This is a genomic window from Streptomyces flaveus (genome assembly GCF_014647675.1).
GTDB lineage: Bacteria > Actinomycetota > Actinomycetes > Streptomycetales > Streptomycetaceae > Streptomyces > Streptomyces flaveus.
In genome coordinates this window covers 115,344-171,960 of sequence record NZ_BMPQ01000004.1, presented here as the reverse complement: position 1 = coordinate 171,960, position 56,617 = coordinate 115,344, and the positions used below count along the sequence as shown (strand labels likewise).

Genomic DNA, 56,617 nt, shown 5'->3' with positions numbered 1-56,617 from the left:
GTATGGAAAGGCATGTCACGTGGCCTCCAAGGACAGCGCAGGCGCCCCCACCGGGCTCGCAGGGTCCTCCACCGGGCCGCGCTTCACCGCGCTCACCGTGCCGAAAGCGGCCGACGTACTGGCGGCGGACGTGCGCGAGCGCATCCTGTCCGGTGAGCTTCCCGAGGGCTCGGCCCTGCCCCCGGAACGGCAGTTGGTGGAGCAGACCGGGCTGAGCCGGGCCACCGTGCGCGAGGCGCTGCGGATCCTGGAAGTGGAGAAGTTGCTGCGGATCCGGCCCGGTCGAGGCGGCGGCGCGTTCGTGCACCGCCCCGACCGCGAGTCGCTGGCCAGTACCGTCCAGTTGGTGATCCGGGGGCAGCAGATCCGGCTCGACGCGCTGCACGAGACGCGGGAGGCGGTGGAGCCCGCGTGCGCCGCGCTCGCCGCCTCCCGTCGCACCGAGCTGGATCTGGCCGAACTGGACTCGGTGCACTCGGAGTTGGTCGACGCGGGAGCCGCCGGGGATGTCCCGCGGTTTCTGCGGGCCAACGTCCGGTGGCACACCATTGTGGCGCGGGCCTCCGGGAACGAACTGCTGATCGGCTTCATGAGCGCCCTGTCCCGTTCGATCTACTCGGCCACGGACATCGAGGACTTCCTGGACGACGACATCCGTCGGGTCACGGCCCGCGCCCACGCGCGGGTCGCACAGGCCATCCGCGAGCGCGACGCAGCCGGGGCCAAGCGTCGTATGGAGAGGCATGTGTGCGCCTTCGCCCGGGCGGCGTCCCGCGTCGACCGCCGGGAGCGGCTCGAGCTCGACGACACCGACATGGCAGGCGAATAGAATCTCGTCTTACGCATTAGAGAATGGCGTTTTCATAAAACGGTAAGAGCATTGACACCTCTTCGGACTGACCTTTAGCGTGAGCGGCGCGGGTCGCAGCCGCTCTGCGGCCATCGCGTGCCTTCCTACGAGGAGGTTCCATGGGTGGCGAGGAAAGCCCCGTCCTGACCGTCTCCGCCGACGGAGACGTACGCATCGTCACGCTCTGCCGGCCGGACCAACTCAACGGTGTCTCCGCGGAGTTGCACCGACGCCTCGCCGAGGTCTGGGACGAGATCGCGGCGGACGAGCAGGCAAGGGCCGTGGTGCTCACGGGTGCGGGGCGCGCGTTCAGTGCGGGCGGGGACTTCGGACACCTGCTGCGCCACCACAGCGATCCGGCTCTGCGTGAGCGTTCGATCCGGCTCGACCGGGCCATCCAGACCGCGATGATCCGCTTCCCGTTGCCGGTCGTCGCGGCGGTCAACGGGCCCGCTGTGGGGCTGGGGTGTTCGCTCGCTCTGGGCTGCGACCTCGTCCTGATGGCCGACGACGCGTATCTCTGCGACCCTCACGTCTCCGTCGGGCTCGTGGCCGGGGACGGTGGGGTCACGCTGTGGCCGCTGCTCACCAGCCTGTTGCGCGCCAAGGAGTACCTCTTCACCGGGGACCGCATTCCTCCCGCGCTGGCGGTGGAACTCGGGCTCGCCAACCGTGTCGTCGCCACCGCCGAGCTGCGGGACCAGGCACTCGCCCTGGCACACCGGCTGGCGGCCCAGCCCGCACAGGCGCTGCGCGCCACCAAGGCGGCCCTGGCGGTGGTCATGGAGCAGGTGTCGCGCGGCGGCATGGAGGCGGCGCTGATGGCGGAGGAGTCCACCATGACCAGCCCCGATTACCTGCGCATCGTCACCTCGCTCGCGAACGGCGGGGCACGGCGCCGCGCTTCCGGCAGTCAGGAGGTGTGAGGCATGGAGGCGGAGGAGTTCCGGCTGGTCCGGGAGGCCTTGCGCGCCTTCGCCGCCGACCATCGATGCGACGCTGCGGAGGTCGGGCAGGCGGAGCGGACCACCGCCCAGAAGGCGCTCGACGGGCTCGGCCTCGGCGAACTCCGGCGGTCCACCCCACCGTTGGCCTCAGCTCAGGAGTGCGCACTGCTCGCCGAGGAGTACGGACGGCAGCCGCTGGCCACCTCGTTCCTGGGGACCGTGCTCCTGGCCCCGGAGGTGCTGCGGCTGCTGGCGGCCGCCGGGCGCCATGCACCGTACGGGAGCCGGCCCACCGTGGCCCTCACGCGTGACCTGCGCTTCACCGGCCGGGACAGCGAGGCGGATCACGTGGCCTGGGACGCCGAGGGGGCCGAGAGCGCGCTGTGGATCGGCGACGACGGCACCGTGCGGGCGCTCGACCTCGGCGGTCCTGCTCCCACCACGGATCTGCTGCGCGTCGTCCGCGAGGCACATCCGGGGACCCCCGACTCCGTACTCGGCCGGCTCGACCCCGAGCAACTGCACGCCTGGCGGGCCTGGGCGTTGGTGATGGTGAGCAGTGAACTCGTGGGCGCCGCCGCGTCGTTCGTCGAGCAGAGCACGGCTTACGCCCGCGACCGCAGCCAGTACGGACGGCCCATCGGCTCCTTCCAGGCGGTACAGCATCTGCTCGCCGACGCCACCGTGGCCGTGGAGGCCTGCGCGAGCGCCACGCGCTACGCGGCCTGGTGTCTCGACCACGCCGACCCCGACACCGCCCTGGCCGCCGCCCGGGTGGCCAAGGCCGAGGTCGACGTGTCCGCCGTGGAGGCCGTGTACGCGGGGATGCAGGTTTTCGGCGGCATCGCCCAGACGTGGGAGCACATGGCGCATCTCTACCTGCGCCGGGTCCGGGTCGGCGCCACCGTGCTGACAGGCACCGTGGACCTGCTCACCGCCCTCGCGCTCCCGGAGCCCGGGCCACAGGTGGTGGAGGCACCGTGACCGACCATGACGTCCCGCTGGATTTCGGCGATCCCGCCGACCTCGACACGCTGCGCCGCGAGTTACGCGCCTGGCTGGCGGAGCACCCGCTTCCGCGCCGGCGGCACGGCGAACCCATGGCCGAGTTCCTGCACCGGTGGCACCGGCAGCTCCACTCGGGCGGCTGGGTCGGTCTCGACGTCCCCGAGCGCTACGGCGGCCGCGGCCTCACCGCGCTCCACCAGGTGGCGGTCAGTGACGAACTCGGTGCATGCCGCGCGCCCGGCGTGCCCAGGATCGGCTATCTCGCCCACGCGTTGCTGGAGTTCTGCTCGGAGGAGCAGCGTGCCCGGCTGCTGCCTCGCATGCTGTCCGGAGACGACGTGTGGTGCCAGGGCTTCAGCGAGCCCGGCGCTGGATCGGACCTGGCGGGCATGAGCACGTATGCGCGGCGCAGCGCGGACGGCGGGCACTATCTCGTCAACGGCCAGAAGCTGTGGACGAGTTATGCCCAGTACTCCGACTACTGTCTCCTCCTCGCCCGCACCGACCGTGCCGCGCCCGCGCACTCCTCGATCACGGCGTTCGCCCTGCCGCTGAACCGGGCCGGCGTGACCGTGCGGCCGCTGCGTGCGGCCAATGGGGACGACGAGTTCTGCGAGCTGTTCCTCGACGACGTCCGAGTGGCCGTGGACGAGCGCGTCGGCGCGGAGGGCGATGGCTGGCCGCTGGCCATGACCACTGTCAACTACGAGCGCAACGCCCTCGACACCGGCCATCTGTCCAAGTACGGACTGCTGTTGGAGCGGCTGCGCCGACAACTGCGCGAGCACCGTGGCGCGTTGCCGGACGGGCTCGTGTCAGCCGTCGGGCGGTGTGTCGTCGACTACCAAGTGCTCGTCGCGCACGCACGCCGCCGCACGGCCGAACGCCTCGCCGGGCGGGCCGCGGGCCCCGAGTCGTCGGTCGACAAGCTGCTGATGACGCGTGCCGAGCAGCGGTTGTACGAGACGGCGCTCGCGGTCCTGCCGGAGGAACTCCACCGGGACGGCGGGGCGGTGTACGGCGAATACCTCTACTCCCGGGCCGCGTCGGTGTACGGGGGCACGTCGCAGATCCAGCGCAACATCATCGCCAAGCGTCTCCTGCACCTGTCGTCGGCGTCCTGAGCCGCCGCCTCCGCACGCCCGTCGAGATGAGAGCACCGCCCGAACGGAGCCCGTCATTGCGATACGACCAGGAATACCTCAGCATCCCGAACGCCATACGGCGCGCGGCCGAGCGCTTCGACGACGCACCGGCCGTCGTCGACGGCAAGATCCGCTGGAGCTTCCACGAGCTGGAGCGGCAGATGACGCGGGCCGTCCGCGCCGCGCTCGCACTCGGCATCGGGCCCGGCGACAGGGTGGGAATCTGCGCCCCCAACTCGGCGGAGTGGATCGTCGCCGCCCTGGGTGTGCAGGGGGCGGGCGGCATCATCGTCCCCCTCAACACACGCTTCAAGGCCGCCGAACTCGCGTACATCCTGCGGAAGTCAGGCGCGAAGGCACTGCTCACTTCGCCGTTCCTCGGCACGGACTACGTCGCCGAACTGCGCAAGCACGACCCGGAGTTGCCCGCCCTTCGCACGAGCGTCTCGATCCTGGGACCCCGTGGCGAGGCCGATCTGGCGTGGCCGGACTTCCTGGCCCACGGCGCGGCCGTCACCGAAGGCGCGGCTCACGCCTCGATCGACAGGGTGACGCCGCAGGACGTGTCCGACGTGATGTTCACCTCCGGGACCACGGGCCATCCGAAGGGCGTGATCCTCACGCACGAGCAGTCGTTGCGCGCGTACGGCTGGATGGCGCGGGAGTACACCTTCCGCCCGTCGGACACCTTCCTCGTCATCCCGCCGTTCTTCCACTGCTTCGGCTACAAGGCGGGCTGGCTGGCCTCCTTCCTGCATGGGGTGACCGTCATTCCCATGCCGGTCTTCGACGCGAGCCGGGCCCTGGAGATCATCGACCGGGAGAAGGTCAGCATCCTGCTCGGACCGCCCACCATCTTCCAGGACCTGATCGATCTGCCGAGCCGCTCCCGCTACGACACCTCGTCGCTGCGCGTATCCATGACCGGTGGGACCACGATCCCGGAACAGCTCATCCACGCCATGAAGGACGAGTTGTCGTTCGACATCGTGATGAGCGCGTACGGACTGACCGAGTCGACTGCTCTGGCGACCACCACCCGGCTCGGCGACGGGCCCGAGACCGTGGCCCGCACCACCGGCCGCCCGATTCCCGACGTGGAGCTTCGCATCGTCGACGACCAGGAACGCGTCCTGCCCGCCGGGGAGGCGGGCGAGATCCAGGTGCGTGGCTACAACGTCACCCGCGGCTACTGGGAAGAACCAGAGGCCACAGCCGCCGCGATCAGTGTGGACGGCTGGCTGCGCACCGGCGATGTAGGTGTGCTCGACGCCGACGGCAACCTGTCGATCGTCGACCGCAAGAAGGACATGTACATCGTCGGCGGGTTCAACGCCTACCCGGCGGAGATCGAACGACTGCTCCTCGACTGTCCGTCGGTCGCCGAGGCCGCCGTGATCGGTGTGCCCGACGAACGGCTCGGCGAGGTCGGCTGCGCCTACGTGGTCTCGCGTCCGGATCAACAGCCCTCCGAGGCGGACATCGTCGCCTGGTCTCGCGCGAACATGGCCAACTTCAAGGTGCCGCGCCACGTCCGCCTCGTCGGCGAACTGCCGCGCAACGCGAGCCGCAAGGTGCTCAAGGACGAGCTGCGGGCGTGGTTCGGGGAGGGCGCGTGACGGCCGAAGGGCCCGTGGCAGCAGGGCCCTTGGCCGGTGTCACCGTGGTCGCGGTGGAGCAGGCCGTCTCGGCTCCGTTGTGCACGCGTGCGCTCGGCGATCTCGGTGCCCGGATCATCAAGGTGGAGGGGCCGGACGGCGGTGACTTCACCCGGTACTACGACGACGTGGTGCACGGGCTTGCCGCCCACTTCGTGTGGGTGAACCGGGGCAAGGAGTCGGTCGTCCTCGATCTGAAGTCCCCGCAGGGGATGAACGTCCTTCACCGGCTGCTCGACCGGGCCGACGTGTTCGTATCGAACCTCGCACCGGGGTCCGCCGCCAAAATCGGCATCACGGCCGACGACCTGGCGGCACGTCACCCCGACCTCATCACCATGGAGATCGACGGTTACGGACCCGGCGGCCCGCTCTCCCACAAACGCGCCTACGACCTGCTCGTCCAGGCCGAGGCGGGCGCATGCGCGATCACGGGCCTGCCGGGCACACCGGCCAAGCCCGGGCCGCCGATGGCGGACGTGTGCACCGGGCTGTACGCGGCGTTGACGATCACGGCGCTCCTTGCCGAGCGGGGGCGGACCGGCCGGGGGGACTCCCCCGGCCCGGCCTCCACCTCAGCCTCAGCCTCAGCCTCAGCCTCAGCCTCAGCCTCAGCCTCAGCCTCAGTGAGCATGTTCGACACGGTGACCGAGCTGATGGGCTACGCGCTCACCTACACCCGGCACACCGGCATCGACCAGCAGCCCGTCGGCATGGGTTCGCCTGCTGTGGCGCCGTACGGGGCGTACCTCACAGCCGACAGTCACACAGTGGTGCTCGGTACCACGAACGACCGCGAGTGGCAGCGCTACGCCCGTGACCTCCTCGGCCGGCCGGACCTGGCGGACGACGACCGGCTGTCCACCACGGCCGGCCGGGTCGCCGAACGGGAGTGGCTGGACGGAGAGATCGCGCGATGGTGCGCGGAGCGGACGCTCGGCGTCATCCAGGCGGCCGCCGACGCGGCCGGCATCGGAAACGCGAAGCTCAACAAGCCCAGCGAGGTCCTGGCCCACCCCCAGCTGGCCGCGCGCGACCGCTGGCGCGAGATCGGCACGCCCGGCGGGCCCAGTCCGGCGCTCCTGCCGCCTCCCGTGCTGCGGGGACGTGCCGCGCCGATGGGAGATGTGCCTGCCCTGGGTGAGCACACCGAAGCGGTGTTGCGCGAACTCGGCTTCGAAGAGGATGAGTTGGCCTCTCTCGAGACGTCAGAAGGTGTGTCGGCCGTGGCGGCCGCTGCCCCGGACGTTTCCGCGCCACCAGCCCGAAGCGAGCACCGATGAGCAACAACGAGGTTCTCCTGACCCACGACGACGGACAAGGCGTACGCACCCTCGTCCTCAATCGACCGCACCGCAGGAACGCGCTCGACGACAGGCTGTGGCAGGCCCTGCGGGACGCGCTCGCGGAGGCCGGCGAGGACCGTGGCGTACGTGCCCTCGTCATCACGGGTGCGGGCGGCGCGTTCTGCTCCGGGGCCGACATCTCCGGTGGCCCGCGGGCCGAACACCCGACGTATCGCATGCGCACCCTCAGCGAGGTGGCCCTGCTCCTGCACGAACTCCCCGTGCCTACCGTCGCCAAGGTCACCGGTGTGGCGGTCGGCGCGGGGTGGAATCTCGCGCTGGGCTGCGATCTGGTGGTGGCCACGCCGACGGCCACGTTCTCGCAGATCTTCGCGCGGCGCGGACTCTCGCTCGACCTGGGCGGCTCCTGGCTGCTGCCCAGGCTCGTAGGGCTGCAGCAGGCCAAGCGTCTCGCTCTGCTCGCCGAGACCCTCGACGCCGAACAAGCCCGGGCGTTGCATCTGGTGACGTGGGTGGTGCCCGACGCGGAGGTCGACGCCTTCACGGACGACCTGTGCGCCCGCCTCGTCGGCGGCCCGCCCGTGGCCCTGGCCCAGAGCAAGGCACTGCTCAACGAAGGAGCGGATCGCACACTGCGGGACGCACTCGCCAACGAGGCCCGCGCCCAAGCCGTCAACTTCGCCACGAGCGACGCGGCGGAGGCGTACGCGGCCTTCACGCAAGGGCGCGACGCCCACTTCACCGGCACCTGGGCAGTGCCGGTGAACACCTTGTCCGACACCGCCACCGAGGAGACCCCGAACAGTGATGCGTGAAGCCGTCATCGTGGAAGCGGTCCGCACCCCCGTCGGTAAACGGAACGGCGCCCTGGCCGGGGTTCACCCCGGCGACCTGTCGGCCCATGTCCTCAACGCCCTCGTCGCACGTACCGGCATCGACCCGGCCGCCGTGGAGGACGTGGTGTGGGGCTGCGTGTCGCAGGTCGGCGACCAGTCAGGAAACATCGGGCGGTACGCGCTTCTTGCCGCCGGGTGGCCGGAGTCCGTTCCGGCGACGACGGTGAACCGGGCGTGCGGTTCGAGCCAGCAGGCCCTCGACTTCGCCGCTCAGGCCGTGCTGTCGGGCCAGTACGAGATGGTGGTGGCGGGCGGAGTGGAGACGATGAGCCGGGTGCCGCTCGGCGCGGCGAGGACGGGCGGTGTTCCGTACGCACCCAGTGTCCTGGCCCGTTACGACAACTTCTCGTTCAATCAAGGAGTCTCCGCCGAGAAGATCGCGCAGAAGTGGGGGTTCTCGCGGGCCCGACTCGACGCGTTCGCCTCTCTGTCGCACGAGTTGGCGGCAGCGGCTCAGGATTCGGGGGCGTTCGACGCTCAGCTCGCCCCCGTGGGCGCGGACGGCTCGAAGACGCCCGCGCTGCGGACCGACGAGGGTGTGCGGCGGGGCACCAGCCCACAGACGCTCGCGGCCCTGAAGCCCGTCTTCCAGGAGGACGGCGTCATCCATGCCGGTAACGCCTCCCAGATCTCCGACGGCGCGGCGGCCCTGCTGGTCACCACCCCGCAGAAGGCCCGTGAGCTCGGGCTGATCCCGCTGGTTCGCTACCGTGCCGGAGCGGTCGCCGGAGCCGATCCGGTGCTGATGCTGACCGGCCCGATCCCTGCGACGGAGAAAGTGCTGCGCAAGGCCGGACTCACGCTCGACGACATCGGGGTCTACGAGGTCAACGAGGCTTTCGCGTCCGTGCCGTTGGCGTGGCTCGCGGAGACCGGCGCCGATCCGGCCCGGATGAATCCGCTCGGCGGCGCGATCGCACTCGGCCATCCGCTGGGCGCCTCCGGAGCGGTCCTGATGACCCGGATGATCCACCACATGCGGGCCCGCGAGATCCGTTACGGCCTGCAGACCATGTGCGAGGGCGGCGGCACGGCCAACGCCACCGTCGTCGAACTCGTCGACTGAACCAGGGGAACCAGAGTGCGCCGCGACCTCTTCACCGCCGATCACGAGTCCTTCCGCCACCTCGTACGCGACTTCGTCTCGCGTGAGGTCGTCCCGCACTACGAGGAGTGGGAGCGGGCCGGGCGGCTGCCCCGAGGCGTCTTCGAGCAACTCGGGGAGCTGGGTGTCATGGGCCTCGCGCTCCCGGAGGAGTACGGGGGCGCGGGCGTCGACGACTACCGGTACAACGTGGTCCTGCAGGAGGAGGCCGCCCGCGCTCTGGTCACCCTCGGCACGGTCCGCACCCAACTCGACGTCATCCTGCCGTACTTCTTGACGTACGCGAACAAGGAGCAGCGCGCACGCTGGTTCCCCGGCCTCGCCGCCGGCAAGCTCCTGACCGCCATCGCCATGACCGAGCCCGGCACGGGGTCCGACTTGGCCGGTATCCGGACGACGGCTGTACGGGACGGCGACCACTACGTCCTGAACGGCGCCAAGACGTTCATCACCGGCGGGCTCCTGGCCGACCTGGTGATCGTCGTGGCCCGTACCGCGTCCGATCCGGACAACCGCAGGGCGGGCCTGACGTTGCTGGTCGTCGAGGACGGCATGCCCGGTTTCAGCCGTGGCCGCGAGCTCGACAAGATCGGCATCAGGGTCCAGGACACCGTCGAGCTCGCCTTCGACGACGTGCGGGTCCCGGTGGCCAACCGGCTCGGCGAGGAGGGCGAGGCATTCTCCTACCTCGGCCGCAATCTCCCGCAGGAGCGGATGACCGTCGCCGTCGGATCGGTCGCGCAGACCCGGGCGGCACTCGAGACGACACTCGCGTACGTCAAGGATCGCAAGGTGTTCGGCAGTTCCGTGTCCTCGTTCCAGAACACCAAGTTCGAACTGGCCGCGGTCGCGACGGAGATCGAGGCAGCGCAGACGATGCTCGACCGCGCGGTCCTGGAACTCGTCGAGGGGAGGCTCTCAGGCGCGGACGCGGCGAAGGTGAAGCTGTTCTGCACCGAGATGCAGGGTCGCTGCGTGGACCGGTGCCTTCAACTCTTCGGCGGTTACGGCTACATACGGGAGTACCCGATCGCCCGGTTGTACGCCGACGCGCGCATCACCCGGATCTACGCGGGGACCAGCGAGGTCATGAAGGTCATCGTCGCCAAGTCACTTGGCCTGTGAGGGAGTTGCCGTTGTCAGGGAGAGACTTCGCCGAACGGAAGGGCGCCGCGCTGGTCGCGGGCGGAACCGGAGGCATCGGCGCGGCGATCGTACGGACCCTGGCCCGGCGCGGCAGCGCCGTGGCCTTCACGTTCCGGTCCAACGAGTCCGCCGCCCAGGACCTCACGGCCGAATTGACGACGGAAGGCGCTCGCATCCGTGCCCTACGCGCCGACTTGGCGGTCGAGGAGGACGCCTCCGCCGCCGTCCGGGACACCGTCTCCGAGTTCGGCGGGCTGCACACGCTGGTGTACGCGGCCGGTCCGCACGTACCCATGGTGCACCTGAGTCAGGTGGCGCCGGGCCGCTACCGGGAGCAGCTGCACACCGACGCCCTGGCGTTCTACAACCTCGTGCATCCGGCTCTCACGGCGCTGCGGGAGTCTGGTGGGAACACCGTCGCGGTGACGACGGCCGCCACCCGCCGTTACCCGGTGCGCGACGGCCTGTCCGCGGGCACAAAAGGTGCGGTGGAGGCCGTCGTACGAGCGCTGGCCGCCGAGGAGGGGCGGTACGGCGTGCGGTTCAACTGTGTGGGGCCTGGAATGCTCACGGACGGGATCGCGGCCCGCCTGATCGACAGCGGAGAACTCGACACGGACGCGCTCGCCGTGACGCGTCGCAACATCCCGCTGCGCCGGTTCGGCTGCGCGCAGGACATCGCCGAGGCCGTTGCCTTCCTGGCGTCCGACCGGGCCGGTTTCATCACCGGCCAGCACCTCGCGGTCGACGGGGGCTACAGCGTCTGACCGGCCACGATTGCGGCGCGTACGGCATCGGCGGTGAGGTTGTCGAGCGCGGCATTCAGAGGCAGGTGGAGCAGGCACAGGTCGGCCGGTGCGCCGGGCGCCACGGTCCGCCGCGGGCCGCCCGGTGCCATGGGCGTGCCGAGGAAGAGGCCGAGGGCGGCGCGGGGCGGCAGCCCTTCGGGGCCGGCCCGCCCGACTGCCATCCGCATCACCGCCCACGGATCCGCGGTTCCGTACGGTGCGTCGGTACCGGCGGCGACGGGGATCCCGGCGGCGATGAGCGTTCCGCAGCGGTAGAGGTGGGGCTGATCGTCGGGGTGCACATCGGCCTCGTAAGCGAGGGCGCGCTCGACTGGGAAGTGCGGTTGCGTGACCACGGTGACGCCGAGGCGCCGCAGCCACGCCAGGGATTCGGCGGGGATCACGGCGCCGTGCTCGATGCGGTCGCCGGGCACGCTTCCTGCCTCGTCGAGTGCGAGCAGGGTCACGAGGAGCTGGACGCGGGTGACGCAGTGGACGGCCACGGGACGCGGCCGGGCCCGCGCGATGCGCTCCGCCAACTCGCCGGGAAGGGGCAGCGTGAGGTCGTCCAGACGGATCTTCACAGGCGCCTCTCGGTCCAGGCTCATCACGGTGATCCGTTGCGGCAGGTCCCGGAGCAGTGCGCGCAGGTCGTCGGCCGGGTGCGGGTCCGCGTTGGTGAAGCCGGTGACACCGCGAGCAGCTGCCCTACGACCAACTCCTCGCAGGTCCAAGGACGTTGGAGGTACGGTGGCGCGCAGGCACTCGTCCGACCGCCAGAACCGCCCGTCCCCCGCGTCGTCCATGCCCGCGGCCCGGAGCGCGGCCCCGTTCCACACCCACAGCTCACCGCTGCGGTGCTGCACGCGCACCGGCCGATCGGCCACCAACCGGTCGAGCGTCGCACGATCCAGCTCACCGGCGACACTTTCGTGGTATCCGACCGCCCGGACCCACTCCCCCGGCGGCCCGGCCCGCAGGGCTTCGGCGAGTTGGTCGAGTCCCGTCACGTCCTGCGGGCCGACACGCACCGAAGCCGGTTCGGCGGCCAGGGCAGCGAGGTGGACGTGGTGATCGTGCAGCCCCGGCAGCAGGGCGCCGCCCCGCCCGTGGATTCCGACGCGACCGCCCAGATGTCTGCCGACCTCGGCAATACGCCCGTCCCTCACCCGTACGTCGACCCGGCCGCAGCCCTCGACTTCGACGTCTTTGATCAGCACGGGAGATGACCCTTCACACACGGCCGTCTCTGTCACCGTCACCCGGCGCCGGCGCGGAGTCGGCCAACTCGGCCGCGCACGCCGCCATGGACACGCACACGAGGTGACCGCCTCCTTCCCGCAGCGAGCGGGCCGCCGCCTGAGCCGCGTAGATACCGGTGACGGGATCGGCGATCGCGTCACCCAGGAACGTCGGGCCACCGCCGTCCGGCCCGAGGGACACGAGGCCCCCCGCGACGGCCGCGTCGTCGCCGAAGGCGATGCGGTCGTCGTCCCGCCCGTATCCCGTGACGCTCACCCACACCCGGCCGGGTCGAGCGGCGAGGAACCGTTCCGCGCGCAGCCCGAGGCGGCGCAGTGCGCGAGGACGGGAGGCCTCGATGACGACGTCGGCGTCGGCCACGGTGGTCAGCAGAGCGTCGCGGTCGGCGAAGTCGACGACCAGGCTGCGGTGGCCATGGTGCAGATGCCGGTAGAAGGCAGGGGAGCCGCGTCGCACGCCATCAGGCCGCCCGGCGCACTCCACCTTCAGCACGTCGGCCCCCGCCAGACCGAGCAACCGCGCGCACAGCGGCCCGGCCCACAGCGCGGAGAAGTCCGTGACGCGTACGGCGTTGAACGGCCTCGGTGTTCCCACGCGCCCGACACGCTCGCGCAGAACAGGCGGGCGCCGCCCGGCCTCGGACCCGAGGAACGCCGCGGCCACACCCAGGAGTTGGGCATGACCCGCAGCCTCCGCAGCCGGGCGCGCGGCCACCGCCCTCCTCAGCCGAACCAAGGGGTCTCCCTCCAAGCCCCCTTCGGCACCCAGGAGGTTGAGCAGGGCGGGGAGGGCGGCGTGATCGTCAGGGCGGGCCAGGTTGACGGCCACCCAGCCATCGGCGGCCCGCATCAGATGACAGGAGCCACCGGCCGAGGTGCGGCCAGGCACCGCGAGGCCCGCGAGACGGGCGCGCAGGAACAGCTCTGTCTCGAGGTCGACCGGTACGCCTGTGAGCTCGGTGATGTCACGCGCGACAGCGACAAGGGGGTGGAGACGATCGCCCGCAGACCGCGTCCAGGCGGGCGCCCGGCCGACAGTAAGAGCATGGTTCTCCATTTTCGCAGCCACCCTTCTCTCTCCGCGGCAGCCAAATTACACTCGCGTCGACATGAGCGGGAGAGGGGAGCACCAGCCGGCATGCAGGCGCCCCTCAGGCTCGTCGACCTGGACAGCCCTCGCGCTTCCCTGCCGAAGGGCGCCCCCTTCGAGGCGAATCCGGCCATCGTCATCGGATACGCCGCCGAACCCGTCGACGTCCCGGTGGAGGAGTACGACGTCCTTCTCACCGCCGCGCCGGACGCACCACGCCCCTGGGTCATCCACGCCGATCCGCCGGCGGCGGCAGACCGGCTCGCCCGCGTGGTGGCGGAACGCACCGAGTCGGCCGTCGCCCTGATCCAAGTGCTGCGCATGGGGAGGAACTTGGGGCCGGAGGAACGACTTGTCACCGAATCGCTCGCGTACTCCGTCCTGCAGAGCGGCGCGGCTTTCCGGCATTGGCTCGCCACCACGCCGCGCAATGCGGCGCGCCCCTCCTCGCAGCCGGTGCGCCTGGCCCGGTGCGGTGAACGGCTGACCATCACTCTCGACCGCCCCTGGGTGCGCAACGCGGTGGACGCGGCCACCAGGGACGCCCTGTGCGAGGCCCTGTCGGTGACCCTCGCGGACCCGTCGGTGACACGGGTCGACCTGCGGGGCAACGGGCCCGCCTTCTGCAGCGGCGGCGATCTCTCCGAGTTCGGGACGTCGCACGATCCCGCCCGCGCTCACCTGCTGCGCGTCGACCGCAGCCCGGCGGCCCGGCTCCTGCGGTGCGCCGAGCGGGTGACCGCGCATCTGCACGGGGCGTGTGTGGGTGCGGGCATCGAGCTCGCGGCGTTCGCCGCCCGGGTCGTCGCCACACCTGACACCCGGATCCGACTTCCCGAGATCGGCATGGGCCTGATCCCCGGGGCCGGCGGCACAGCAAGCATCCCCCGCCGGATCGGGCGCCACAGGACCGCGTACCTCGCCCTGTCGGGTGGGACTTTGACGGCAGGTCAGGCCTTGTCGTGGGGGCTGGTGGACGAGGTCGCACCCGTCGCGGGACCGGTGACGTACACGTGACCCGCCGCTGGGCCACGCCTCGCGGGACGCCGACTCATCGCACGTGATGAAGGCGTTGACTTCACCCCGACCACATGCTTCGATTCCCGCCAGATGAAAATGTAATTCTCCTCTATGCGTAACACTCCTCTCCCAAAATGTGATGTCGTGGTGCAAGGAGCGGTCGTTCGATGAGTATCGATCTGCACAACGCCGTCGCGGTGGTCACCGGCGCGGGCAGCGGGATCGGGCGTGCCGCCGCGCACGCCTTCGCCCGGCGCGGCGCTCGGGTGGTGGTCACCGACCTCGACGCCCAGCGTGCGCACGCCGTCGTGGAGGAACTCGGCGCACTCGGGGGCGAGGCCGTCGCCGCGGCGTGCGACGTCACCGTCATCGACGACCTCCAGGCCGTCCGCGACCTGGCACTGCACCGGTTCGGCCGCGTCGACCTGGTGATGAACAACGTCGGGATCCTGGCCGTCGGCCCCGTGGAGGACATCCCTCTTGAGGCATGGCAGCGCGTGATCGACGTGAACCTGTTGAGCGTGGTCCGCAGCAACCTGGTGTTCCTGCCCGTGCTTCTGGAACAGGGCGCGGGACACGTCGTCAACACCGCCTCCACGGCAGGCCTGTTGCCCTACGGGTACGACCGCCTGCCGTATACGGCGACGAAGCACGCGGTCGTCGGGCTGTCCGAGGCGCTCGCCCTGTATCTGCGGCCGCGCGGCATCGGGGTCTCGTGTCTGTGCCCGGCCGGTGTGGCCACCAACATCGTCGAGCAGATCACCTTCTACGGAGAACCGGCACCGCCGCAGGGCCCCGCATTCCCGGTGGTGGACGCCGAGTCGGTCGGTGAGCTCGTCGCCGACGGCGTCAGCGAGAACCGTTTTCTCATCCTCACCGCACAGGAAGCCGCCGCTGAGCTGCGTGAACTCGGAGCGGACGTCGATCACTACCTGTCCCGACTGACCAAGGACATGCCATGAGCAGCACACTCGACCGCCTGAGTCTGGACGGCAAGGTCGCCGTCGTCACCGGTGGCGCAGGAGCCATCGGCCAGGTCTACGCCCGTGCCCTGGCCGAGGCCGGCGCCCGGGTCGTCCTGGCCGACCTCGACGCCGAGGGCGCCGACCGAGCGGCCAAGTCCCTCTCCTCCGACGGTCTGCGCGCCCTCGGGGTGCGGGTCGACATCACCGACCGCGATTCCGCCGCCGCCATGGCCGAGCAGGCCATCGGTGCGTTCGGCGGGATCGACATCCTCGTCAACAACGCCGCGTTGATGGCCGAGATACCCCAGGTGGACCTTCTGGAGCTGCCGACCGAGTGGTTCGACCGCGTCATGCGGGTCAACGTGCTGGGCGCCATCATCTGCGCGGGTGCGGTCAAGGCGTCGATGGTCGAGCGCGGTGGCGGGCGGATCATCAACCAGGTGTCCGCCGGGGCCTTCATGGGGGGCGGCATCTACGGCGTGAGCAAGCTCGCCCTGGTCAACGTCACCGTCGGCCTGGCCCGTTCGCTCGGCCCGCTGGGCATCAACGTCAACGCCATCGCGCCCGGCCTCGTGGAGAACGAGCCCGGATTCAGGAGTCTGCCCGCGGACCACCCCGCCCGCGCCGCCCTCGCCTCCGCCATCCCGGGCAAGAAGTCCGCGCCCCCGGAGGACCTGCTCGGCACGCTGCTCCTGCTGGCGTCTTCCGCCGGTGAGTGGATCAACGGGCAGACGATCAGCGTCGACGGCGGCTGGGTCACGCGGCTGTGAGCCCGACTCCGCGGAATCAGAGGCGGGTTGAGAGAGGGGCATACCCATGACGGACGACACGCCTCGCGCGCGCGTCGGCTTCATCGGTCTGGGCAGTCAGGGCGGGCCGATGGCCCGTCGCATCGTCGAGGAGTCGTATCCCCTGACGCTGTGGGCGCGGCGCCGTGCCTCCACCGAGGGGTTCGCCGACACGGCCGCCGTCGTGGCCGGCTCGCCGGCCGAGTTGGGGGCGGTGAGCGACCTCGTGTGTCTGTGCGTCGTCGCGGACGCCGACGTCGAGGACGTACTGCTGCGACCCGACGGCGTCCTGGCGGGCATGGCACCCGGCGGGGTCGTGGTCATCCACTCCACGATCCGCCCGGACACCTGCCGGCACATCGCCGACGAGGCCGCCAAGCGCGACGTATCCGTCGTGGACGCCCCGGTCAGCGGCGGGGGCGGCGCGGCCGCGGAACGCAGGCTGCTGGTGATGGCCGGTGGAGAGGACGCGGATGTCGAGCGCTGTCGTCCGGTGTTCGAGACCTTCGCGGACCCGGTGATCCACCTCGGCCCTCTGGGCAGCGGCCAACTCACCAAGCTACTCAACAACTTCGTGTTCACCGCCCAGGTCGGGCTGGCCCTCGACACCTTCGCCTTCGCCGAGCGGCTCGGCATGGACCGCGCGGCGATCGCGCAGGTTCTCGGGCACGGCAGTGGCGGCAGCCGGGCGGCGGCGATCCTGTCCGCGTCCGGTTTCGACACCGCCGGGCTGCGCCAGGCCCGGCCCCTGTTGCTCAAGGACGTCGACATCATGCGGGACGTCGCCCGCACCGCCGAGGTCACCGAACCGGCCAGGCTCGCCCAACTGGCCGCGCACACCTTGTCGTTGCTGAACGCTCCACCGACACCGTGACCCGGCGCACCGCCCATCCGTACGAGAACGAGAACAAGGCGGCCGACATGACCACAACCTCCTCTCCTTCCTCCCGTTCCTCCAGTCCGGGCGCGACCGGCGATCTCGGCGTCACCGGTCCTCTCGTCAACGGCACCTGGCTCGACAAGACGTCCATGGGCGCGGTCGACCACATCAATCCCGCGACCGCCCGCACCAACGGCTCCGTCCTCCTGGCCGGGCCGCAGGAGGTCGATGACGCCGTCGCCGCGGCCAAGGCGGCCCACCCGGAGTGGCGGGCCATGTCCCCGGACAAGCGTCGGCGGATCCTCCAGCGTGTCGAGGAGTTGATGCTGGCGCGCGTCCCCGAGCTGGGCCGTCTCACGACCCTGGAACTCGGCGCCCCCATCACCATGGCGTCGGCGCTCGCCCACCTGTGCGCCGGGTGGTTCGGGTACTACGCCGGCTGGGCCGACAAGATCGAAGGCGCGACGATTCCGCCGAGCCCGGTGATGGTCCCGGGCCTCGACTACACCGTCCCGGAGCCGTACGGGGTCGTCGGGATCATCCTGACCTGGAACGGTCCGATCATGTCGGTCGGCATGAAGATCGCGCCCGCGCTCGCGGCCGGGAACTGTGTCGTCGTCAAGTCTCCCGATCTCGCGCCGTTCACGGTGGCGCGCTTCGCGGAGATCGCCCTGGAGGCAGGGCTGCCGCCCGGGGTGCTGCACATCCTGCCCGGCGGGCCCGAGGCCGGCGAACACCTCGTACGCCACCCCGACGTGGACATGATCTCCTTCACCGGCGGGATCCCGACCGCGAAGAAGATCCTCGACTCCGCGCGCCACAGCCTCAAGCCGGTCCTGCTCGAACTCGGCGGCAAGACGGCGAGCGTGGTGTTCCCCGACGCCGATCTCGACGAGGCCGTCGCCTCAACGGTCCGCTCCTGCTTCAATCTCTCCGGCCAGGGCTGCAACCTCACCACGCGCCTGCTGGTCCACCGCGACGTGTACGAGCGCGTCGTGCGGACGGCCGCCGGGGCCGCCACGGCGCTGGGGGTCGGCGACCCCTTCGCCCCGACCACGGCGCTCGGTCCGGTGATCGGGGCCGCGGCCCGCGACCGGATTCTCGGGGTGATCGAGCGGGCGGCCGACAGCAGCAGGCTCGTCGTCGGCGGCCACGCCGTCGACCCGGCGGCGCTGACACCGGAGGTCCGCGACGGGTACTTCGTCGAGCCGACGGTCCTCGCCGATGTCGATCCCGGCAGTGACGTCGCGCGGCACGAGGTGTTCGGCCCGGTCCTGTCGATTCTCCCGTTCGGCACCGAGGAGGAGGCGGTCGCACTGGCCAACTCCACCCCGTACGGCCTGGGCGCCGTCCTGTACACCCGTGACGTGTCGCGGGTGCAGCGTGTCGTTCCCCAACTGCAGGCGGGCACCGTGCACGTCAACGGAGCGTCCGGGCAGCCGCCGGGTGCCCCCTTCGGCGGCTACAAGCAGAGCGGTCACGGCCGCGAGGGCGGAAAGGAAGGGCTGTTCGAGTTCCTCCAGACCAAGAACGTCTTCATCCGCGCGTAAGCACGCCAGGAGGCACTCATGAACGACAGCCAGGCGGACCGGACCGCTACCGAGGTCCTGACGACCGATCAACTCCCTTCAGCGCTGACACCTTTCGGACGGGCATCACGCGACTTCCTGTACGGGCAGGTGTGGTCGCGGCCCGGCCTGAGCAGGCGGGACCGCCGCTGGGTCACCCTCACCTGCGTGGCCGCCGCCGACTCGCCCGACCCGATCGAGGAGCACGTCCACGCGGCACTCGCCGGCGGGGACATCGACCTCGCGGAGATGCTGGAGTTCGTGCTGCACTTCGCGGTCTACTGCGGCTGGCCCAAAGCCTCGCACCTCGAAGGTGCCGTCGGCCGCCAGTGGGACCGCATCCACCGCGAACGCGGCGAAGAGACCCCGCCCTGGCCGGTGCTGGACAACGGCACGCTCGGCCCGGGTGACATGGAGAAGCGGCTGGAGCGTGGCGTGGAGGAGTTCATCGACGTCAATCTCACGCCCGCCCCGCCGGCCAACTCACCGTACCGGCACGCGGGAATCCTGGGCTTCGTGTTCGGGCATGTCTGGCAGCGGCCCGGCCTCACGCGCCGCGAGCGACGGATCATCACGGTCGCCAGCGTCGCGATCGACGACTCGCCGCTCCCGCTGCGCACGCACGTCGGCGCGGCGCTCCACTCCGGTGACCTCACCAAGGAGGAGATGGACGAGATCGTGCTGCAGTTCGCCGCCTACTACGGCTTCGCGAAGGGCGACGCGCTCGCGGACGCGGTCGAGGCGGCGTGGGCGGCCAAGCCCGCCTGACCGACCGTGCGCCGTCCGGAACGGACCGGTCTCATGGACGGACGGGCTGCGCGCCCGGGACCAGGCGCGCGTCCGGGAACCCGTGATGCGGCACCGGCCCCGCCTCCAGAAGCTGTACCTCGCAGTCCGCGACACCGGTCCAGGGTTCCCTTCCTTGCTCTGCGAAAATATCATTCTCTTGAAGAGAGAATATTAGATTCAACCATGTCGTACAGGAGCCCCCATGACAGATACACATGCATCGACAGCGGCCAGCACGGCGGTCGAGACCGAGGCCGAACACGCCGGACCGAGCGCCCCGGACGACCACGAGCCCCTCACGGACTCCCTGATCGAGGACATCTCCATCGACGGCATGTGCGGCGTGTACTGATGCCCACGGACAGGCCCGGCCCCCGGGCCGACCTCGACCGGGCATGGGTCCTGCACCCTCAGGTCTCCCTGCGGCCCGAGCCGTTCGGCGCGCTCCTCTACCACTTCGGCACCCGTCGGCTGACCTTCCTCAAGGACCCTCGCCTGGTCGAGATCGTCCGCCGCCTGCCCGAGGCACCTTCGGCGCGCGCCGCGTGCGCGGACTGCCGCATACCGGATGCCGAACTGCCCCGGTTCGGTGCGGCGTTGGCGTCCCTGGCGGAGTCCGCCATGCTCGTCGAGCGCGCGCAGTCCGGCCGCCACGACCTGAAGGGCTCGGGACTCGCATGACCACCGCCCCCGCCGACGCTCGACAGCCGCGCCTGACCGAGCTGTTCGAGGCCGGCCTCGACGCACCCATCTGCCTCACCTGGGAACTGACCTATGCCTGCAATCTGGCGTGCGCCCACTGCCTGTCCAGTTCGGGGCGGCGTGACCCACGCGAACTGACCACCGCGGAAGCCAAGGCCGTCATCGACGAGCTGGAGGCCATGCAGGTCTTCTACGTCAACATCGGCGGCGGAGAACCGACGGTCCGCCCCGACTTCTGGGAACTGCTCGACTACGCCACCGCGCATCACGTCGGCGTGAAGTTCTCCACCAACGGTGTGCGGATCACGCCGGACACCGCTCGGCGGATCGCGGCCAACGACTACGTCGATGTCCAGGTGTCGCTGGACGGCGCGACGCCCGAGGTCAATGACGCGCTGCGGGGGCCGGGTTCGTACGCGACCGCTCTGCGCGCCCTCACCCACCTCGCCGAAGCCGGCATGCGGGGCGTCAAGCTCTCCGTCGTGTGCACCCGCCACAACATCCCCCAGGTCGACGACTTCAAGGCCCTCGCGGACCGCTTCGGGGCACAGCTGCGACTGACCCGGCTGCGGCCGTCCGGACGCGGCGCCGACGTCTGGGACGAGCTGCGTCCCACGGCCGGCCAGCAGCGGGAGTTGTACGCATGGCTGCTCGACCACGGCGACTCCGTGCTGACCGGGGACTCGTTCTTCCACCTGTCGGCGTACGGACGTTCCCTGCCCGGGCTCAATCTGTGCGGGGCCGGCCGGGTGGTGTGTCTGATCGATCCGGTCGGTGACGTGTACGCGTGTCCGTTCGCGATCCACGACGAGTTCCTCGCCGGGAACGTACGGGATGCGGGCGGTTTCACCGGAGTCTGGCGCGCGTCCCCTCTCTTCCAGCGGTTGCGCGCGCCGCAGACCGGGGGTGCTTGCAGGTCGTGCGGCTTCTACGACAGTTGCAAGGGCGGCTGCATGGCCGCCAAGTTCTTCACGGGTCTGCCGCTCGACGGGCCGGACCCCGAGTGTGTGCGCGGCTTCGGTGAAGAGCTGCTGGCGCGGCGGGCCACCGACGGCACGGACCGGCCGAGGCCGAGCGTGGACCATTCGCGGCCCGTCCTTGTCCCTCTGACCCGTCGGCCGCCCGCGCCACCCGTGTCGGCCTGCGACGAGAGCCCACTGTCCGGATTCCGTCCTTGAAGTACCCGAGGAGGCAACCGAGTTGAGCCCCATCAACTCCCTGCGCAGAAACCCGTGGTTCGAGACGGTCGCCGAGGCCCGCAGGCGGGCGAGGCGGCGGCTGCCGGGCAACGTGTACGGCGCCCTGGTGGCCGGGGCCGAGCATGGCCGGACGGTGGACGACAACACGGCTGCCTTCGGCGAGCTCGGGTTCGCCCCGCGGGTAGCCGGACACCACGGCGCGCGCGAACTGGCCACGACCGTCATGGGAGTCGAGACGTCGATGCCCGTGGTCGTCTCCCCCACCGGGGTCCAGGCGGTCGATCCCGAAGGTGAGGTCGCCGTCGCCCGTGCCGCGGCCAACCGTGGCGTGATCATGGGGCTCAGTTCGTTCGCGAGCAAGCCGGTGGAGGAGGTCTGCGCCGCCAACCCGAACGTGTTCTTCCAGGTCTACTGGAGCGGCGAGCGCGACGTGATGCTGCAGCGGATGGAGCGGGCGCGCCGGGCCGGCGCCAAGGCACTCGTCGCCACCTTGGACTGGTCGTTCTCGCAGGGGCGCGACTGGGGCAGTCCGACGATCCCGGAGCGGATCGACCTGTGGACGGCCCTGCGCATGGCACCCCAGGTCCTGCCCCACCCGGGCTGGTTGTGGCGGTACGCGCGCACCGGACACGTACCGGACCTGACCGTGCCGAACCTGCGGCCACCCGGCGGCCGGGCGCCGACGTTCTTCGGTGCGTACGGCGAATGGATGGGTACGCCACCGCCGACATGGGACGACGTCAAGTGGCTGCGGGAGGAGTGGGGCGAGCCGTTCCTGCTGAAGGGTGTGTGCCGGGTCGACGACGCGCGGCGGGCGGTCGACGCGGGCGTGAGCGCGATATCGGTGTCCAACCATGGCGGTAACAACCTGGACACCACGCCCGCGACCATCCGCCTGCTGCCGGCGATCGCCGAGGCGGTGGGCAGCGAGATCGAGGTCCTGCTCGACGGCGGAGTGCGGCGGGGCGGCGATGTCGCCAAGGCGCTCGCCCTGGGCGCGCGAGCCGTGCTCATCGGCCGCGCCTATCTGTGGGGGCTGGCAGCGAACGGGCAGGCCGGCGTGGAGAACGTCCTCGACATCCTGCGCGGCGGCCTGGACTCCGCGGTCCTGGGCCTCGGCCGCGCCTCGGTCCACGAACTGTGCCCGGACGACCTGCACGTGCCGCCCGGGTTCGCCGTGGCCCTCGGCAGCGGCTCCGGCCCGGGGCGCTGAGGTGGCCGACCGGCTCGCGGACACGTCCTGGCCGGACATCCCGGACGACGCCCTGGTCCTCGTGCCCCTCGGCTCGACCGAACAGCACGGCCCGCACCTTCCCTTGTCCACGGACACCCTGATCGCGCGGGCCGTGGCTCGGCGCGCGGCCGGCCTCCTGCCCGGCAGGGTGCTGGTGGCACCGGCGATCCCGTACGGGGCGAGCGGGGAACACGCGGGCTTCCCGGGCACCGTGTCCATCGGCCATGAGGCCCTGCGGCACGTACTCGTCGAGACGGTCCGTTCCCTCGCGCTGTGGGCCGATCGGGTCGCCTTCGTGAACGGGCACGGCGGCAACGCCGAAACACTGCGGGCGGCCGTCGTCGAGCTGCGCCACCAGGGGCACGACGTGGGCTGGGTCGGGTGCGAGGTCCCTGATGGCGACGCCCACGCCGGTTTCACGGAGACGTCTGTGCTGCTGCACCTCGCGCCGGAACACGTGCTCATGCGGCGCGCGGCCCCCGGGGACCGGCGGCCGCTCGCGGCCCTCATGCCGCGGCTGCGGGCGGCCGGCGTCCGAGCCGTCTCGCCGACCGGTGTCCTCGGCGACCCGACCGGCGCATGTGCTGACCAAGGGCGACGGATATTGCGGGAGTTGGCTGCGGACGCGGCCTCGCGGCTGGCCGCCTGGCGTGCCGACGATCAAGGAGGGCTGTCGCGATGAACCGGCACACGTCCATCCCGGCCGCGCGACCGGCAGGACAGGCCGGTGCGCCGGCCACGAGCTCGCTGACACCTCCTGGACTGCGGGTCGCGCTCGCCCGCTCCACGTCGTTCAGGGCAGGCCATCGTGTGGCAACGGGCGGCGCCCCGTGGGGAGTCGCCCGATTCAAAGAGGCCGCGCTCCCGTACCTCGCGGCCCTGCGCCGAGCCGGACGCACCGGCCTTGCCCCCGACACGACCGTGGGCCGAGCCCTGGCCCGGCAACTCGTCGACCGAGGGCTCGCCCACCCGGTGCCCGCGCCCCGCCCCGGCCCGCACCCGGTGACGGTGGTGGTCCCCGTTTTCGGGCGGCCGACCGAACTGCACCGCTGTCTGGCCTCGTTGCGGGGACTGCCCGTGGTGGTCGTGGACGACGGATCGCCCGACCCCGACCCCGTGCGCGTGACCGCCGAGACGCACGGAGCGCGCCTTGTCCGCCATGAGGTGAATCGCGGCCCGGCCGCAGCCCGCAACACCGGGCTCGCACTGGTCGACACCCCGTTGGTCGCGTTCGTCGACTCGGACTGCCGCCCCGACAACGGCTGGCTGGACGTCCTCGTCCCGTCCTTCGACGACCCGAAGGTGGCGGCGGTCGCTCCGCGGATCGTGCCGGATGTCCCCTCGCCCCCGACGGGTCTGCTCGCGCGCTACGAGGCCGCGCGCTCCGCCCTCGACCTGGGACAGGAGCAGGACCTCGTGCGTCCGGGCGCGCGAGTCGGTTTCGTACCGACGGCCACGCTCGTCGTACGAAGGGACGTACTGCGCGAGGTCGTGTTCGACGAGGACCTGCGGCTCGGCGAGGACGTCGACTTCGTGTGGCGGCTGCACGACCGCGGCCTGCACGTGCGCTACCAGCCGCGGGCGCGCGTCGCCCACACGCCCCGGCTCGCCTGGCGTGACGCGGCACGCCGCAGGCACGAGTACGGCACGTCGGCCGCCGCGCTGGCCGAGCGCCACCCTGGCCGGCTCGCTCCTGCCCGCCCCTCCGTCTGGAACCTGCTGACCCTGGTGTGCGTCGCCCAGGGCCGTCCGCGTGCGGGGGCCGTGAGCGCGTTGGTGTCCGCGGGGCTGTTGCGACGCCGCCTTTCGGGGATGCCGGGTGCTACGGGACTCAGTGTGTCGGTGGTGGCACAGGGTTTGGTGGCCGATGCGGCAACCATGGGGCTCGCGCTGCGCCGTGAGTGGTGGCCGCTGGGGCTGCTGTGTCTCGGTGCCGCGCCCCGCGCGCGCGTCGCCCGTGCGGCCACGGCGGCCATGCTCCTGCCTGTCGCCGCGGAGTGGGTCACGCGCGGGCCGGCCCTGGGCCTCCTCCCCTGGACGGTCCTCCGGTGCCTCGACGACCTGGCGTACGGCACCGGGGTGACCGCCTCGGCCTTGCGCCACCGTTCACTCGCCGTGCTGACCCCTGAGGTGCGCCTGCCCTTCAGGCAACGGTCTACAGGCACCGCGCCGCATGAACGCGTTCCCAGGAGCGGTCAGGACACGTGACGTACGACCGTCGTTGCTGTGCAGCGCACTGACACTTCATCAGGTAACACTCTGATCACGAAGCCGAACGGCAGTCTTCCCGCGCTTACTCCCGCGGCCTACCTTCCGACGAAAACCAACCGCGTGGTAATAGTTGGTTCTGTCACGGCTTCGGCGGACCCGTAGCCGCCGAAGTGCCCCCACTCGCAGCTACGTTCCCGGCTTCACGTATGGCATCGACGCACTGACGAAGGTCTCGGCTCTCCCGGTCCCGGACGAAGGAATACGCCCATGCGCATTCGACACCCGCACTCCCGGCCACGACCGCACTCGCGGGTCCTGACCCTCATCGGCGCCGACCGGGCCGCCAAGAAGGGCATCACCTACCTCGGCGACGGCTCCTCGGCCATGTCCGCCATCCGGCAGTTCGGCGTGACCGAGGCCGTCCGCGGAGAGGCGCAGTGATGGCCAGGCTGCCCATGCACGGACTTCGCCGTACCCCTGAAATCGATCTGACCGGCGAGTGGCAGTTCCGGCTTCTGCCGCACGGCACCTGGAAGACGGTGCAGGTGCCGGACCTGTGGACGATGCGTGAGGACGATGACCGGCCGCACTACACCAACGTGCCGATGCCGTTCCCCGAAGTGCCACCGCGGGTGCCCCAGGACAATCCGGTCGGTGTCTACCGGCGCCTGGTCGATCTCTCGCCGCAACCCGGGCGGCGGACGATCCTGCACGTCGGCGCGGCCGAGGGCCTGCTCCACGTGACCGTCAACGACCGCGACCTGGGCACCAGCACCGACTCCCACCTGGCCGCCGAGTTCGACATCACCGACGCGGTACAGGCGGGGCCGAACACGATCCGGCTCACCGTGCACAAGTGGTCGGCCGCCAGCTATCTGGAGGACCAGGACCACTGGTGGCAGTCCGGGCTGAGCCGTCCGGTCCGTGTGTACACGGTGCCGGACACCCGGCTGGCCGATGTGCGGGTGGTCGCCGACTACGACCCGCAGACCGCGATGGGCGCCCTTGACGTGGACGTTTCCACCGACGGGCTCGATCATCTGCCGGAGTCGGGCTGGACGGTCAGGATCGGAGTACTCGGGCAGACGTACACGGCACCGGTGAACCCTCGACTGGCGGCGGCGACCCCGCCCCGGTCCGCCGACGCTCGCTCGGTACGGCCCGAGCCGATGCTCCCCGCCGATTTCGACTTCTCGGGCCTGGTCGGCCTCAAGGCGTCCGGCGCGCCGTTGAAGGGGCCGATGCGCCAGGCGGCAGAGATGATGGTCAGCCACTCCCACCCGACCGTGCGGCCCGGCACGGCGACCTTCGCGCTCGGCGACCTGGCGGTCCGGCCCTGGTCGGCGGAGATCCCCCGTCTGGAGGGACTCGACGTCGAACTGGTGGCGCCGGACGGCACCGTGGTCGACCGCACCAGCATGGAGATCGGCTTCCGCCGCGTACGGATCGAGGGTCGAGACCTGCTGGTGAACGGCGAGCGCGTGCTCATCCAGGGGGTCAACCGCCATGACGTCGACGCGCGCACCGGCCGGGTGGTCTCCCGGGAACTCATGCTGGCCGAGCTGTCGTTGCTCAAGCGGTTCAATGTCAACGCCATCCGCACCTCGCACTACCCCAACGACCCCTACCTCCTCGAGCTGGCCGACGAACTCGGCTTCTATGTCGTGGACGAGGCCGACATCGAGGCGCACGCGTTCACCACCACCGTCCCGCACGATCCGCGGTACCTGCCGGAATTCCTGGAGCGGGTCTCCCGGATGGTGCTGCGCGACCGCAATCACCCGAGCGTCGTCATCTGGTCGCTGGGTAACGAGACCGGGTACGGGGCCAACCACGACGCCGCCGCGGCATGGGTACGCCGCTTCGATCCGACCCGTCCTGTGCAGTACGAGGGCGCCATCGCCGTCGACTGGCATGGTGGACATGGCGCGAGCGACATCGTCTGCCCGATGTATCCCCACCTCGACGCGCTCCGGGCCTTCGACGGCGACCGGCCGGTGATCCTGTGCGAGTACGCCTATGCGCAGGGCAACTCCGCCGGTGGCCTGGCCGACTACTGGGAGCTGTTCGAGACACTGCCGGGCTTGCAGGGCGGGTTCATCTGGCAGTTCAAGGACCACGCGCTCGATCCGGACGGTGACGGCCGTTACCGTTACGGCGGCGACTTCGAGGATCACCCCAACGACGGTCCCGTCCTGCTGAACGGTCTGGTCTTCCCCGACCTCACCCCCAAGCCGGCCTTTTATGAGGCGCGTGGCCTGTTCAGTCCGGTGAGTGTCGCGTCGGACGACTCGGACGGCCGCCGGCTGACGATCCGCAACCGGCAGTTCTTCGCCGACCTGAGCGGCTACGAACTGGAACTACGGGTGGAAACGGAGGCGGGACCGACCGCCTCCCGAACGGTACCGACACCCGCGGTCGCACCACGGGGCGAGGCCCGTATCCCGATCCCCGACGACCTCGTCAAGCAGCTCGACGACGCGCTGGCGCTGACGGTGACCGTACGCACCCGGCAGGACAGTCGCTGGGCCCCCGCAGGCACGGAGATCGCCGTCCATCAGGTGACTTTCCCGCGCCGGCCGGTGGTACTCCCGCACGGCACAGCCCCGACCGAGGAGATCAGCCACCCGCTGCTGCGGACCCCTCCGCGGCTCTGCCTGTGGCGGGCCCTCACCGACAACGACCGTGCCTTCTCCCTGGACAACCGGTTCGAGCGCTCCGGGTTCTTCGAACTGGTGCCGGTCGAGGGCGGCTACCGGACCGCGTGGGGGGACGAGATCGCGCATCGGCGGACGATCCGTCAGATCGGCGAGGCCGACTGGGTGCTGTCCGAGCGGGTCGTCCTTCCCGAGGGGACGGAGGACGGACTGCGGGTGGGTATGGAGTTCATCCTCGTCGAGGGCTTCGAGCACGCGCGATGGACCGGGCTCGGGCCCTGGGAGAACTATCCGGACCGTCGGGCCTCCGCCCTGCTCGGCACCTGGGAGAGCCCCGTCGACGGGCTGGCCGTGCCGTACATCAGGCCCTCGGAGAACGGGGGGCGTGGCGAGGTCACCCGGCTGGAGGTGAGGGGACCGGCGGGCACGGTGCGCACAGCGCATGCGCCGATGCACATGACGGTCGGCCGTCACACCGTGGCGCGACTCGAAGCAGCCGCCCACTGGTGGGAGCTGCCGCCGAGCCGGGAGACGGTGGTCCACCTGGACGCCGCCCACCGCGGAGTCGGCATGGCCTGCCTGGGCCCCGACACCCGCCCGGAGTTCCGTCTCACGGCCACCGAGTACGCCTGGGAATGGAGGCTCACGCTCTCGACGCCGTCCTACTGAATCGTTTCAACCCATCGCACAGACTGGACACCGTGATCGACGCGGGTCCCTACCTCCGCAGCGGTACGAACACGATCGAAGTGCGCGTCGCCACCACCTTGGCCAACGCCGTCAATCCAGCCGCCGGGCACCGCTACGGTCTCCTGGGCAGCGACGGCGAGGTGACCATCACGCCGTACACGCGCGCCGTCGTCGCGCGATCGACAGCAGGCCGGCGCAGTAACCGGAGGTGATCCGCCGGGAAGGCTTGCCGGTGGCCTCCTGTTCCAGGAACGCTGCCGAACGGCCGCCCGCGCGGGAGCGGGCCGGGACGGCGCGGCACACGAGATCCCACATGCCGTCCCGGCCCCCGCTCATCATTCCGGAGGAAAGACCACTTCTTCTGTGTCCGCATCAACGATCGAAATCGCCTCGATCGGGCAGGACTCAGCGACTTCGAGGACCTCCTCGGAGGCCGGCAGGGTCTCGGAGGTCGCGCGGCCCTGCCCCTGCTCGTCGAGCTTGAACTCCGTTGGGGCCGAGGCCGCACACAAGCCCGTACGGACGCACACGCGCGGGTCGACCGTGACCTTCCAGCGATCCCCCATGGTCACGCTCCTCGGATGACGAGCGGCAGCGTCTTCCAGCCCCGGACGGTCGAGGTCTGGGCCAGCTCCGCACCGTCCCAGTCCACCTCCCAGTCCGGGAAGCGCCGCAGGATCTCCTCCGCCGCCACCTTTCCCTCCAGGCGGGCCAGCGCGGCGCCCAGGCAGTAGTGGGCGCCGACGCCGAACGACATGTGCTGGCTGACCCGGTGGATGTCGAAGCGGTCCGGGTCGTCGAAGCGGTCCGGGTCGCGGTTGGCGGCGGCCTGGATGAAGAGCATGGCGCTGCCGGCCGGTACCGTCCGGCCGTGGAGTTCCACGTCCCTGGTGACGTAGCGGGCGGTGAACGGGCCCGTCGGCTCGAACCGCAGGATCTCCTCGATGGCGTTCGGGATGAGGGACGGGTCGGCCACCAGCTCCCGCCGGGCTTCCGGGTAGCGGGCCATGACCGCGCCGAACCAGCCGATGAGCCGGCCCGTCGTCTCGTTTCCGGCGCCCGCGACCACCGTGCAGTAGGTGAGGACCTCACCGTCGGTGAGGGTGCGGCGGTTCCCGTTCTCGTCCTCGAACTCGGCGGTCATGAGCTCGGTCATGAGGTCGTCGGAGGGGTGCTTCTTGCGCCACTCGATGTAGTCCTGGAAGCCCTCGGTGTTGAGGATGTCCTCCTGGGCGATCCGGCCGCCGTCGCCGGTCTCCAGGGTGGCGTCCGTGCGGTCGCGGAAGGTCGCCTGGTCGGCCTCGGGGATACCGAGCAGCATCCCGATCACCCGCATCGGCATCTCCGCGCCGACGGCCTCCACGAGGTCGAACCGGTCAGCACCGGTGACGGGTTCCAGGACTCGCTCGCAGAAGGCCCGGATCCTGGGCTCCAGTTGGGCGATCCGGCGGGGGGTGAAGACGCGGGCGAGCAGTCGGCGGTGGATGTCGTGGACCGGCGGATCCTCGAAGATCAAGGTGCCGGACGGCATCTCCATGCCGGTCTGGATGATCTCCAGGATGTCGCCGCGTGCGGAGGAGAACGTCTGCCAGTCCGCCAGGCCACGCTGGACGTCGGTGTACCGGCTGACCGCGTAGAAGTCGTGCCGGTCGTTGCGGTACAGCGGGGCTTCCTCGCGCATGCGGGCGTACAGGGGGTAGGGGTCCTTGGCGAGTTCCGCTTCGAAGGGGTCCCAGTACAGGGGCGGCTGGGCGGTGGTCATTTCAGCATGGCTCCCGCGTCGATGGTCATGGTCGTGCCGGTGACGAAGCGGCCTTCGTCCGAGGCGAGGTAGAGGACGGCGTTGCTGATGTCGACCGGCTCGACCCAGGGGGTGGGCAGCAGGTGCATGCCTTGCGACACGACGGCGAAGTCGTCGACGGTGGGGTTCTCCAGATCGGGCCGGAACATCCGGTACGTCTCGTCGTGCATCACCATCGGCGTGTTCACCTGGGTGGGGTGCACCGAATTGACCCTGACGTTGTGCTCGCCCAACTCCCAGGCGAGCGTGCGCATCAGGCCCACCACCCCGTGCTTGGCGGCGATGTAGTGCCCGATGTTGGCGTGGCCGCGCAGGCCGCCGACGGAGCTGGTCAGGATGACCGAGCCGCCCCGCCCGCCCGCGACGATGTGCGGCGTGGAGACCTTGGTGGTGAGCCAGACGCCGGTCAGGTTGACGTCGATCATGTCCCGCCAGGTCTTCTCGTCCATGGTGTCGAGGCGGGCGCCGTCGCTGCCGAGGCCCGCGTTGGCGCAGACGATGTCCAGGCGGCCCAGCTGGGCCACACCGTCGTTCACGGCGGCCTTGAGCGCGTCGTGGTCGCGTACGTCGGCCTGCACGGCGACGATGCGCCGTCCCAGCTTCTGCACCCGGTTGACCGTCTCCTCCAGGTCCTCCGGGGTCGACATGGCGAACTGGACGCCGTCGAGCTGCTTGCACACGTCGACGGCGATGATGTCGGCTCCCTCCTCGGCAAGGCGGATCGCGTGGCTGCGTCCCTGACCGCGTGCCGCGCCGGTGATGAAAGCGACTTTTCCTTCGACTCGTCCGGGCATGGTGTACCTCGTTCCTGGTGGAAGGGCAGGCTCGGGAGGTGTTCTAGGCGGCCGGGAAGCCCGGTCACCGGTGGTGCCGTCGTCGGCCGCGCAGGCCGAGGGCGAGGATCAGCAGGGCGGCGGCCAGCACGATCGGGACGGCCCGCTTGAGGGCGTCCGCGCCGGTCACGTCGATGAGGTCGAGCGGGGCGGCGGCGGTCGCTTTCGAGGCAGCAGGATTCGCCGAACGTTCCACGGCAGCCGGGTGCGCTGAAGGTTCCGCGGCAGCCGAATGTGCTGAATGCCCTCCGGATTCATGGGAGTTGGCGGCCAGTTCGGCGGCGAGGTTCTCGGCGAAGCGGTCCATCAGCGCACCGGACACCTCGGCGAGGGTGCCGCGGCCGAACTGGGCGGGCTTGCCCGTGACGTTGAGTTCGGTCTCCACGTACACGTCGGTGCGGTCGCCGCCGGCGTCGGTGAGGCGGCAGGTCACCAGCGCCTTCGCGGTTCCGTTGCCGCGTGCCTCCCTGCCGCCCGCCTCCAGGACCACGACCCTGGCCCGCTCGTCTCGCGACAGGAAGGTGACGGTGCCGTTGTAGGTGAGACCGATGGGGCCCAGTTTGACCTTGATCCTGCCGCGGTGTTCGTCGCCATCGCTGGCTGTGAGCGTCGCTCCGGGAACGCAGGGCGCGACACGCTCGACGTCGAGGAGAACCCGCCAGGCGTCCTCCACCGCCACGGGAATGCTGAGGGTGTTCTCCAGTTTCATGCCGGGCCCTCCGTCACCGCGGTGCCCGCTGTGTCGGCGGCGGCCCGGACCGCGTTCACGATCCCCTGATAGCCGGTGCAGCGGCACAGGTTCCCGGTCAGCGCCTCGCGGATCTCCTCGTCGGTGGGCTTGGGGTTCTCGGCCAGGAACGCGGTGACCGAGACGACGAAGCCCGGCGTGCAGAACCCGCACTGCAGTCCGTGGTGTTCGCGGAACGCCGCCTGGACCGTGGAGAGTTGGCCATCGGGCCCGGTGAGTCCCTCGACGGTCGTCACCTCCGCGTCATTGGCCTGCACGGCGAACACCAGGCAGGCACGGACCGCCTCCCCGTCCAGCAGCACCGTGCACGCGCCGCATACGCCGTGCTCGCAGCCCAGGTGGGTGCCTGTGAGACCGCAGTTCACTCGGAGGAAGTCGGCGAGGGTCAGCCGGGGTCTTACGGTCTCCCGGCGGCTGGTTCCGTTGACGCGTACGTGAATCTCGATGGTGTCCACGGTGTCCACGTCAGCCATGGAGTGCCTCCTGTACGGCGCGTCGCCAGGCGCGGGCGACCATGGCGGCGCCCACGCGGGTGCGGTAGGGGGCCGATCCGTGCAGATCGGAGGGGACGGAGCCGAGGCCTTCGGTCGCGGACCGCCCGATCTCCTCCGCGTCGGCTTCGAGGGGGTCGGAGCCGAGGAGCGCGGCCTCGGTGTCCCGAGCGCGGACCGCGGTCGGGCCGAGCCCGAACAGGCCGATGGCGCACCGGTCGAGGTGGCCGTCGCCGTCCATGCGGAGCGCGACCGTCGCCCCTGCGATGGCGAAGTCCCCGCTCCGGCGAGCGAACTCCTCGATGGCAAAGCCACAACGTCCTTTCCAGACAGGGAAGTTGACCCCGGTCAGCAGCTCGTCGTCGGCCAGCTCTGTGCTCCACATGCCGGTCAGGAAACGCGCTGCCGGAATGGTGCGGCGGCCTCGCGGTGACAGTGCTTCCAGCTCGGCGTCCAGCGTCAGTGCCACCGCGGGGTACTCGGCCGCGGAGTCGGCGTGCGCCAGCGAACCGCCCACGGTTCCGCGGCTGCGGATCTGGAAGTGCCCGATGAAGGGGGTGGCGCGGGCGAGGAGCGGGACGGCGGCGCGGGCCTCGTCGGAGCGCTGGACGGTGGCCTGGGTGGTGCCGGCCCCGATCCATACGGTGTCGTCGCCGCGACGCTCGATGCCGCGCAGCTCGTCCAGGCGGCGCAGGTCGACGAGATGCCCGAAAGACGCCAGACGCAGGGCCAGCATCGGAACGAGGCTCTGTCCTCCCGCGATGGCCTTCGCCTCGTCGCCCAGCTCGGCCAGCAGACCTACCGCTTCGTCCGCGTCGACCGGGGCGTGATACGTGAAGGGTGCGGGCTTCACAGGGTCACCGCCTGCCGTGTCCGGGCCTCCTCCACGAAGCCGACGACGGACGACGGCGTCAGCGGCAGACGGCTGATCCGCACGCCGAGGGGCGCGAGGGCGTCGGCGACCGCGTTCACCACGGCCGGCGCCGAGCCGATCGCACCGCCCTCGCCCACTCCCTTGTATCCACCGGGTCCCGGGCTGGGCGTCTCTACGTGCCCCACCTCGATGACCGGCACCTCGGTGGCCGTGGGCAGCAGATAGTCCATGAATGTCGTCGAGATGGGGTTGCCGTCATCGTCGTAGGCCAGATGCTCGTAGAGCGCGCCGCCGATCCCCTGGACGGTGCCGCCGAAGATCTGTCCCTCCACGACACTCGGGTTGATCATCGGTCCGCAGTCCTCGCTGACGATGTACCTCAGCAGCTTCACCTCTCCGGTCACCACGTCCACCTCGCACGTGCACACGTGCGTCGCGTTCGCCCAGATCATCAGGTGCGGGGTGTGGTAGCGACCGCTCGCCTCGAGCCCGGCGGGCACGCCGGGCGGCAGGGCGTGGACCTGGTAGTACGCGATGTCGGCGATCTCGGCGAGGGTGAGCCCGGCCTCGCCGGGGCGCCCTTTGGCCCACGCACGCCCCCGGACGAACTCGACCTCCTCGACGGGGACTTCGAGCCGGTGGGCGGCGATCGCACGGATCCGCTCGCGCAGTTCCCCCGCCGTCCCGGCGATCGCGCCCGCCGTCATGGGGCCCGACCGGCTGCCGCCGGTACCCGCTCCGTACGGGGTGACAGCCGTATCCCCCTGCACGGTGCTGACGTCCTCGATGGCGACGCCGAGCGAGTCGGCGGTCAGCTGGACGACCGTGGTCTCCAGGCTGTTGCCGCACGACCCTCCGGCGACGTACACGTTGACCTTGCCGGAGGGCTCGATGCGTATCGTCGCTCCCTCGGTGGCGTGGAAGGGCGTGGCGCCCGCGGTGGGTTCGACATACGTGCAGGTGCCGACGCCCAGATAGCGGCCCTGCTCCCGGGCGCGCACCTGTTCCCGGCGGAACGCCTCGTAGTCGAGCATCGTCAGTGCCTGCTCGAAGGTCTCGCGCGGGGAGATGTGGTCGTAGGGCATGCCGTTGAAGTTCGCCGTGGGCAGTTCCTCACGGCTGAGCATGTTCCGGCGCCGTAACTCGACGGGATCCAGGCCCAGTTGGCGCGCGGCGGTGTCGAGCAGGGTCTCGCGGGCCATCGACTCGTACTGCCATGGCCCTCGGTAGGCGACCCGCCCGCTGGTGTTGGAGAACACGAACCGCGACGAGAACGTGCCCTCGGGGATCCGGTAGGGGCCGGGGAAGAGCATGCCGACCGCGATGCCGCTCTGCACCGGAGACGGGGTCGGGTAGGCACCCGCGTCCTGGACGTGGTCGAGGGTCGCGGCCAGGATCCCGCCGTCGTCGTCGAGGGCCATCCGTGCCTCGCCGTGCTCGTGGCGCGCCTGTCCCGCCGCGAGGAGGTGTTCCTGCCGGTCCTCGATCCACTTGAGCGCGGCGGGCAGTCTGGCGGCGGCGAGCATGACGCACATGTCCTCGCGCTGCGGCAGCACCTTCTGCCCGAACCCGCCGCCGGTGTCCCGCATCACGACCCGCACCCGGTGCTCGGCGATGCCGAGCAGACGCGCGCAGAAGGACCGGACTTCGTGCGGGGACTGGGTCGCCGCCCAGATGGTCATCTCCCCGCCGGCCGCGGCGTATTCGGCGACAATCCCCCGGGTCTCCATCGGGACCGGCCCGTGGGACTGCTGGTACAGGGTCTGGCTGACGACGTGCGGCGCACGCTCGAAGACCGGATCGAGGTCCGCCATGGGACGTCCGCCGAGCCGGCCGACGAGGTTGTCCGGCCGGTCGGCGTGCACCGATTCGGCGGAGTCCAGGGCCGTCGCGTAGTCGACGACCGGCGGCAGTGGCTCATAGTCGACGACGACCAGCTCGGCCGCGTCCTCGGCAATGTAGCGGTCCGTGGCCACGACCATCGCCACCGGGTCGCCGACGAAGCGGACCTCGTCCTCGGCGAGCGGCGGCCGGGGGGTGTCCGGGTTGTCGCGTCCGTTCAGTGTGTACCACTGCTCGTGGACGCCGGGGTTGAGGTCCGACGCGACGAACACGGCGTGCACTCCGTCGAGTTGGAGCGCCTCGGACACGTCGATGCCGAGGACGCGTGCCCGGGCCATCGGGCTGCGGACGAAGCAGGCGTGCAGCATTCCGGGCCGCACGATGTCGTCGACGTACGTGCCGGTGCCGGTCAGAAGCCGTGGATCCTCGACTCGCAAGGTGCGCTTGCCGACGTAGGCCGCGTCGCCCCCGGTTGGTGCCATCGGTCTGGCCCTCCGCTCAATGCTGAACGAGTGTTTAACCGAATGTGCTGAACGACTGTTTAACACCCGCTCTCCGGGAGCGTCAAGCACAATGACGGCATGACTGCGCCTCGACGAATGGGTACCGAGAGCTCCAAGACGCGCCTGCTCCTGCTCGACGTCACGGAGCGGCTGATGCTGGAGGAGGGGTACGCGGCCGTCGGCGTACGGAGGGTGGCGCGCGAGGCCGAAGTGGCCCCGGCTCTTGTCCTGTACTACTTCCGCACGCTCGACGACCTGTTCCTCGCCGTGCTGCGGCGGCGCGCGGACGAGGAGTTGAAGCGACTGGACCGCCTTCTGGGCGGACCTCAGCCGCTGCGGGCGCTGTGGCGGCTCAGCAGTCACCCCGGCAATGCGCTGACCACGGAGTTCACGGCACTGGCCAATCATCGCAAGGCGATCCGTGCCGAACTGGCCGCTTACGCGGAGCGCTATCGCGAGGCCCAGTTGGAGGCACTCACCCGCGGCCTCGCGGAGGCGGGCACGGAGCTGCCGCCCGAGGTGTCCCCGGCCGTGCTGCTCGTGCTCACCAATGCGCTCGGCCGGGTGCTCATGATGGAGAACGCCATGGGCATGAACACCCGGCACGCGGAGACCCTCGCGTTCGTGGAGGAGGTCCTCCAGCGCTATGAGGGCACTTCCGCACCCGCCAAGACCTCCGGGCGGTGAAGCCCGCTCAGCTCCCCTCCCCCGACGGCTTGCGACCGCCCAACTCCCGCCATCGCTGCCGCAGCGAGTGCGCGGCCGTCTTGGGCCGCCGGTCGCGCGTGAAGACGCCCTTCTTGTTGCCGTCGACCCGGTGGATGCCGTGGGAGGTCTGGAAGTCGGCGAAGTTCCAGACGTGTTCGCCGACGACCGCCTCGATCCGGTCGAACGCGCGGTGGCTCGCGGCGAGATAGGCCGCCTGGTACTCCTCCGTCCACGGCTGGTCCCACACGGAGTGCAGGCCGGGCATGGTGTCCGCCCCGTACTCGCTCATGATGAGGGGCTTGCCGAACTTCTCGGCCCAGCCGCGCAGATCACCCTCCATGTACGTCTCGGCCGTCGCGAGGTCGCCCGTCGCGATGTACCAGCCGTAGTACCGGTTGATGCACAGGACGTCGAAGAGTTCGGCGATGCGGTCGTTGTCGGACGTCGCGAACATGACGGCGGCGTAGGTGACGGGGCGGGTGGGGTCGAGTTTGCGGGTGAGTTCGACGAGCGGCTCGAAGTATTCACGTGCGCCTTCCTCGTTGGAGGACGGCTCGTTGGCGATGCACCACATCACCACGCTGGGGTGGTTCTTGTCGCGGGTGATCAGCTCCCGGATCGCCTGGGCGTGGGCGGCGCGGGTCTCGTCGTTGAACGTGTCGGGCGAGAAGGTGGGGCGCTGCGGGGCCCCGGTGAGACCGGCCTCGACGGCCAGGTTGAGGCCCACGGCCGCCGTCTCGTCGATGACGACGATGCCGTGCCGGTCGGCGAAGTCCATCACCTCTTCCGCGTAGGGATAGTGCGAGGTGCGGAAGGAGTTGGCGCCGGTCCACTCCATCAGCTGGAAGTCGTGGACGAGGTACGCGTCGTCGTGTCCCTTGCCGCGCACGGCGGTGTCCTCGTGCTTGCCGAAGCCGGTGAAGTAGAACGGCTCGCCGTTGATGAGGAACTGGGTCCCCCGGACCTCGACGGTGCGCACGCCGAACGGCTGGGCGTACGTGTCGCCGACCGTTTCGCCGTCGCCGTCCACGATCTCGGCGACGAGTTCGTAGAGGTACGCCGCACCGGGCCGCCACGGCGTCACATCCTCCAGGCGCACGCTGCCACTCGTCCCCTCGGACGCGGCGACCTCGGCCCCGGAGGCGTCGAGGACGCGGACGCGGACCGTGGCGGGCGCGCTGGTCTCGACCTCGTACTCGACCGTGCCGCTGGTGCCGTCGAGACCGGTCACGATGCTGATGTCCTCGATGCAGACGGACGGCACGCTGTACAGCCACACCGAGCGGGCGAGGCCGGCGTAGTTGTAGAAGTCGTGCAGGTACGTCTGCTTGCGGCAGCCGTCCTGGGTGACGGTGATCCTGCCGGGCGGGATGGTGGTGTTGGTCAGTTCGTTGTTCACGCCGATCGTCAGCCGGAACTCCTGTCCGGCACTGACGTACTGGGTGATGTCGGCCTCGAACGGGGTGTAGCCGCCGACGTGTTCGGCGACCAGTGAGTCGTCGACGTACACCTGTCCCTGGTGCGTGGCGGCGTCGACGCGCACGATCACCCGGTCTTCGGACCAGCCGCGCGGTACGCGGACAAGGCGCTGGTACCAGACCCAGCCGACGTGGTCGCGGATCGCGCTGTCGGTGAACAGGTCGTTGTAGCTGGCGGGCACGGCGGCTTCGAGCGGGGTGTCGAGTGGTCCGGCCCACGGGCGCTCACCGACGGCGGTCGCGGTGGCGAACCTCCACAGGCCGTCGAGGTTCACCAACTCGCGGGTAGCGGTGGAACGGGGTTTCAACATCGGGTTTCTCTCCTGTGGGGGTGGCGCGGTGAGGATGCGGCCCGCCGAAGCCGCGACACCGCCAACTGTTACCACACGGTTGGTTTTCCCTCGAAAAGTAAGCCGCCACAGCAAGGGCGGGAAGGGCGCGGCTCGACTTCGTAATCAGAGCGTTACCTGATGCGGCGTCAGCAGAAGGCCGCAGAGCTGATACGCGCGGCGCGACGTGCCGGCGCTGTCACTTCGAAGGCTGCTCGTCACCCTCGGAGCCGATGACCGACTGCATGAAGATCTCCAGCAGGCGCAGCGAGTCGCGTGACGGGTCGAGGAGAGCCTGGATGCGGAGTCCGTCCATCATCGCGAGCACCATGACGACCTTGTCGTCGGCGGACAGATCGGGGCTGTCGTACGCCGTGTTCAGGGAGCCGCTGCGGAATCTCGTGCGCATCCGCTCACGCCGTCCGGCGAAGAATTCGTGCGCCGGGTGGGTCGGACTGGTCGCGGCGATCGCCAGGGCGAGCCAGTTGCGCTGGTAGTCGGGGTCCGCGAACTCGTCGGCCAGCACCGCGCCGAGCACCGCAGGTCCCGCCGTCCCCGCTGCGATGATCCGCGCGGCCTGCTCCTCTTCGTCCGCCTCGCGCTGGGCCAGAGCGGCGAGGAGGAGTTCCTCCTTGCCCGAGAAATGCCGCAGCAGCGCCGCGTGGGTCACGCCCGCTCGCGCAGCGATGTCCCGCAGGGAGGCGCGCTCGTACCCGTGCTCGGCGAAGCCCGCCAGAGCCGCACGGACGATCTGCAGCCTCCGGGCCGGCGTCGTCGCGTACGGCCCCCGGCGACGGGTGCCGGTGGGGGAACTCATGCTGCCTCCTGCGCCGTGGCTCGCCACCGGACGGGGGCTTGCCTTCCGCTGCTGTCCGGAACTTTAATCTAGCGCGAATTGTTTCCACTGTGGTTACATTCTGGCCCTCGGGGCGGCTGCCCGACGTCGGCAGCCGCGCCGCAGATCGTCCACGGCCTTCGAACCGCCCCTCTCATACGGCAGTTGAAGTCCCCGTCGGCCTGACCAGCCCCGCTGTCGGCATACGACACGACCACACCTCAAGGACCGCCCATGGACAGCAAGACGACTTTCCTCTGGGGAGCCTCGACGGCCCCGCACCAGATCGAGGGCAACAACATCAACAGCGACTGGTGGGTCCTCGAGGGACAGATGCCCGGCATGGAGCGCAGCGGGGACGCCGTCGACAGCTACCACCGCTTCGAGGAGGACATGCGTCTGCTCGCGGACGCCGGGCTCAACGCCTACCGGTTCGGCGTCGAATGGGCACGCATCGAACCGGTCCCCGGAGAGTTCTCGCGGGCCGAACTCGCGCACTACCGGCGGATGATCGACACCGCGCGAGGTCTCGGACTGACACCTGTGGTCACCCTGCACCACTTCACCAACCCGCACTGGTTCACCGAGGAGGGTGGCTGGCTCGGCGAGCGGGCGGTCGACCGGTTCACGCGCTACGTCGAGACCGTCACCGGGATCCTGGGCGACGTTCCCTGGATCGTCACCATGAACGAACCCAACATGCTGGCGATGATGATGACCATCCAGCGTCAGATGCAGTCGCGTCCCGCGGACGACTGGCAGAGCCCGACCGTGGACAACGACACGCGTCCGACGCTGCCCGCCCCGGACCTGGCGATCGGCGGCGTCCTCGTCAAGGCGCACCACGCGGCGCGCGAGATCGTACGGGCGAACACCGACGCGGCGGTGGGCTGGACGGTGGCGAACCGAGCCTTCGCCGCACGGCCCGGCGCCGAGGAGAAGCTCCGCGAGCTCGAGTACATCTGGGAGGACCTCTACCTCGATGCCGCACAGGGTGACGACTTCGTCGGGGTCCAGTCGTACTCCAGCCAGTGGGTCGGCCCGGACGGCATCGAGCCGCACCCGCCGCACCCCGACAACACCCTGGTCGGGACGGCGTACCGCCCCGACGCCCTCGCCATGGCGGTCCGTCACACCTGGGACGTCACGGGCGGGATTCCGATCCTGGTGACCGAGAACGGCATCGCCACCGGCGACGACACGCGTCGCATCGCGTACACGCAGGAGGCCTTGCGCCACCTGTTCGCCGCCACCGACGACGGCATCGACGTACGGGGATATCTGCACTGGAGCGCCCTGGACAACTTCGAGTGGGGGCACTGGGAGCCCACGTTCGGACTGATCGCCGTCGACAGGGAAACCTTCGAGCGCCACCCCAAGCCGAGCCTGGCCTGGCTCGGTGACGTCGCCCGGCGTGGCCGGCCCTGAGGGACTCCACGATCCCGCGCTTCAACGCCGTGGGTGCGCCGACGCGGACGCTTCGGACACACCTCAGCAACCACAAGTCCTCAACCTGACGCCGCGTCGCACGGGCACCGCAGCCCTGCGCCGGCACCGCACGCTCTAGAGCCGCTTTGACAATGGAGTCACCGTGCAGGACGAGTCCCTGTCCGGCAGTCACCCGGACACATCCGCGGCGTCTCAGCCGCCCACCGCCGCCGTGGAGCAACGCCCCGAGGAGCCCGGCCCACCGCTGGAGCCGGTCAGCAACAGCTATCTCATCTGGATGATGGCCGCCAACTTCGGCGTCGCCATGGCCTACGTCCTGCCCCTGGCGTACACGCTGACCTTACGTATCGATGAGCTCGCTCCCGGCCGGGAGGAGGTACTGGGCTACATCACCGGGACCGCCCAGGTGGTCTTCCTCATCGCCAGCCCGCTCATCGGTGTCTGGAGCGACCGGACACGCAGCCGCTTCGGGCGCCGGCGCCCGTTCCTGATCGGCGGCAGCATCCTCGGCCTGCTGGCACTGGCGGGCATCTCGGTTGCGCCCAGCCTCCTGCTCATCGGGGTCGGGTGGGTGTTCGCGATGCTGGGATGGGCGACGGCGTCCCAGGCGATCATCACCGTCCAGGCCGACCGCATCCCGGAGGAACAGCGCGGCAAGGTCTCCGGACTGACCGGGGTCACGGGTCAGGTGGGGCCCATCATCGGCGTCGGAATTGCCTCGGCCGTGAGCAACTCCTTCCTGGTCTTCGTGATTCCGGGGGTGCTCGGCATCGTCCTCGCGGTGGTGTTCGCGGTCCGCGGGTCGGAGCCCGACTCGCGTCCCCTGGCCCCCACCGGACCTGTGTCCGTCAAAGAGATCCTGGCGAGCTATGTCTTCAACCCGCGCCGGTATCCCGACTTCGGGTGGAACTGGCTGGGCCGGTTCGTCTTCTTCATGGGGCTGTACTTCAACACGACCTTCAGCACCTTCTTCTACGCCCAGCGCCTCGACCTTCCGGTGAAGGAGGTCGCGGGAGCGGTCGCCGTCGTCGGCGCGGTCGGCGTCGTCGCGGCCATCCTCGGCGCGGTCGGCGGAGGCTTCCTGTCGGACAAGCTCGGCCGCCGACGGCTCTTCACACTCATCGGCGCGCTCCTGTTCGTCTGCGGTGCCGTCGTCGAAGCGTTCGCCTACTCCTTCCCCATGCTCTTCGTCGGCTCGGTGCTCATGCAGCTCGCCATCGCGGCGTTCGCCGCCGTTGACTCGGCGATCGCCATGGCCGTACTCCCGAACCGCACCGAGGCCGGCCGGTACATGGCGGTGGTCGCGTTCTCGCAGAAGATTCCGAGCGCGCTCGCCCCGCTGATCGCCCCGTTCATCATCACCTTCGGCACGGTGGGCGACGTCAAGAACTACACCGCCCTGTATCTCACAGGTGCCCTGTTCGCCCTGGTCGGCGGCCTGCTGATCTTCACGCGCGTACGTTCCGTCCGCTGAGATCCGCTCCTCGTCCGGCTTCTGTCACACGCATGGGAACGATACGGAGAAACATGTCCGATCACGCACCGGTAAACCTGAGGATCGACAGCGGAGGTGGCCGGCTCGTCGTCTGCGGTGCTCGACCCCATCTGTCATGGCAGCTGCCCACGGGCTGGCCGGAGCAGGACGGATACGTGCTCGAAGCGCGTATCAACGGCGTCGACCAGGCCCCCGTCCAGGCGGCATCGCCCCGGCATCTGTTCATTCCCTGGCCGTGGCAGGCACTGGCAAGCCGGGACAAAGTCAGCTGGCGTGTACGCAGTCGCCAGAGTGACGACACATCGCCGTGGTCGGCTCAGCACGAGTTCGAAGTGGGCCTCCTGGCGCCGGACTGGACGGCCGCCTGGATCTCGCCGCCGGAGCCCGAGGCCGACTCCACCGAGGCGAACAGGCCCGCGTACACGCTGGAGGGCTCCTTCGTCCTCGATCGCCCCTGCACCAGGGCCCGGCTCTACGCCACCGCTCTGGGGGTCTACGAGGTGTACCTCAACGGCCGCCGCGTCGGCGACACCGAACTCGCGCCCGGGTCGACCTCGTACGCCGAGACGCTCTACGGGCAGGCCGAGGACATCACGGACGACGTCCGCTGGGGACGCAACGAGATCGAGATCGTGCTCTCGGACGGCTGGTACCGGGGCAAGTCGGGGGCGTGGCGCAAGCCCGCCCGATGGGGCACTCGTACGGCCGCGCGCCTGGAGGTGCACATCGAGCACCCCGACGGCACCTGGACCACCGCCGGCACCGGGCCTCGGTGGTCGTCCCGGCCCAGCGCCATCGTCCGCGCCGACCTCATGGACGGGCAGACGACCGACCTCGGCACGGTCCGGCGGGATCCGGCTCCCGTCGTGGTCGACGCCGTGGAGGCACCGCCGGTCGAGTGGTCGCCCGCGCCCCCGGTGCGACGGATCGAGCGGCTCGAACCGACCGGCGTGACCCGGACCTCTCCCGGCTCCTGCGTCGTCGACTTCGGGCAGAACGCGTCGGGCTGGATCGCCCTCACCGACCTCGGCCCGGCCGGCACCCGCACGGTGATCGACCACGGCGAACACGTCGACGCCTCGGGCGACCTGACGACCAGTCACCTGGACAGCGCCCGCCCGGGCGAGCCGCCCGTCCCGTTCGTGCAGCGCGACGTGGTCGTCTCCGACGGGGCGGCGACCGGCTGCTTCGAACCGCGGCACACCATCCACGGATTCCGGTACGCCAAGGTCCAGCGAGACGACGGCGCGGAGCCGGCCCCTTCGGCGATCTCCATGCAGGTCGTGCACACCGACCTGCGCTCCACCGGGACCTTCGCCTGCAGCGATCCGGATCTGACGCGACTGCACGACGTCGCGCGGTGGAGCTTCCGCGGCAATGCCGTGGACGTCCCGACGGACTGCCCCACGCGCGAGCGGCTCGGCTGGACCGGCGACTACCAGATCTTCGTCTCGACGGCCGTGCGACTGTTCGACGTCGACGGATTCTCCCGCAAGTGGCTGCGCTCGGTGCGCGACGACCAGTTGCCCGACGGCCGGATCGTCAACTCCTCCCCCGACCCCAACCACCTCAAGAAGCACCCCGACGCGATGGTCGACCACATCACGGGCTCGGCCGGGTGGGGGGACGCCATCGTGCACGTCCCGTGGGTGCTGTACGAGACCTACGGCGACGACGTCGCGCTCGCCGAGAACTGGGACGCGATGGTCCACTGGGTGGAGTTCGCGCTGGGGGCCGCGCGCTCGAAGCGGCACCCGTCACGCGTCGAGCGGTCGGCGAACGCACGGCCGCACGAGGCGTATCTGTGGGACGGTACCTTCCACTGGGGAGAGTGGAGCGAGCCGAAGCAGCGCGCGGCGGACGGATCGCTCATCGACCCCGTGGGGAGCGATCCCGTGGCGTGGTTCATGACCGACAAGGGGGAGGTCGGCACCGCGTACCTGTACCGCTCGGTGAGCACCCTCGCCAGGATCGCCGACGTACTCGGCAAGGAGGACGACGCACGCCGGTACCGCGGGCTCGCGGAGCGCATCCGCGACGCGTGGCAGACCGAGTTCCTGGACGGCGAGGGGCGTACCACCGCGGGGACGCAGGCCGGCTATGTGCGGGCCCTCGCCTTCGACCTCGTGCCTCCCCGGCTGCGGGACGCGGCGGCGGCGCATCTGGTGACGCTCATCCGTGAGGCGGGCGATCACCTCACCACAGGCTTCCTGTCCACGGCCGACCTGCTCCCCGTACTGGCCGACACCGGTCATGCCGACGTCGCCCACGCCGTCCTGACCCGGCGTACGGAACCGTCGTGGCTGGCCATGCTGGACCGGGGCGCGACGACGATCTGGGAGGACTGGGAGGGCATCGACGCCGACGGCAACGCGACCGCGTCGCTGAATCACTACAGCAAGGGCGCCGTCGTCCGGTTCCTGCACACCCACACGCTCGGTCTGCGCCAGACACCGGGATCGGTGGCGTGGAGCTCGTTCGTCGTCGCACCCGTGCCGGGCCCCGGCATCACATGGGCGTCCGGATCGTTCGAGAGCCCTCAAGGCACCATCGCCGTGAACTGGGCGCTCGACGACGGCACGTTCCGGATCGACGTCGACGTACCCCCCGGATCGACGGCGACCGTCGTCCTCCCGGACGGCACGGCCATCCCCGCCGGCCCCGGACCTGTGCACGCCGAGTGCCCCGTCCCTTCACCACGGGCGCTGCCCGTTCCATGACCGCCATCTCGCCCCAGGCGCCGTTCTCGCCGGCCCGCAGGCACACGAACCCGACACCGAAGGAAGTGCCCCATGCCCATGCCTGATGTCTCCGCCCGTTCCATCGCCGAGCTCACGAGCCTCAACGACCGCAGCGTCGTGGTGACCGGCGGCGGGCGCGGTCTCGGCAGAGCGATCGCCGCCCGACTGGCCGAGGCGGGCGCCCGCGTGCTCGTCGGGGACGTGGACGCCGAACTGGCGAAGGCCGCGGCCACCGAGCTCGCCGACCGGTACGGCGCCGACGTCGTGGGCATCGAGATGGACGTGACGGACTCGGACAGCGTGCGCGGCTCGGCGGACTTCGCCGTGGAGCGGTGGGACCGGCTGGACGCGTGGGTCAACAACGCGGGCGTCTTCCCCAGCGTCCCGATCGCAGAGATGGACGACGCCACGTGGGACAAGGTGTTCGCGGTGAACGCCCGAGGCGTCCTCGCGGGCACCCGTGAGGCCTCCCGGGTCATGAGCGCCGGCGGGCACGGCGGCGTGATCGTCAACATCTGCTCCACCGCGGGCTTCCAGGGCAGCGCTCCGGGACTTGCCGCCTACGTCGGATCGAAGCACGCGGTACGCGGCATCACCCGGCAGAGCGCCATGGAGCTGGCCCCGCACGGAATCCGCGTGCTCGGGGTGGCACCCAGCTATGTCCCGACCGAGGGGAATCAGCTGGCCGCCGCCGGCGTGCCCGTCCAGGAGGACAGTGTGCCGCTCATGATGACCAGCCCGATCGGCCGCATCGGGACGCCCGATGACATCGCCCGCGTGGTGTTCTTCTGCGTCAGCGACCTGTCGATGTTCATGACCGGCAGCACCCTCCTGGCCGACGGTGGCACCACCGCCTGAGCGCGACCACTACTGCCCCTCTCCCGTGGGCAGGGATTCCACAGCCCGTGCAACCGCACGCCGCAGTTCGTCCAGACCGAAGTCGGGCCCGAGGACCATCCGCCGCAGCTGGGGCATGGCGATGCTCCAGCTTGCGAGGGCGAGAGTGAAGAAGACGCGCGTACGGGCGTCGTCGTTCGGGTCACCGGCCTGCGCGGCGGTCACCTTGTCCCCGTAGTGCAGGGTGCGCTCCTCCTCCGCGGGAACGGGACCGTCACCGGCTTCCAGGGCCTCCCACATCACCAGACGCAGCGCCTCCGGGTGAGCCCGGTGGTACTCGAAGAGACGCTCGGCGTAGGCGGGCAGGTCCGCGGAGGGCGGGACGGCCTCGGCCAGCTCGGCCAGCCTGCGTTCCAGTACGACGGCGAACAGCTTGTTCTTGTCGCCGAAGTAGTCGTAGATGGCCCGCTTGTTGGCCTTCGCCTCGGTGGCGATGCGATCGACGCGGGCTCCGGCGACGCCGTACGCCGCGAACTCTGCGGTGGCGGCCGCGATGATGCGCTCTTTGGTCGCCGCGGAGTCGTATGCCATACGCCCATGGTAACGAACTGGTTCGTTTGACCGTCGCGAACCCGACGTGCAACTCTGAACCCGAAAGCGAACCAACTGGTTCGATCGAAGCTGTACGCCGCGCGTCGACAGGAGTTCTCGGCCGTCATGTCCCAGAACACATCACTCGTATCTCCCGCGTCGGTGGGCCTGGGGCGCAGGCTGCCCCTCCTCATGGCGCTGGCCTGCGGCGTCACCGTGGCCAACGCCTACTTTCCGCAGGCAATCACCCCGCTGATCGCCCAGAGCTTCGGAGTCTCCCCGGCCACGGCCGCGACCCTGGCGACGGTGACCCAACTCGGTTACGCCGCCGGGATCTTCCTGCTCGTCCCTCTCGGAGACCGCCTGCCGCGCCGACCGCTGATCACCGTGCTGCTCGCGGTGACCAGCCTGGCCCTCGTGGCCGCCGGGCTCGCCCCGGCCACCGGCCTGCTGCTCGCCGCGGGCACCCTGGTCGGCCTGGCCACCGTGGTCCCGCAGATCCTCCTGCCCATGGCGGCCGGCCTGGTCGAGCCCGAGCGGCGCGGCAGCGTGATCGGCACGCTGCAGGCCGGCCTCATCGGCGGCATTCTGCTGGCCCGAGCCTTCGGCGGCGTACTGGGCGAGCACCTGGGATGGCGCGCCCCGTACCTGATAGCCGCCGCACTGACCGCGCTGCTCGCCGTCGCACTCGGTCTCGTCCTGCCCACGGCCACCCCGGCCGCCCGCGACCGGTACGCCACGCTGCTCGCCGACACCCTGCGCCTGTTGCGCACGGAGAACGAGCTGCGCCGGTCCGTGCTCTTCCAGGTCACCGTCTTCGGTGGCTTCAGCGCGGCCTGGACCGCGGTCGCCCTGCTGATCACCGGCCCGCGCTACGACATGGGCACTCAGGCCGTGGGGGTGCTGGCCCTGGTCGGTGCGGGCAGCATGTTCTTCGCGCCCGCGGCCGGGCGCTGGGTCGACCGGTACGGCGCCGACCGCGTCAACCAGTGGTGCATCGCGGGCGCGCTCGCCGCGGCGGCCGTTCTGACCGCCGGCTCGCTGGGCGGCCCTGCCGGGATGGTCGGACTGGCCGCCGGGCTGCTGCTGATCGACGTGGCGGTGCAGTGCGGACAGGTCGCCAACCAGGCCCGTATCTTCGCCCTCCGCCCCGAGGTGCACAGCCGCCTCAACACGGGCTACATGACCTGCTCCTTCCTCGGCGCCGGCGCCGGGTCCTGGCTCGGTGCCCGCGCCTACACCCACCTCGGCTGGACAGGCGTGTGCGCGCTCATCGCGCTGGCCGTGGCTCTGTCACTCGCCACGTATCTCATGGGTGGCCGCAAGCCGCCCGCCGACCAGGGTGCGCCCGCGCCGACGGCCGAGCCGCAGCCAACGACCGGCCCTCGGTGACCGCCACCGCGACACCCAGGTCTCCGTGCGGACATCACCCGTTGTCGGCCCCTAGTCGGCTGCGGCAGCGGTCACCGCGGCCTCCGCCCGCTTGCGGAAGGCATTGAGTTTGTCCGCCGGGGCGACCACCTGGTGGCTGCGTGCCTTGACGGACACGTCGTGTCCTTCGGCCGCCTTGCGCAGCGCGCCGACCGTGGCCTGCTCGCGCGGGATGTGCTGGAACGGCTCGAACCGGTACCAGCGCATGGCGTTCTCGTGTGTCATCTTGTTGATCTCGGCGTCGGACACGTCGTTCGCCCGCAGCACCTCGTGCAGTTCCTCCGGGGCGTTCGGCCACATGGAGTCGCTGTGCGGGTAGTCGGCCTCCCAGCACATGTTGTCGATGCCGATGTCGTGACGGAGCCTCACTCCGATGGGGTCGCTGATGAAGCAGGTCAGGAAATGCTCGCGGAACTTCTCGGAGGGCAGCTTCCCGCCGAAGTCCTGCAGCGTCCACGTGGCATGCATCTCGTAGGTGCGGTCGATGCGCTCCAGGAAGTACGGGATCCAGCCGGTGCCGCCCTCGGACAGGGCGATCTTCAGGTGCGGGAACTCCTTGAGGACCCGCGACCAGATGAGGTCGGCCGCGGCCTGGACGAGGTTGATGGGCTGGAGCGTGATCATCACGTCCGGCGGGGAGTCCTTGGCGGGGATGGACAGGCGGCCGGAGGAACCGATGTGCAGGTTCATGACGGTGCCGCAGTCGCTGAGCGCCCGCCACAGCGGGTCCCAGTAGTCGCTGTGGAAGCTCGGGTAGCCGAGGACGGCCGGGTTCTCGGGGAAGGTGAGGGAGTGGCAGCCCTTCTCCGCGACGCGGCGCACCTCCTGCGCGCACAGTTCGGCGTCCCAGATGGCGGGGAGCGCCATGGGGATGAAGCGGCCCGGGTGTTTGCCGCACCAGTCGTCGATGTGCCAGTCGTTGTACGCGCGCACCAGCGCGAGGGAGAAGTCCGGGTCCTCGGTGGCGAACAAGCGGGCCGAGAAGCCCGGGAAGGAGGGGAAGTTCATCGAGCCGAGGACGCCGCCGGCGTTCATGTCGGCGACGCGTTCGTCGACGTCGTAGCAGCCGGGGCGGATCTCGTCGAGGCCCTGGGGTTCCAGGCCGTACTCCTCCTTCGGCCGTCCGGCGACCGCGTTCAGGGCGACGTTGGGCAGGACGGCGTCCCGGAAGGTCCACACATCGCTGCCGTCGTCGCGGTGCACGAGCCGCGGGGCGTCGTCGCGGTAGCGGGCGGGCAGGTGCTTCACGAACAGGTCGGGGGGTTCGATGATGTGGTCGTCGACGCTGATGAGGATCATGTCGTCGCGCTGCATTGAGCTTCCTCTCGCGTGGTCGTACGGGGTGACCGGTGGCGGTCAGTCGGAGGCGGGCAGGGGTTTCGCCGCCTTGATGGTCAACGGGGCTCCTCCGGACGTCAGTTGTCCGGCGCCGGGCGAGGTGCACAGCAGCTCGAGGGTGTCGTCGGCGTCGACGTAGCGCTTGCCGAGGACCGTGCCCGGGGACGCGTCCGAGGTGACGGGCGGGGGTGAGGCACCCTCGGCCGGAACCATGGGCTTGCCCCCGCATTCGACGGACACGTCCTTGCCGGCCGGGGCGCGGATCACGACGACGCGGGTGGTGCACACGGTGGAGGCGAGCTGGTCACCGGGACGCGGGGCTGGTGGCGCCATGGTTCGGTTCTCCTTCGGCGGTGGCGAGGACGGCGGACGGGTCCGCGGGCGTCGCGGGACCGGGTGCCGCGGCGAGGCGGTCGCCCAGCGTGGACAGGTCGTACGCCTGCCGGGCGAGCCAGAACCGCAGGAAGCCGGTGAGTGAGTAGCGCAGGTAGAGCGCGCCGCCCACCACCGCGCAGACCACGCCGGTGATCCCGATGGCGAGCGCGTCGCGCTGGGCGAGGGGGTTGTCGGAGGCGTGCGCGAGTGGATAGGTGAGGGCGCCCAGGCACAGGCCCGCCAGCATCAGCACGGCTCCCGTGCGCAGCCACAGGGTGTTACGGGCGGTGGCGGGGTCGGGGATCTTCAGGGCGGCCAGGTCGCGGGCGAAGCGGTCGGCGCGGTCACTGCGCGCGGGCGCCTCGGCGGGGACGGTGTCGGGCGGCGGCGTCATGCGGCGCTCCCCAGGTAGTAGGAGGACAGTTCGGCGTGCAGGGAGCTGTCGGCGTGGCCCTGCCACTGGACCCGGCCGCGGGCGAGCACGGCCGCGTGGTCGGCGATCTTCAGTACGGCGGCGGCGAACTGCTCGACGACGAGCACCGCGATGCCCTGCCGGGCCAGCTGGGCGACTTCCTCGTACAGTTCGGCGACGACCACCGGGGCCAGTCCCATGGAGAGCTCGTCCAGGAGCAGGACGGCGGGGTCGGTGGCCAGGCCCCGGGCGAGGGCGAGCATCTGCTGCTGGCCGCCGGACAGGGTGCCGGCCGGCCGGTGGGCGCAGCGGGCGAGCACGGGGAAGCGGGCGTAGGCGATCTCCTCGATCTCCGGCCGGTCGCGGCCGGTGAACGTCATCATGCGGAGGTGGTCGCGTACGGTCAGGTTCGGGAAGATGCCGCGGCCTTCGGGGACGAGGCAGACCCCGGCCCGCGCCAGGTCCCGCGGATCGGCGCCGGTGGTGTCGCGGCCGCCGAGGTGCAGGGTGCCGGCGCTGGGCCGGTGAGCGCCGGCGATGACGTTCAAGGTGGTGGTCTTGCCGGCGCCGTTGGGACCGAGCAGTGCCACGACCTGCCCTGCGGCGACGGTGAGGTCGACGCCGTGCAGCACGGTGATGCGGTCGTATGCGGCTTTGATGCCGCGCAGTTCAAGCAGCGGGGCCGCGCTGTCGGCAGCCGTGGCACCAGTCATGGGTTCAGGCCTCCCCGAGATAGGCCGCGAGCACGGTCCGGTCCTGCTGGATCTCCTCGGGCGGCCCGACGGCGACGACCTTGCCGAGGTCGAGGACGTGCACCTGGTCGCACACGCTCATCACCAGGCTCATGTCGTGTTCGACGAGGACCACGGCGCAGCCGTCGGCCGCGATATCGCGCAGCAGGGCGGCGAAGCGGAGGGTTTCCTGCGCGTCCTGGCCGGCGGCGGGTTCATCGAGCAGCAGGACGCCGGGCTTGCCGGCGAGCGCCCGGCCCACCTCCAGGAGGCGGGCGGCGCCGGTGGGCAGGGCGTCGGCGGTGGTGCCGGCGTCGGCGGTGAGGCCGATGCGTTCGAGGAGGTCGTCGGCGATGCGGTGGGCCTCGCGCCGCCGGGAGCCGAGTTCGGCGGCCACCCGCAGGTTGTCGCGGACGCTCAGCCGGCCGAAGAGTTCCAGGCGCTGGAAGGTGCGGGCCATGCCGCGGCGGGCCCGCTGGGCCGGGGTGTCGCGGGTGATGTCGCGCCCGTCGAGCACGACGGTGCCGGTGCGAGGCCTGCGCAACCCGGACACGACATCGAACAGGGTGGACTTTCCCGCCCCGTTGGGCCCGATGAGCCCGGTGATCCGCCCGGCCCCGGCTGCGAAACCGGCGCCGTCGAGCGCCCGGATGCCGCCGAAAGTGACGGTCACGTCGTCAGCCCGCAGCGATGCCACGCGCGATCACCTCTCGGTCCTCGGCCCGCCAGGGCCGTCGTATCCCCCACCACTCGACGGGGTCGGGAGCGGGCGGCGGTCCGTCCTGGCGAGCGGTGGCCCGGATCCGCAGGGCGACGGCGACCAGCACAGCGGCGACGAGGAATATCGCCCCGCCGATCAGCCCGGTCCCGTACAGCAGCCACAGCAGCCCGAGAGCGCCGCAGGCTACGGGCAGCAGCACGCGGTCGCGCGCCAGCGGCGCCCACTCCTCGCGCAGTCCCGGCACGACGCCGGCGGGGTTGTGCGCGAGGCCCATGCCGGCGAGGGCGATGCCCAGGGTGGAGACGTCGTGGGCCCACGTGCCGAAGTGGCCGAGGAGGTGGGGCGGGGCGATGTAGGCGAAGCCGGTGAACAGGCCGGTGCCGACCGCGCCGAGGCCGCCGATCACCGCGACCAGGAAGACCGGCAGGTTGGCGAGGAGGTTGAACTGCTCGGCGGTGACGGTGCGCTGCTGCATGCCGTAGAGCGCGCCGCCGAGCCCGGCGATCGCCGCGGACAGGGCGAACACCGCCACCTTCGCGGCGAGCGGCCGGCCGCCGAGCGTCGCGTACGCGGCCTCGCTGTCGCGCAGCGCGATGAGCCCCCGGCCGAACCTCCCGCGCCGAAGCCACCCCACCGCGAGGGAGGAGGCGGCCATGACCACAGCGGACAGCACGAGCAGTTCGGCCGGGGAGTCGAGCCGCCATCCGAACAGATTCGGTCCCTGCACTTCCACGGACCCCTGGTCGAACAGCGCGATCCGCACCCCGAGCACCTCGAAGGACGGCAGGGTGAACACCCACCGGTCCAGGATGACGGCGAACGCCGCGGTGCCGAGGGCGAGATAGATCCCGGACAGCCGCAGCGCCGGTACGGCGATGGCCGCGCCGACAGCCGCCGCGACGAGGACCGCGGCGGGCAGCGCCCACAGCTGCCCGGCGCCGCCCAGATGCGCCCACACCACGGCCCCGATGCCCGCGATGCTCAGCTGGCACAGCGAGATCTGCCCGGCGTAGCCGGCCAGCGGCACGTAGGACAGGGCGACGATGCCGAGCGAGAAGGCGGGCCCGTAGGAGATGAGGCCCTCCTCGTCGAGCACCGTGGCCAGGAGGACCGCGAGCAGCACCACGCAGCCCGCGAAGACGAGGCTGCCGCGCGGCGTGGGCAGCGGCACGCGGACCAGGCGCCGTTCGCGGCCGCGCAGCCGGCGGTGCGGGAAGACGAGGAGGGCGAGGAAGAGCAGCAGCGCGGGGGCCGCCAGGCGCAGGCCCGGGAGATAGTCGTTCTGCGGCAGATAGCCCGTCAGATAGCTCTCGAGCCAGCCGACGACGAGTGCACCGAGGAAGGTCAGGGGCAGGCTGCGCAGCCTGCCGAAGACGGCGGCCGTGTATGCGCTGACGATGAGGAGGGAGAGCTGCTGGGCGTCGAGGGCGATGTTCGGGGCGATCAGGATGCCGCCGACGGCGGCGAGCTGGGTGGCGAGGATCCAGGCGAACCGGGCGGCGCGCTGCGGCGAGGCGCCGGTGAGCCGGGCGAGCGCGCGGTCGTCGACGCAGGCGCGCATCTCGGTGCCGGCGCGGGTGTGGTTCAGCAGCAGCCACAGCCCGGCGGCGATGAGGGCGGCCACGCCGAGGGTGAGCGCCTGGTGCCAGGTGACGGGGGCCGGGCCGAGGTGGAAGGCCGGCTGGTCGGCGAAGAACGGGCGCAGCGGGCGGGGGGTGTTCGGGTCCCAGATCCAGCGGGCCAGGGCGATGCACCCGGTGAGCAGGGCGACGGTCATGACGAGCCGCTCGGCCTCGCCCAGCGACTGCACCGGCCGCATCAGGACCCGTTCCACGAACAGGGCGAAGGCGGGGGCGAGTACGAGCAGCACGACGGCGAGGGCGAGCGGCACCGGCCAGCCCCAGCCGAAGGCGAGCTGCCAGTAGGCGAAGGCGGCCATCATCCCGGCGGCGCCGTGCGCGAAGTTGAAGACGCCGGCGGTGGTGTAGGTGAGGACGAGGCCGCTGCCGATGATCGCGTAGATCGCGGCCGTGGCCAGTCCGACGACCCCAAAGGTGAGGAACTGTTCCATCAGGCGTCCGTTCTCCCGGCCGTCCGTGTGCGGGTGCGCTGGACGGCCCCCACGGCTGGAAATTAGCTTCTCTCAATCAGAGAATCAACCATCCGAACACGGGAGACCATATGCCTGCACAGCGCCGCGGGGCCGCCATCGCCATGACGCGGCCCGAACTCGACGCCTTCCTCCAGGCGGGGCCGGTCTGCCGGCTGGGCACGATCGGCCCTGGTGGGCAGCCGCATGTGAGCGCCCTGTGGTTCGTCTGGGACGGCACGCACATCTGGCTGAACTCGCTGCTGCACAGCCAGCGGTGGACCGATCTCGGACGCGATCCGAGGGCGAGTGCGATCGTGGATGACGGCGGCCTGGATTTCACCCGGCTCCGCGGGGTCGAGCTGCGCGGCCGTGTCGAGGTGGTCGGCGAGACGCCGCGCAGGGGCGCACCGAACGACGAACTACGCACGCCCGAGCGGCTGTTCGCCGACAAGTACGCGGGGGGCGCCCTCCGGCACGACGGTCGGCACGCATGGCTGCGGCTGACGCCGGAGAAGGTGACCAGCTGGGACTTCTCCAAGCTGCGCCGGTGACTGCCGCCTTGACGCCGACCCACTGAGGTGAAAACGTCATACGCTATGAGCGAGAATTCAATTCTCCCCCACGCTTGCGAGGACCTGGCCGACATCCAGCAACTGCTGGCCCGCTATGCCGTCGCCATGACCCGCGGCGACATCGACCGCGTGCTCGCCGTCTTCACTCCGGACGGCAACTACAGCGCCTTCGGCGACACCTACCCGCTCGACGACTTCCCTGAGCTGATCGCCGCCGCACCCAAGGGGCTCTTCCTCACCGGCACGCCCGCCGTCGACTTCGCCGAGGACCGGCGCACGGCCACCGGCATCCAGCCACTGTGCTTCGTGGAGGACGCCACGCACGCCATGCGCATCGGCTACTACAACGACACCTACGTGCGCACCCCCGACGGCTGGCGGCTGCGCACCCGCGCCATGACCTTCATCCGCCGCAGCGGCGCCCACGACTCGGGCATCCCGCACGCCTTCGAGCGCTCCCGGCCGTGACTGTGTTTTCCCGGGGGATGGCCCCCGGACCCCCAGCCGACACCTACCGCAGCGGGCTGCGCGCCTGGCTGGACGAGCACGACCTGTCCCCCGGCGCGGGCTACGACGGCTCGCTCGACGCGCAGGTCGCCCAGCTCGACCGGGTGCGCCGCGAGCTGTGGGACGCGGGATGGATGCGCTACGGCTGGCCGGAGGCGGTCGGCGGACGCGGCGGGCCGAGCGCGCTGCGGGCCGTGCTCGGCGAGGAGGTGGCCGCGCGCGAACTGGCCGAGCCCGGCCTGTACTCGATGGTCGAGGTCCTCGTGCCCACCCTGCTGTCGTACGCGCCCCCCGCCCTGGCCACCGCCATGGTCCCGCGGCTGCTGAGCGGACAGGAGCAGTGGTGTCAGGGCTTCTCCGAGCCCGGCTCCGGCAGCGACCTGGCCTCCCTCACCACCCGGGCGGTGCGCGACGGCGACACCTGGGTGATCAACGGGCAGAAGGTGTGGACGAGCCTGGCGCAGTACGCGGCGCGGTGTGTCCTGCTGGCGCGCACCGGTCCCGACCCGGGCCATGCCGGGATCAGCGCCTTCTTCCTCGACATGGACACCCCTGGGGTCACGGTCCGCCCGCTCCGCACGATGCATGGCGTCGACGAGTTCGCCGAGGTGTTCCTGGACGACGTGCGCATTCCGGCCGACCGGATCCTCGGCCGACCGGGCGACGGCTGGCGGCTGGCCATGGACCTGCTGCCGCACGAGCGCTCCACCTGCTTCTGGCACCGCGTGGCGCACCTGTACACCCGCCTGGACCGGCTGCTCGACGATGCCGCCGCGCCCGGCGACGAGGCAGCGGCCCTCGGCGAGGCGTATCTCGCGTTGCATACGGTGCGCTGCCGCTCGCTCACGACGCAGCACCGGCTCGCCGACGGCGCCCGGCTGGGCCCGGAGACCTCGGTGGACAAGATCCTGCTCGCCACGGCGGAGCAGCAACTTCTCGACACCGTCCGGGATGTGCTGCCGGGCGCCGTCGAGCTGCACGACTCCGCCTGGCGCACCGAGTATCTCTACTCGCGGGCCGCCACCATCTACGGCGGCACGGCCGAGGTGCAGCGCAACATCGTCGCGCGGCGCCTGCTCGGGCTGGGAAAGGAGTAGGGCCGTGGACGCCGAGGAACGCGAACTGCTCGAGGAGACCCTGCGCAAGACGATGACCGCCACGCCCTCCGGGGGTGGACTCGACGCGGCACTGACCGAACTCGGGTGGCCCGACATGCTGGCCGAGGAGCCGTCCGCCGCAATCCGCGCCGTCTTCCGCCTGCTCGGCGAGACGGGCGCGCACGCGCCGCTGGTCAACGACGTGCTGCTGTACGAGATGGGCCGCCCGCTCGGCGGCGCGCTCCCCATGCCGTATGCCGGCGGAAAGTGGGTCGAGTGGAGCCGCGAGGCGAGCGTCACCGGCACCGCCGTCGACCCCGGACTTCCGCTCCTGAGCGTCGCCGAGGGCGCCCCGGTCCCGCTGACGCTCGGCCGACAGGCGCTGGCCTGGTGGCTGCTGGGCACGGGCCACGCCATGCTGGCGCTCGCCCGCCGGCACGTCCTGGACCGGCATCAGTTCGGCCGCCCGCTCGCCTCCTTCCAGGCCCTCCGCCACCGCCTCGCCGAGACCCTGGTCGCCCTGGAGGGCGCCGAGGCGACGCTGGTGCACGCCGACGGCGAGCTCAGCTCGCTGCTCGCCAAGGCCGCCGCGGGCCGGGCCGCGCTCACCGCCGCCCGCCACTGCCAGCAGGCGCTCGGCGGTCTCGGCTTCACTGCCGAGCATCCGCTGCACCGGCACGTCAAACGCACGCTCGTCCTCGACGGCCTGCTCGGCAGCACCCGCGAACTCACCCGCGAGGCGGGCCGGGTGCTGGCCGCCCGGGGCGCGGCGCCCCGCCTCGTCCACCTGTGATCCCCGACCCGCCGGACATCCGATGGGAGCCGACAACATGACAGACCGCTGGACCGACCTCCTGGACTGCCTGGTCCTCAAGCCCGTCGGGGATCAGGCGTACGAGGGACGCTCGCAGCAGCTTCCGTACCACCGGCTCTACGGCGGGCAGCTACTGGCGCAGTTCGTGCAGGCGGCCTGCCTCACCGCCCCCGGCAAGGCGGTCAAGTCACTGCACACGGTCTTCGTACGCGAGGGGAGCAGCGAAGAGCCGGTCAGGTACACCACCGACTGCCCCCACCAAGGCCGCAGTTTCGCGACCGTCCGCCTGGAGGCGGCGCAAGGGCACCGCACGGTGGCGGTCGCGACGGCGAGCATGCACACGTGGGAGGACGGTCCGGACCGCCAGACCGCCGCTCCCCTGCCGGACCTTCCCGGGCCCGAGCATGCCCTGTCGCTCGACCTTCTGCCCTTCCAGGCGCGTTCGCACGCCGACCTCGACGCGCCCGCCGTGGGCCCGCCGACGCTGGATCTGTGGCTGCGCACCCCGCCCGTCGCACCGGAGCTGGGGCCGGCGCTTCTCGCGTACGCCACGGACCTGACCCTCATCGGCACGGCGCTGCGCCCGGTGGACGGCCTGTCCCAGCGGGACGCGGGGGGCGCCTTCGCCTCCGCGGTCACCTCGCACACCGTGTGGTTCCACCGTCCGCTGCGCACGGACGACTGGCTGCTGCTGCGCCAGCGAAGCCCACTCGCCGCCCACGGCCGCGCGTACGGTCTGGGCGACGTGCTGAGCCGGCAGGGAGCGCTGGCGGCCGCGTTCACCCAGGAAGCACTGCTGCGCTTCCGGGACTGAGTGGTCCCCGTACCTACAGCACGACCCATCACTGCGGCGCGAGAAGGCGGCCCTGCGCTCGCGCCGTCCCGTACGTCGCGCGGCACCGGGCACGAGCCGGGCGGCGGCTCAGTTCACCTCCACCACTGTCGCCGCTCCCATCCCGCCGCCGGCGCACATCGCCGCCACGCCCACGCCGCCACCGCGGCGGCGTAGTTCGTGGACCAAGGTCACCAGCATCCGCGCGCCGCTGGCGGCCACCGGGTGGCCGAGG

55 protein-coding genes (1 of these 55 running past the window's edge) are annotated in these 56,617 nt (G+C 70.8%); 36 read left to right on the top strand and 19 right to left on the bottom strand.

What is annotated here, in order from left to right:
- The first annotated feature begins 19 nt into the window (after positions 1-19).
- From IEZ21_RS10145 to IEZ21_RS10100, 10 genes are all read left to right on the top strand, one after another.
- Positions 20-829 (top strand): FadR/GntR family transcriptional regulator, encoded by an 810-nt coding sequence (locus tag IEZ21_RS10145; protein ID WP_189321545.1) that lies wholly within the window; start codon positions 20-22, stop codon positions 827-829.
- Between the two features lie 140 nt (positions 830-969).
- Positions 970-1,776, top strand: a complete 807-nt coding sequence (locus IEZ21_RS10140; protein ID WP_189321544.1) for an enoyl-CoA hydratase/isomerase family protein — start codon at positions 970-972, stop codon at positions 1,774-1,776.
- Positions 1,777-1,779: 3 nt separating this feature from the next.
- Positions 1,780-2,781 carry an acyl-CoA dehydrogenase family protein gene (locus IEZ21_RS10135; protein WP_189321543.1) on the top strand — a complete coding sequence of 334 codons (1,002 nt, stop codon included), beginning with the start codon at positions 1,780-1,782 and terminating at the stop codon, positions 2,779-2,781.
- Positions 2,778-3,929, top strand: coding sequence for an acyl-CoA dehydrogenase family protein (locus tag IEZ21_RS10130; RefSeq protein ID WP_189321542.1), 1,152 nt, complete (start codon positions 2,778-2,780; stop codon positions 3,927-3,929). Before IEZ21_RS10135 ends, IEZ21_RS10130 begins: the two co-directional genes overlap by 4 nt.
- A 56-nt stretch (positions 3,930-3,985) precedes the next feature.
- Complete coding sequence (locus IEZ21_RS10125) at positions 3,986-5,569, top strand: FadD3 family acyl-CoA ligase (RefSeq protein ID WP_189321541.1); 1,584 nt, start codon at positions 3,986-3,988, stop codon at positions 5,567-5,569.
- Positions 5,566-6,891: a CaiB/BaiF CoA transferase family protein gene (locus IEZ21_RS10120; RefSeq protein ID WP_246567517.1), complete on the top strand. Its 1,326-nt coding sequence runs from the start codon at positions 5,566-5,568 to the stop codon at positions 6,889-6,891. Before IEZ21_RS10125 ends, IEZ21_RS10120 begins: the two co-directional genes overlap by 4 nt.
- Positions 6,888-7,730 (top strand): enoyl-CoA hydratase/isomerase family protein, encoded by an 843-nt coding sequence (locus tag IEZ21_RS10115; protein ID WP_189321540.1) that lies wholly within the window; start codon positions 6,888-6,890, stop codon positions 7,728-7,730. Before IEZ21_RS10120 ends, IEZ21_RS10115 begins: the two co-directional genes overlap by 4 nt.
- Positions 7,723-8,877 (top strand): thiolase family protein, encoded by a 1,155-nt coding sequence (locus IEZ21_RS10110; RefSeq protein WP_189321539.1) that lies wholly within the window; start codon positions 7,723-7,725, stop codon positions 8,875-8,877. Before IEZ21_RS10115 ends, IEZ21_RS10110 begins: the two co-directional genes overlap by 8 nt.
- Before the next feature lie 15 nt (positions 8,878-8,892).
- On the top strand, positions 8,893-10,041 hold the full coding sequence (locus tag IEZ21_RS10105) for an acyl-CoA dehydrogenase family protein (RefSeq protein WP_189321538.1): 1,149 nt from the start codon (positions 8,893-8,895) through the stop codon (positions 10,039-10,041).
- Positions 10,042-10,052: 11 nt separating this feature from the next.
- Entirely contained in the window at positions 10,053-10,829 is a 777-nt protein-coding gene (locus IEZ21_RS10100; RefSeq protein WP_246567515.1) for an SDR family NAD(P)-dependent oxidoreductase, read from the top strand.
- Here the strand turns inward: IEZ21_RS10100 and IEZ21_RS10095 are convergent.
- Both IEZ21_RS10095 and IEZ21_RS10090 read right to left on the bottom strand, forming a co-directional pair.
- Complete coding sequence (locus tag IEZ21_RS10095; RefSeq protein ID WP_189321537.1) at positions 10,817-12,070, bottom strand: amidohydrolase family protein; 1,254 nt, start codon at positions 12,068-12,070, stop codon at positions 10,817-10,819. The two genes, IEZ21_RS10100 and IEZ21_RS10095, sit on opposite strands and share 13 nt — an antisense overlap.
- A 13-nt stretch (positions 12,071-12,083) precedes the next feature.
- On the bottom strand, positions 12,084-13,169 hold the full coding sequence (locus tag IEZ21_RS10090; RefSeq protein ID WP_189321536.1) for a CoA transferase: 1,086 nt from the start codon (positions 13,167-13,169) through the stop codon (positions 12,084-12,086).
- Positions 13,170-13,250: 81 nt separating this feature from the next.
- Here IEZ21_RS10090 and IEZ21_RS10085 point away from each other — a divergent pair, with 81 nt between their 5' ends.
- From IEZ21_RS10085 to IEZ21_RS10015, 15 genes are all read left to right on the top strand, one after another.
- Positions 13,251-14,219 (top strand): enoyl-CoA hydratase/isomerase family protein, encoded by a 969-nt coding sequence (locus tag IEZ21_RS10085; RefSeq protein WP_189321535.1) that lies wholly within the window; start codon positions 13,251-13,253, stop codon positions 14,217-14,219.
- 170 nt (positions 14,220-14,389) lie between these two features.
- Positions 14,390-15,184, top strand: a complete 795-nt coding sequence (locus IEZ21_RS10080; protein ID WP_189321534.1) for an SDR family oxidoreductase — start codon at positions 14,390-14,392, stop codon at positions 15,182-15,184.
- Positions 15,181-15,957 (top strand): SDR family oxidoreductase, encoded by a 777-nt coding sequence (locus tag IEZ21_RS10075; protein WP_189321533.1) that lies wholly within the window; start codon positions 15,181-15,183, stop codon positions 15,955-15,957. Before IEZ21_RS10080 ends, IEZ21_RS10075 begins: the two co-directional genes overlap by 4 nt.
- 46 nt (positions 15,958-16,003) lie before the next feature.
- The gene (locus IEZ21_RS10070) at positions 16,004-16,849 is read left to right on the top strand and encodes an NAD(P)-dependent oxidoreductase (protein WP_189321532.1); all 846 of its coding nucleotides are present in this window, start codon (positions 16,004-16,006) and stop codon (positions 16,847-16,849) included.
- Entirely contained in the window at positions 16,846-18,405 is a 1,560-nt protein-coding gene (locus tag IEZ21_RS10065; protein ID WP_246567513.1) for an aldehyde dehydrogenase family protein, read from the top strand. The genes IEZ21_RS10070 and IEZ21_RS10065 overlap by 4 nt, the downstream gene beginning before the upstream one ends.
- A gap of 18 nt (positions 18,406-18,423) precedes the next feature.
- Positions 18,424-19,191 (top strand): carboxymuconolactone decarboxylase family protein, encoded by a 768-nt coding sequence (locus IEZ21_RS10060; RefSeq protein WP_189321531.1) that lies wholly within the window; start codon positions 18,424-18,426, stop codon positions 19,189-19,191.
- 223 nt (positions 19,192-19,414) lie between these two features.
- On the top strand, positions 19,415-19,564 hold the full coding sequence (gene mftA / locus IEZ21_RS10055) for a mycofactocin precursor MftA (protein ID WP_189321530.1): 150 nt from the start codon (positions 19,415-19,417) through the stop codon (positions 19,562-19,564).
- Positions 19,564-19,893, top strand: a complete 330-nt coding sequence (gene mftB, locus IEZ21_RS10050; protein ID WP_189321529.1) for a mycofactocin biosynthesis chaperone MftB — start codon at positions 19,564-19,566, stop codon at positions 19,891-19,893. The genes mftA and mftB overlap by 1 nt, the downstream gene beginning before the upstream one ends.
- The gene (gene mftC / locus IEZ21_RS10045; protein ID WP_189321528.1) at positions 19,890-21,092 is read left to right on the top strand and encodes a mycofactocin radical SAM maturase; all 1,203 of its coding nucleotides are present in this window, start codon (positions 19,890-19,892) and stop codon (positions 21,090-21,092) included. Before mftB ends, mftC begins: the two co-directional genes overlap by 4 nt.
- A 22-nt stretch (positions 21,093-21,114) precedes the next feature.
- Complete coding sequence (mftD, locus tag IEZ21_RS10040; RefSeq protein ID WP_246567511.1) at positions 21,115-22,326, top strand: pre-mycofactocin synthase MftD; 1,212 nt, start codon at positions 21,115-21,117, stop codon at positions 22,324-22,326.
- A gap of 1 nt (position 22,327) precedes the next feature.
- Positions 22,328-23,029, top strand: coding sequence for a mycofactocin biosynthesis peptidyl-dipeptidase MftE (mftE, locus tag IEZ21_RS10035; RefSeq protein WP_189321527.1), 702 nt, complete (start codon positions 22,328-22,330; stop codon positions 23,027-23,029).
- A complete protein-coding gene (gene mftF, locus IEZ21_RS10030; protein WP_189321526.1) occupies positions 23,026-24,555 on the top strand; it encodes a mycofactocin biosynthesis glycosyltransferase MftF in 1,530 nt (509 codons plus the stop codon). Before mftE ends, mftF begins: the two co-directional genes overlap by 4 nt.
- 270 nt (positions 24,556-24,825) lie before the next feature.
- Positions 24,826-24,999: a hypothetical protein gene (locus IEZ21_RS10025; protein WP_189321525.1), complete on the top strand. Its 174-nt coding sequence runs from the start codon at positions 24,826-24,828 to the stop codon at positions 24,997-24,999.
- A complete protein-coding gene (locus IEZ21_RS10020; RefSeq protein ID WP_189321524.1) occupies positions 24,999-27,884 on the top strand; it encodes a glycoside hydrolase family 2 TIM barrel-domain containing protein in 2,886 nt (961 codons plus the stop codon). Before IEZ21_RS10025 ends, IEZ21_RS10020 begins: the two co-directional genes overlap by 1 nt.
- A 32-nt stretch (positions 27,885-27,916) precedes the next feature.
- Positions 27,917-28,117 (top strand): hypothetical protein, encoded by a 201-nt coding sequence (locus tag IEZ21_RS10015; RefSeq protein ID WP_189321523.1) that lies wholly within the window; start codon positions 27,917-27,919, stop codon positions 28,115-28,117.
- A gap of 123 nt (positions 28,118-28,240) precedes the next feature.
- Here the strand turns inward: IEZ21_RS10015 and IEZ21_RS10010 are convergent, their stop codons facing one another.
- The 7 genes from IEZ21_RS10010 to IEZ21_RS09980 all read right to left on the bottom strand — a co-directional run bounded on the left by IEZ21_RS10010 (position 28,241) and on the right by IEZ21_RS09980 (position 34,976).
- Positions 28,241-28,471, bottom strand: a complete 231-nt coding sequence (locus IEZ21_RS10010; RefSeq protein ID WP_033321540.1) for a ferredoxin — start codon at positions 28,469-28,471, stop codon at positions 28,241-28,243.
- A 2-nt stretch (positions 28,472-28,473) separates the two neighbouring features.
- Complete coding sequence (locus IEZ21_RS10005; protein ID WP_189321522.1) at positions 28,474-29,667, bottom strand: cytochrome P450; 1,194 nt, start codon at positions 29,665-29,667, stop codon at positions 28,474-28,476.
- A complete protein-coding gene (locus tag IEZ21_RS10000; protein ID WP_189321521.1) occupies positions 29,664-30,500 on the bottom strand; it encodes a mycofactocin-coupled SDR family oxidoreductase in 837 nt (278 codons plus the stop codon). The genes IEZ21_RS10005 and IEZ21_RS10000 overlap by 4 nt, the downstream gene beginning before the upstream one ends.
- 64 nt (positions 30,501-30,564) lie before the next feature.
- Positions 30,565-31,248, bottom strand: a complete 684-nt coding sequence (locus IEZ21_RS09995; RefSeq protein WP_189321520.1) for an SRPBCC family protein — start codon at positions 31,246-31,248, stop codon at positions 30,565-30,567.
- A complete protein-coding gene (locus IEZ21_RS09990; protein ID WP_189321519.1) occupies positions 31,245-31,760 on the bottom strand; it encodes a (2Fe-2S)-binding protein in 516 nt (171 codons plus the stop codon). The genes IEZ21_RS09995 and IEZ21_RS09990 overlap by 4 nt, the downstream gene beginning before the upstream one ends.
- Entirely contained in the window at positions 31,753-32,631 is an 879-nt protein-coding gene (locus IEZ21_RS09985) for an FAD binding domain-containing protein (protein WP_189321518.1), read from the bottom strand. Before IEZ21_RS09985 ends, IEZ21_RS09990 begins: the two co-directional genes overlap by 8 nt.
- Positions 32,628-34,976, bottom strand: a complete 2,349-nt coding sequence (locus IEZ21_RS09980; RefSeq protein ID WP_189321517.1) for a xanthine dehydrogenase family protein molybdopterin-binding subunit — start codon at positions 34,974-34,976, stop codon at positions 32,628-32,630. The genes IEZ21_RS09985 and IEZ21_RS09980 overlap by 4 nt, the downstream gene beginning before the upstream one ends.
- 117 nt (positions 34,977-35,093) lie before the next feature.
- On the opposite strand from IEZ21_RS09980, the gene IEZ21_RS09975 reads away from it, so the two are divergent.
- Positions 35,094-35,684, top strand: coding sequence for a TetR/AcrR family transcriptional regulator (locus IEZ21_RS09975; protein WP_213089278.1), 591 nt, complete (start codon positions 35,094-35,096; stop codon positions 35,682-35,684).
- A gap of 7 nt (positions 35,685-35,691) precedes the next feature.
- Here the strand turns inward: IEZ21_RS09975 and uidA are convergent, their stop codons facing one another.
- Both uidA and IEZ21_RS09965 read right to left on the bottom strand, forming a co-directional pair.
- On the bottom strand, positions 35,692-37,494 hold the full coding sequence (gene uidA, locus IEZ21_RS09970) for a beta-glucuronidase (RefSeq protein ID WP_189321515.1): 1,803 nt from the start codon (positions 37,492-37,494) through the stop codon (positions 35,692-35,694).
- A gap of 217 nt (positions 37,495-37,711) precedes the next feature.
- A complete protein-coding gene (locus IEZ21_RS09965; RefSeq protein WP_189321514.1) occupies positions 37,712-38,329 on the bottom strand; it encodes a TetR/AcrR family transcriptional regulator in 618 nt (205 codons plus the stop codon).
- Positions 38,330-38,581: 252 nt separating this feature from the next.
- Between IEZ21_RS09965 and IEZ21_RS09960 the strand changes: the two genes are divergently transcribed.
- From IEZ21_RS09960 to IEZ21_RS09945, 4 genes are all read left to right on the top strand, one after another.
- Entirely contained in the window at positions 38,582-39,775 is a 1,194-nt protein-coding gene (locus IEZ21_RS09960; RefSeq protein WP_189321513.1) for a family 1 glycosylhydrolase, read from the top strand.
- A gap of 163 nt (positions 39,776-39,938) precedes the next feature.
- A complete protein-coding gene (locus IEZ21_RS09955; RefSeq protein ID WP_246567509.1) occupies positions 39,939-41,270 on the top strand; it encodes an MFS transporter in 1,332 nt (443 codons plus the stop codon).
- 53 nt (positions 41,271-41,323) lie between these two features.
- Positions 41,324-44,011 carry a family 78 glycoside hydrolase catalytic domain gene (locus tag IEZ21_RS09950; protein ID WP_189321512.1) on the top strand — a complete coding sequence of 896 codons (2,688 nt, stop codon included), beginning with the start codon at positions 41,324-41,326 and terminating at the stop codon, positions 44,009-44,011.
- A 72-nt stretch (positions 44,012-44,083) separates the two neighbouring features.
- Positions 44,084-44,890, top strand: coding sequence for an SDR family NAD(P)-dependent oxidoreductase (locus IEZ21_RS09945; RefSeq protein WP_189321511.1), 807 nt, complete (start codon positions 44,084-44,086; stop codon positions 44,888-44,890).
- A 9-nt stretch (positions 44,891-44,899) separates the two neighbouring features.
- Here IEZ21_RS09945 and IEZ21_RS09940 read toward each other — a convergent pair whose 3' ends face one another.
- A complete protein-coding gene (locus IEZ21_RS09940) occupies positions 44,900-45,460 on the bottom strand; it encodes a TetR/AcrR family transcriptional regulator (protein WP_189321510.1) in 561 nt (186 codons plus the stop codon).
- 126 nt (positions 45,461-45,586) lie between these two features.
- Here IEZ21_RS09940 and IEZ21_RS09935 point away from each other — a divergent pair, with 126 nt between their 5' ends.
- Positions 45,587-46,852, top strand: coding sequence for an MFS transporter (locus IEZ21_RS09935; RefSeq protein ID WP_189321509.1), 1,266 nt, complete (start codon positions 45,587-45,589; stop codon positions 46,850-46,852).
- A 51-nt stretch (positions 46,853-46,903) separates the two neighbouring features.
- Here the strand turns inward: IEZ21_RS09935 and IEZ21_RS09930 are convergent, their stop codons facing one another.
- From IEZ21_RS09930 to IEZ21_RS09905, 6 genes are read right to left on the bottom strand one after another with little or no spacing between them, the layout of a single operon-like run.
- Positions 46,904-48,205, bottom strand: coding sequence for an amidohydrolase family protein (locus IEZ21_RS09930; protein WP_189321508.1), 1,302 nt, complete (start codon positions 48,203-48,205; stop codon positions 46,904-46,906).
- Positions 48,206-48,247: 42 nt separating this feature from the next.
- On the bottom strand, positions 48,248-48,562 hold the full coding sequence (locus tag IEZ21_RS09925) for a hypothetical protein (RefSeq protein WP_189321507.1): 315 nt from the start codon (positions 48,560-48,562) through the stop codon (positions 48,248-48,250).
- Positions 48,534-48,998, bottom strand: coding sequence for a hypothetical protein (locus IEZ21_RS09920; protein ID WP_189321506.1), 465 nt, complete (start codon positions 48,996-48,998; stop codon positions 48,534-48,536). The genes IEZ21_RS09925 and IEZ21_RS09920 overlap by 29 nt, the downstream gene beginning before the upstream one ends.
- Positions 48,995-49,729 (bottom strand): ABC transporter ATP-binding protein, encoded by a 735-nt coding sequence (locus IEZ21_RS09915; protein ID WP_189321505.1) that lies wholly within the window; start codon positions 49,727-49,729, stop codon positions 48,995-48,997. The genes IEZ21_RS09920 and IEZ21_RS09915 overlap by 4 nt, the downstream gene beginning before the upstream one ends.
- Positions 49,730-49,733: 4 nt before the next feature.
- The gene (locus IEZ21_RS09910) at positions 49,734-50,444 is read right to left on the bottom strand and encodes an ABC transporter ATP-binding protein (RefSeq protein WP_246567507.1); all 711 of its coding nucleotides are present in this window, start codon (positions 50,442-50,444) and stop codon (positions 49,734-49,736) included.
- Positions 50,425-52,539: a branched-chain amino acid ABC transporter permease gene (locus IEZ21_RS09905; RefSeq protein ID WP_189321504.1), complete on the bottom strand. Its 2,115-nt coding sequence runs from the start codon at positions 52,537-52,539 to the stop codon at positions 50,425-50,427. Before IEZ21_RS09905 ends, IEZ21_RS09910 begins: the two co-directional genes overlap by 20 nt.
- A gap of 110 nt (positions 52,540-52,649) precedes the next feature.
- Between IEZ21_RS09905 and IEZ21_RS09900 the strand changes: the two genes are divergently transcribed.
- Genes IEZ21_RS09900 through IEZ21_RS09880 form a run of 5 tightly spaced genes read left to right on the top strand, consistent with a single transcriptional unit; the run spans position 52,650 to position 56,364 of the window.
- Positions 52,650-53,111 (top strand): pyridoxamine 5'-phosphate oxidase family protein, encoded by a 462-nt coding sequence (locus IEZ21_RS09900; protein ID WP_189321503.1) that lies wholly within the window; start codon positions 52,650-52,652, stop codon positions 53,109-53,111.
- A 45-nt stretch (positions 53,112-53,156) separates the two neighbouring features.
- On the top strand, positions 53,157-53,600 hold the full coding sequence (locus IEZ21_RS09895; protein WP_189321502.1) for a nuclear transport factor 2 family protein: 444 nt from the start codon (positions 53,157-53,159) through the stop codon (positions 53,598-53,600).
- 17 nt (positions 53,601-53,617) lie between these two features.
- Positions 53,618-54,736 carry an acyl-CoA dehydrogenase family protein gene (locus tag IEZ21_RS09890; RefSeq protein ID WP_189321501.1) on the top strand — a complete coding sequence of 373 codons (1,119 nt, stop codon included), beginning with the start codon at positions 53,618-53,620 and terminating at the stop codon, positions 54,734-54,736.
- Positions 54,737-54,740: 4 nt separating this feature from the next.
- On the top strand, positions 54,741-55,529 hold the full coding sequence (locus IEZ21_RS09885) for an acyl-CoA dehydrogenase family protein (RefSeq protein ID WP_189321500.1): 789 nt from the start codon (positions 54,741-54,743) through the stop codon (positions 55,527-55,529).
- A 37-nt stretch (positions 55,530-55,566) separates the two neighbouring features.
- A complete protein-coding gene (locus IEZ21_RS09880; RefSeq protein WP_189321499.1) occupies positions 55,567-56,364 on the top strand; it encodes an acyl-CoA thioesterase in 798 nt (265 codons plus the stop codon).
- 108 nt (positions 56,365-56,472) lie between these two features.
- On the opposite strand, the gene IEZ21_RS09875 is transcribed toward IEZ21_RS09880, so the two are convergent.
- On the bottom strand, positions 56,473-56,617 hold the 3' portion of the coding sequence (locus tag IEZ21_RS09875; RefSeq protein WP_189321498.1) for a thiolase family protein. It continues 1,001 nt past the right edge of the window; only the last 145 of its 1,146 coding nucleotides appear in the window; the start codon falls outside the window, past its right edge — the gene reads right to left on this strand; the stop codon is at positions 56,473-56,475.

Bases quoted from the DNA above. Each gene is read 5' to 3' on its own strand.
- IEZ21_RS10140 (WP_189321544.1), top strand. From the start codon at position 970: ATGGGTGGCGAGGAAAGCCCCGTCCTGACCGTCTCCGCCGACGGAGAC.
- IEZ21_RS10135 (WP_189321543.1), top strand. From the start codon at position 1,780: ATGGAGGCGGAGGAGTTCCGGCTGGTCCGGGAGGCCTTGCGCGCCTTC.
- IEZ21_RS10115 (WP_189321540.1), top strand. From the start codon at position 6,888: ATGAGCAACAACGAGGTTCTCCTGACCCACGACGACGGACAAGGCGTA.
- IEZ21_RS10110 (WP_189321539.1), top strand. From the start codon at position 7,723: ATGCGTGAAGCCGTCATCGTGGAAGCGGTCCGCACCCCCGTCGGTAAA.
- IEZ21_RS10090 (WP_189321536.1), bottom strand. From the start codon at position 13,169: ATGGAGAACCATGCTCTTACTGTCGGCCGGGCGCCCGCCTGGACGCGG.
- IEZ21_RS10085 (WP_189321535.1), top strand. From the start codon at position 13,251: ATGCAGGCGCCCCTCAGGCTCGTCGACCTGGACAGCCCTCGCGCTTCC.
- IEZ21_RS10080 (WP_189321534.1), top strand. From the start codon at position 14,390: ATGAGTATCGATCTGCACAACGCCGTCGCGGTGGTCACCGGCGCGGGC.
- IEZ21_RS10075 (WP_189321533.1), top strand. From the start codon at position 15,181: ATGAGCAGCACACTCGACCGCCTGAGTCTGGACGGCAAGGTCGCCGTC.
- IEZ21_RS10070 (WP_189321532.1), top strand. From the start codon at position 16,004: ATGACGGACGACACGCCTCGCGCGCGCGTCGGCTTCATCGGTCTGGGC.
- IEZ21_RS10060 (WP_189321531.1), top strand. From the start codon at position 18,424: ATGAACGACAGCCAGGCGGACCGGACCGCTACCGAGGTCCTGACGACC.
- mftA (WP_189321530.1), top strand. From the start codon at position 19,415: ATGACAGATACACATGCATCGACAGCGGCCAGCACGGCGGTCGAGACC.
- mftB (WP_189321529.1), top strand. From the start codon at position 19,564: ATGCCCACGGACAGGCCCGGCCCCCGGGCCGACCTCGACCGGGCATGG.
- mftC (WP_189321528.1), top strand. From the start codon at position 19,890: ATGACCACCGCCCCCGCCGACGCTCGACAGCCGCGCCTGACCGAGCTG.
- mftF (WP_189321526.1), top strand. From the start codon at position 23,026: ATGAACCGGCACACGTCCATCCCGGCCGCGCGACCGGCAGGACAGGCC.
- IEZ21_RS10025 (WP_189321525.1), top strand. From the start codon at position 24,826: ATGCGCATTCGACACCCGCACTCCCGGCCACGACCGCACTCGCGGGTC.
- IEZ21_RS10020 (WP_189321524.1), top strand. From the start codon at position 24,999: ATGGCCAGGCTGCCCATGCACGGACTTCGCCGTACCCCTGAAATCGAT.
- IEZ21_RS10010 (WP_033321540.1), bottom strand. From the start codon at position 28,471: ATGGGGGATCGCTGGAAGGTCACGGTCGACCCGCGCGTGTGCGTCCGT.
- IEZ21_RS10005 (WP_189321522.1), bottom strand. From the start codon at position 29,667: ATGACCACCGCCCAGCCGCCCCTGTACTGGGACCCCTTCGAAGCGGAA.
- IEZ21_RS10000 (WP_189321521.1), bottom strand. From the start codon at position 30,500: ATGCCCGGACGAGTCGAAGGAAAAGTCGCTTTCATCACCGGCGCGGCA.
- IEZ21_RS09995 (WP_189321520.1), bottom strand. From the start codon at position 31,248: ATGAAACTGGAGAACACCCTCAGCATTCCCGTGGCGGTGGAGGACGCC.
- IEZ21_RS09990 (WP_189321519.1), bottom strand. From the start codon at position 31,760: ATGGCTGACGTGGACACCGTGGACACCATCGAGATTCACGTACGCGTC.
- IEZ21_RS09980 (WP_189321517.1), bottom strand. From the start codon at position 34,976: ATGGCACCAACCGGGGGCGACGCGGCCTACGTCGGCAAGCGCACCTTG.
- IEZ21_RS09975 (WP_213089278.1), top strand. From the start codon at position 35,094: ATGGGTACCGAGAGCTCCAAGACGCGCCTGCTCCTGCTCGACGTCACG.
- uidA (WP_189321515.1), bottom strand. From the start codon at position 37,494: ATGTTGAAACCCCGTTCCACCGCTACCCGCGAGTTGGTGAACCTCGAC.
- IEZ21_RS09965 (WP_189321514.1), bottom strand. From the start codon at position 38,329: ATGAGTTCCCCCACCGGCACCCGTCGCCGGGGGCCGTACGCGACGACG.
- IEZ21_RS09960 (WP_189321513.1), top strand. From the start codon at position 38,582: ATGGACAGCAAGACGACTTTCCTCTGGGGAGCCTCGACGGCCCCGCAC.
- IEZ21_RS09950 (WP_189321512.1), top strand. From the start codon at position 41,324: ATGTCCGATCACGCACCGGTAAACCTGAGGATCGACAGCGGAGGTGGC.
- IEZ21_RS09945 (WP_189321511.1), top strand. From the start codon at position 44,084: ATGCCCATGCCTGATGTCTCCGCCCGTTCCATCGCCGAGCTCACGAGC.
- IEZ21_RS09940 (WP_189321510.1), bottom strand. From the start codon at position 45,460: ATGGCATACGACTCCGCGGCGACCAAAGAGCGCATCATCGCGGCCGCC.
- IEZ21_RS09935 (WP_189321509.1), top strand. From the start codon at position 45,587: ATGTCCCAGAACACATCACTCGTATCTCCCGCGTCGGTGGGCCTGGGG.
- IEZ21_RS09930 (WP_189321508.1), bottom strand. From the start codon at position 48,205: ATGCAGCGCGACGACATGATCCTCATCAGCGTCGACGACCACATCATC.
- IEZ21_RS09925 (WP_189321507.1), bottom strand. From the start codon at position 48,562: ATGGCGCCACCAGCCCCGCGTCCCGGTGACCAGCTCGCCTCCACCGTG.
- IEZ21_RS09920 (WP_189321506.1), bottom strand. From the start codon at position 48,998: ATGACGCCGCCGCCCGACACCGTCCCCGCCGAGGCGCCCGCGCGCAGT.
- IEZ21_RS09915 (WP_189321505.1), bottom strand. From the start codon at position 49,729: ATGACTGGTGCCACGGCTGCCGACAGCGCGGCCCCGCTGCTTGAACTG.
- IEZ21_RS09905 (WP_189321504.1), bottom strand. From the start codon at position 52,539: ATGGAACAGTTCCTCACCTTTGGGGTCGTCGGACTGGCCACGGCCGCG.
- IEZ21_RS09900 (WP_189321503.1), top strand. From the start codon at position 52,650: ATGCCTGCACAGCGCCGCGGGGCCGCCATCGCCATGACGCGGCCCGAA.
- IEZ21_RS09895 (WP_189321502.1), top strand. From the start codon at position 53,157: ATGAGCGAGAATTCAATTCTCCCCCACGCTTGCGAGGACCTGGCCGAC.
- IEZ21_RS09890 (WP_189321501.1), top strand. From the start codon at position 53,618: ATGGCCCCCGGACCCCCAGCCGACACCTACCGCAGCGGGCTGCGCGCC.
- IEZ21_RS09880 (WP_189321499.1), top strand. From the start codon at position 55,567: ATGACAGACCGCTGGACCGACCTCCTGGACTGCCTGGTCCTCAAGCCC.